Below are 56043 nucleotides of genomic sequence, written 5' to 3'. Positions count from 1 at the left end.
GTGGTCTTCGTGACCAGCCACCAGGCCCACTTCATCAACACCGTCCCCACCATGCCGGCCTACGAGCCGGTGGCCCGCAGCAAGCGCGCCGGCGAGGACGCACTCCGGGACCTGATCCCCAACCTGGCGGAGAAGGGCATCAGCCTGGTGGTGGTGTCCGGCGACATGATCGAGGGCACGGTCACCGCCACGCTCCTGGACCGCTCCACCCCGGGCGCCATCGAAGCGCGCCGCGCGGAGGCCGGGAAGCTTTACTCGGTGGAGGAGTTCGCGCAGGTTGTTGCCGGAATGGCAACGGCCGACGTCGAGTCCGGCCACACGGAGTACGCCGGCGGTGCCGACTACTTCGGCAAGAGCGCCGGGCAGGCTTCCAGCTAAGCAGCAGCGGGCAGATGGCCCCCGCCGCCGGGTAATCCGGCGGCGGGGGCCGCTTTGTTATGGGGCGTTGCGGGGGCTCAGACCCGGGCGATGTGGCGGACGGCGTCCAGGTACGGCATGTTCAGGGCGGCGTCGGCCACGGCGCGGACAGCGGGTTTGGCGTTGAAGGCCACCCCGATCCCGGCGGCGCCCAGCATGTCCAGGTCGTTGGCGCCGTCGCCCACGGCGATGGTGTGCTCCAGTGCGATGCCCTCGGCGGCAGCCCACTCCCGCAAGTACTTTTCCTTCGCTGCCCTGTCTACGACCGCGCCCAGCACCTTGCCGGTCAGCGCGCCGTCGACGATTTCCAGCTCGTTGGCCTGCCAGTAGTCCAGGCCCAGGTCCCCGGCAATAGGCTCCAGGATCTGGTTGAAGCCGCCGGACACCACAGCCACCGTGTGGCCGGCGGCTTTGAAAGCGGCCACGAGCTGATCGGCACCTTCGCTGAGCTTCACTTCTTTGCGGACGGAATGGACGACGTCGGCGGGCAGCCCCGCGAGCACCGCCACCCGGGCGTGGAGGCTTTGGGCAAAATCGAGTTCGCCGCGCATGGCAGCTTCCGTTACGGCCGCCACTTCCTCGCGCTTGCCGGCGTACGCGGCCAGGAGTTCGATGACCTCCTGCTGGATCAGGGTGGAGTCCACATCCATGATCAGCAGCTTGCGGGCCGCAGAGCGGAGCCCGGAGGGCACCAGGGCCGTGTCAAAACCATCGGTTGCGGCATCCGCCACAGCCCGGCGGAGGGCGGCCAGGCCGGCCGCGTCGGGAAGGGCCAGGTCAAGAACCTGGACCCCATACCGGCTGTCACCGGCGGAGGATTCAGACTGCAGCTCTGCGCCGTGTGAGGCAAGGACGGAACGCAGCTGCTCCAGCCCGGCGGGGGTCATATTCAGGCCATAGCTGACCGCAGTCACGTTCGAAGTCATGCCTGCAATCTTAGTCAGCGCGGGTGGGGTGTCCTGAATTCGTTGCGGGCGGCCGCGGCGAAACCCTTAGGGAGCCTTCACACCGGTTATCAGTCATCTTCTTTTTTGTCCTAGTGTCTACTCCTATGAGTGATGTTCTGGAACTGGACTCCGTCAGCGTTGTCCGTGGTAAGAAGACCCTGCTGGACAAGGTTGACTGGCAGGTCAACGAGGGCGAACGCTGGGTCATCCTGGGACCCAACGGGGCCGGCAAGACCACCCTTCTCCAGATCGCGGCGGCCCGCCTCCACCCCAGCAGCGGCACCGCCGGCATCCTCGACGAAGTCCTGGGCCGTGTTGACGTCTTCGAACTCCGGCCCCGCATCGGCCTTTCCTCGGCAGCCCTTGCCACCCAGATTCCGGAGCACGAGAACGTCCTCAACGTGGTGGTCACGGCCGCCTATGGCGTCACGGGCCGTTGGCGGGAGGGCTACGAGCGCGACGACGAACGGCGCGCCTTCCGGCTCCTGAACGACTGGGGCATGGGTCCGCTGCTGAACAGGACGTTCGCCACCCTCTCCGAGGGGGAGCGCAAACGGGTCCAGATCGCCCGCGCGCTCATGACGGACCCCGAACTGCTGCTCCTGGATGAGCCCGGTGCCGGGCTGGACCTGGGCGGCCGCGAGGAACTGGTCCACAAGCTGGGCGAGCTGGCCCGGGACGAATCGGCCCCGGCCATGGTCCTGGTCACGCACCACCTTGAAGAAGTCCCGCCGGGCTTCACCCATGCCATGCTGCTGCGCGACGGCGGCGTGGTGGCCGCCGGCCCCATCACCGAGGTCCTGACCGAAGAGCACCTGAGCACCACCTTCGGGCTTCCTCTGGATGTCTCCGAGAACGCGGGACGCTACACCGCCACAGCACGCCGCTAGACGGGGCCTGCGCTACTACCTTGGAACTCTTCAGCAGCATCATTGTGTTCATCGCCGGCCTGTGGGCCGGCACCATCAACGCGGTGGTGGGCTCCGGCACGCTTGTGACCTTTCCGGTGCTCATCGCCCTGGGCGTGGGACCCGTCACCGCCTCCATGAGCAATGCCATGGGCCTGGTCTTCGGAACGGGCGCCGGGGCCTTCGGCTACCGCCGAGAGCTGGCCGGCCGGGGACGGCAGGTGCTCCGCCTCCTTCCGGCCTCGGTCCTGGGCGGCGTCACCGGCGCCTGGCTCCTGCTGCACCTGCCGGAGAAGGTCTTCCACTACGTCGCCCCGGTCCTCCTGGTCCTTGCACTGCTGATGGTGGTGTTCCAGCCGCGGCTCCAGGACTGGGTGCGCAACCGCGAGGCCAACCCCGAACACGCCGTCCGGGACAAACGCCACGGCGTCCTCCTGGTGGTCCTGGTCTACCTGGCCGGTGTCTACGGGGGTTACTTCGTCGCGGCACAGGGAATCCTGCTGGTCGGCATCCTGGGCGTGTTCCTTACCGGCACCATCCAGAACGCCAACGCCATGAAGAACATCCTGGTCCTCGGCGTGAACATGGTGGCCGCCATCTCCTACCTCCTGTTCGCCTTCGACCGGATCAACTGGCTGGTGGTGCTGCTGATCGCCATCAGCTCCACCATCGGCGGCCTCCTGGGCTCGAAGGTAGGCCGCAAGCTCTCGCCTCGCGTGCTGCGCGCCGTGATCTTCAGCCTGGGCATCGTGGCCCTCGGCGTGATGATCGCCAACCTGCTGAAATAATCACCCGGTGACTTTCCACTACCTCGAATCCGCCGATGACCCGCGCGTCAGCGATTACACCACCCTGACCGACGTGCACCTGCGCAAGCTCCGTGAGCCCGCCGAGGGCATGTACATCGCCGAGTCCTCGCGGGTCCTGCGCCGGGCCCTTGCAGCCGGGCACCGGCCCCGGTCATTCTTCCTCGCCGAGAAGTGGATGGCGGACCTCGACGACGTCTTCCAGACGTACCCGGACGTTCCGGCGTTCATCGGTTCGGCTGCCCTGCTGGAGGAAATCACCGGGTTCCACCTGCACCGCGGCGCCATGGCAGCCATGCAGCGCCCGGCGCCGGTGCCGCTGCCCGAACTCCTCGCCGGGGCGCGCCGCGTGGCCGTGCTGGAAGACATCGTGGACCACACCAACGTGGGCGCGATTTTCCGCTCCGCGGCGGCGCTGGACATCGACGCCGTGCTGGTCTCGCCACGCTGTGGCGACCCGCTGTACCGGCGCAGCGTCCGGGTGAGCATGGGCACCGTGTTCCAGGTTCCCTGGGCACGCCTGCAGGACTGGCCCGGGGACCTGCGGGTGCTCAAGGACCACGGCTTCACCGTCGCGGCCCTGGAACTGACACCGGAGGCAGAGGATGTCGACGCCGTCGCCTCCCGCAACGTGGACAAACTCGCCCTGGTGCTTGGAACCGAAGGTGCCGGCATGAGCCCGGAGACGCTCGCCGCCGTCGACCTTGCCGTCAAAATCCCCATGCGCAACGGGGTGGATTCACTGAACGTGGCCGCTGCTTCAGCCGTGGCCTTCTGGGAGTTGCGCGTCCGGGACTGACCTGCGGCGCCACCACCTGCTGCCAAGGGTACTGGTTCGTCAGCCCCTGACGGATCGGTTATGATTGATAGCTGGTTGTCCTGCTTTTTCAGCTTCGGCTGATGCGACAGACCGCAGCCATCCCATTCATACCTGGCAGCTGGCAAAATCCAGCTGCGCGAACAAAGGTCCCATTATGAAGTCTGATACCCACCCGAAGTACGAAGCTGTTGTCTTCAACGACCTGGCCTCCGGCACCAAGTTCCTGACCCGCTCCACCGTGTCTTCCTCGAAGACCATCGAGTGGGAAGACGGCAACACCTACCCGGTCATCGACGTCGAAATCTCTTCCGAGTCCCACCCGTTCTACACGGGCAAGCAGCGCATCATGGACTCTGCAGGCCGCGTCGAGCGCTTCAACGCTCGCTTCAAGGGCTTCGGCGGCAAGAAGTAATTCCTTCGCCAAGCTTGTTTGCGGAAGGCCCGCACCGGAAACGGTGCGGGCCTTCTGCGTTAACCGCGCGCCGGTTTTCTGGGGCAGGATGGGAAGCATGACCGAGTCCGGATTTCCTGCCAACAATGCCGACAGCAACCAGCGCCTGCACGGGGAGTACAAGGTTCCCGGCGGCAAGCTGGTGGTGGTGGACCTGGCCGTCGTGGACGGCGCACTGGCGGACGTCTCCGTCAGCGGCGACTTCTTCCTGGAGCCGGACGAGGCCCTCGAGGACATCAACCGCGCCCTGACCGGGCTTCCGGACACCACACCTGCCGCAGACCTCGCAGCCGCCGTCACAGCCGCCCTGCCAGCCGGAGCCGTGCTGTTCGGCTTCTCCGCGGACGCCGTGGCCGTGACCGTCCGGCGTGCCCTGGCCAAGGCCACCTCCTGGGGAGACCACGAGTGGAACGTCATCGCACCCACCGTGCTTCCCACGGAAATCAACGTTGCCCTTGACGAGGTGCTCACCGAGGCAGTGGGTGCGGGGGCGCGGACGCCCACCCTGCGGTTCTGGGACTGGCAGGAACCGTCGGTCGTCATTGGCAGCTTCCAGTCGGTGCAGAACGAGGTGGATCCCGAGGGCGTGGCCAGGCACGGCATCAATGTGGTCCGCCGGATCAGCGGCGGGGGAGCGATGTTCATGGAGGCCGGCAACTGCATCACCTACTCGCTCTACCTGCCCCAGACCCTGGTGGACGGACTGAGCTTCGCCGACTCTTACCCGTTCCTTGACGCCTGGGTCATGGCCGCGCTCGAAAAGATCGGCATCAACGCCTTCTACATCCCGCTGAACGACATCGCCACGGACCAGGGAAAGATCGGCGGCGCCGCGCAGAAGCGCCTCGCCAACGGCGGCATGCTGCACCACGTCACCATGAGCTACGACATCGACGCCGACAAGATGGTCGAGGTCCTCCGGATCGGCAAGGAGAAACTGTCCGACAAGGGCACCCGCAGCGCCAAGAAGCGGGTGGATCCGCTCCGCCGCCAGACCGGCCTGGCCCGCACGGCCATCATCGAGGCGATGATCGAAGTTTTCAGCGAGCGTTACGGGGCCACACCATCAACGCTCGCGGGACACGAGCTCGCAGCTGCCGAGGACAAGGTGGCGGCCAAGTTCGGCACCCCCGAATGGCTCCACCGCGTCCCCTAGCTCCATCCACTGCTGAGTAACTGCCGTTTTGGCGCCTCAAAACGGCAGTTACTCAGCAACCGATGAGTGGGCCCACGCCGGCAGGGTACCCTAGCCGAGCGCAGCGAGGTTAGGGGGCCGGTGGGGGACCGACGGCGGCCTGCGCCGTGAGCGCGCGCAGCAGGTGGCTGCGCTGCTCCACGATGATCCGGCGCAGTGCGTGCGGGGCGTCCGGGTTGGCGTCCAGCCAGGCATCGGTCCGCCGGACGACGGGGTGGCCTTTGGGCTCCCCGCCATCCGCGAGGTCCTGGGCTGCGGGGTAGAGGCCCCGGACAATCCGGCTGGCGATCTCGATGCTCCGCGCGTCCCACACAGCGCGCAGGCAGTCGAAGTAGGGCTCCACGTAGGGTTCCAGCAGCGCCGGCGGCGCGGTAGTGAAGCCGCTGATGGTGGCGGTCAGAAGCTGGTTGGACAGACCGGTCCCGTGGACGGCCGCAGCCCAGGCGGCAGCCTTGACCTCGCGGTCGGGACGGGACGCCATGGCTGTTGCATGCCCTGCCCGGCCGGAGGCGGTGGTGTCCCGGGCAAGCTCGGCGTCGAACTCGGCTGCGGACGCGTGGCCATTGGCTGCCAAGGCATGCCAGAGGTGCCAGCGGAGCTCGGCGTCCACCGCCAGCCCCTCGACGGCGGACGTGCCGTCCAGCAGGCCACGGAGCCGGGGGAGCAGGGCACCGTCCTGCCTGCTGAGCGTGCCGAGGGTGCGGGCCCAGGCGAGCTGCTGGTCCGAACCCGGGGCGGCCCGGTCCAGTTCGGCGGCGGCAGCTGCCAGGAAGGATGCGCGCACCCTGCCCCGGGTGGCGGCGGGTGTGTAGCGTTCGACGGCGGTGGTGGCGTTGTCGAGGACGTTCAGGAGTACGCCGATGCCCGTCTCAGCCGCGGCAAAGGCCGTCACGGCGTCCACGTACCTGGACGCGGGGCTTTCGCCGTCCCGCGCCGAGTTCCACAGCGCCGTCCAGCACAGGGCCCGGGCCATGGGATCGGTGATGCGGTCCAGCGATGCACGGACGGCAGCTTCGGACACCGGATCCAGCCGCACCTTCGCGTAGGTCAGGTCGTCATCGTTGACCAGCAGGAGCGCGGGCCGCGGCTGGCCGGCAAGCTGGGGGAGTTCAGTCCGGGCACCGGCCACGTCGGTTTCGATGGTTCCGGTCCGCACCAGGGCGCCGTCGGCGTCGAAGTCGTAGGAACCGACGCGGAGGCGGTGCGGACGCAGCTCTTCCCGTCCGGTGACCGGGTCCACCGCCTCCTGGACGATCGCCACCTGTCCCAGCACGCCGGCGTCGCCCGTTACTGCTCCCGCCACGGCCGGGTCCTTGGACGAACCGTCCACGGCAGAAATATCCAGGGACAGCATCGAGATGCCGGACGTCTGCAGCCACTGCCGGGCCCAGCCGGACAAATCCCGGCCGGAGGCGGCATCCAGGGCCGCCAGGAGGTCGGCCAGCGACGTGTTCCCATAGGCGTGCTTGCGGAAGTACTCCCGGGAACCGGCGATGAACGCGTCGAACCCCACGTAGGCCACCAGCTGCTTGAGGACCGAGGCGCCCTTGGCGTAGGTGATGCCGTCGAAGTTCTGCTTGGCCGCTTCAAGGTCGGGGATGTCAGCCACGATGGGATGGGTGGTGGGGAGCTGGTCCTGCACGTAGGCCCAGGCCTTGCGTTTGTTGGCGAAGTTGACCCAGGCGGTATCCCAGTCCGTTGCCCGGTCCACGCCGAGGGTTCCCATGTAATCGGCGAAGGACTCCTTGAGCCAGAGGTCGTCCCACCACTGCATGGTCACCAGGTCGCCGAACCACATGTGCGCCATCTCGTGCATCAGGGTGTTGGCGCGCGCCTGGTACTGCGCGTCCGTGGCGCGGGAGGTGAACACGTAGCTCTCGGTGAACGTCACCAGCCCCGGGTTCTCCATGGCGCCCAGGTTGTACTCGGGCACGAACGCCTGGTCGTACTTGCCCCACGGGTAGGGGTAGTCGAAGAGGCGGTTGAAGAAGTCCAGGCCCTTCTTGGTGAGGGCAAAGAGCTCTTCCGTGTCGAAGGAGCCTGCCATGGATGCCCGGCAGTAGAGGGCGAGCGGGACGTCCAGGCGCGTGCCGTCGTCGAGCGTTGCCTGCCAGCGGTCCTCAGCCCTGAAGTAGGGCCCTGCCAGGATGCTGGTGATGTAGGTGGACATCGGCAGGGTGGTGGCGAAGTCCCAGCAGGCGGTGGCAGGATCGCTGGTCAGCAGGGTGCGGTTCACCTCTGCGCCGTTCGAGGCCACCTTCCATTCCGCCGGAGCCATCACGTGGAAGGTGTAGGTTGCCTTCAGGTCGGGCTGTTCGAAGTTGGCGAAGACCCGGCGCGCGTCAGCCGGCTCGTACTGGGTGTACAGGTAGGTCTGGCCGTCGGCGGGGTCAACGAACCGGTGCATGCCCTCGCCGGAGCGGCTGTAGAGGGCGGTACCGGTGACGGCCACCTGGTTTTCGGCCCCGAGGTTGTCCAGCCTGATCCGCGCGCCGTCCACCACGTCCCCCACGGGCAGGCTCTTGCCGTTGAGGATCACGCTGTGGACGCTGCCGCCGATGAAGTCCAGGAAGGTGCTGGAGCCGGGTTCTGCGGTGAAGGTGATGACACTGCGGCTGGTGTAGCCGGGAACCGCCGGATCTGCTGCCTGCCGCACATCGAGCGAGACGTCGTAGCTGGTGGTGCTGATCAGGGCTGAACGTTCGGAGGCTTCGCTGCGCTGCAGATTCTCATGTGACACCCGGCTATCTAATCACGCGGCCGGTGCGTCCGCTCAGCCCGCGATCAGGAAGGCGGCCGCCAGACCCAGCACGGCAATCAGGAGCCAGGATGCCAGCGCCGCCAGGAGCGCCTGCCCACCTGTATGGAGCAGTGTTCTGATCCTGACGGCCGAGCCCAGCCCGAACAGGGCAGCCCCCAGGAGGATGTCCTGCAGGGTGGCGCCGGTATCCAGCCAGGCCGGGGCCAGCCAGCCGGTGGAGCGCAGGGCCACCATGGCCACGAAGCCCAGCACGAACAGGGGCACCACGGGCGGCATTTTGGACGTGGTGCCGTCGGCGGCGCCCAGGGCGCGCGCTCCGTTCCTGTGGTGCGCGCCGGCTGCGGCAACAACTGGCGCCAGCAGCAGCACCCGGGTGAGCTTGACGACGACGGCGATCGCCAGGGCAGCGGTCCCGGCGGTTTGCGCCGTGGCCACCACCTGGCCCACGTCGTGCACGGACGCGCCGGTCCAGGCACCGAACACCGTGGCCGTGAGGCCCAGGGGGTGCGCGAGGAGGGGCAGGACGCCGATGGCGAGCGTTCCGCAGAGCGTTACCAAGGCCACCGGCAGGACAGTTTCGGCGTGCCGGATGCGGCGGACGGCGGCCATGGCGCCGATGGCCGACGCGCCGCAGATGGAAAACCCGGTGGCCACCAGGAGCGAGGTCACCGGCGGCAGGCGGAACAGCCGCGAGATTGCATAGGTGCCGCCGAAGCTGGCCGCGACGACGCCCACGATCAGGACCAGGGCCGGCCACCCGAGGTTGAGGACATCCATGACGCTGACCTTCAGGCCCAGCAGCACGATCCCGCCGCGCATCAGATGCTTGCCCGCGAAGTCGAGCCCTGCACGGGCCCGGCCGCCGGTCCAGCTGCCGGCGCCGGGCAGGTTGGCGGCCAGGACACCCAGCACCACAGCCATGGTCATCGCAGGCAATGCCGGCAGGAGCCCGTGCACCAGGAAGGCCCCTGCCACGGCGGCCGCCGCCGTCAAGAGGCCCGGAACCAACCGCGCCACATGGGCCCGGAAACTGCCGCGGCCCGGCACGGGGAGGCTTCTGCTGCTTGGCACTCACCTACTGTGCCCGAAGAGGCCAGTAAAGTACGAACCGGGCTGCCGGCGACAACACGCCAGAATGGATGGCAGTAATGAACTCGAAACAAAAAGATGGTTGGCTATTGGACATGTCAGACCTATTCCAGGATTACTCCGAGGCCGCGGGCCGCACCGGAGCCTACGACGAGATGTTTGCCCCCGGGCAACAGGCCAGGGACTCGTACGGGCAGGTGGCGGAGGCGCTCCGGAAGCTCTCCCTGGCGGATGTGAGCGCACGCGCCGACTCCATGGCCCGCACCTTCCTGGACCGCGGGGTGACGTTCGACTACGCGGGCGAGGAACGGCCCTTCCCCCTCGACATCGTGCCCCGTGTCATCCCCGCAGCTGAGTGGGATGTCCTGGAACGCGGCGTGGCGCAGCGCGTCCGCGCCCTGGAAGCGTTCCTGAACGACGTCTACGACAAGATGACCGTGGTCTCCGACGGCGTGATTCCCCGCCAGCTCGTGACCACCAGCGCCCACTTCCACCGGCAGGTCCACGGCTTTGAACCCGCGGGCGGGGTGCGGGTCCACATCTCCGGCATCGACGTCGTCCGCGACGCCGCCGGCACCTTCCGGGTCCTGGAGGACAACGTCCGCGTCCCCTCCGGCGTCAGCTACGTGCTGGAAAACCGGCGCGCCATGGCGAAGGGCCTGCCTGAGGCATTCGGCCAGCAGCTCATCCGGCCCGTGGAAGAGTACCCGCGGCGGCTGCTCTCGGCCCTGCGCAAAACCGCGCCCGCCGGCGTGGACGATCCCACCGTCGTCGTCCTGACCCCCGGCGTGTTCAACAGCGCCTACTTCGAGCACACCCTGCTGGCCGGCCTCATGGGCGTGGAACTGGTGGAGGGCCGCGACCTCATCTGCCGTGGAAACCGCGTGTACATGCGCACCACGGCCGGCGAGCAGCGCGTGGACGTCATCTACAAGCGGATCGACGACGACTTCCTGGACCCGCTGCAGTTCCGGTCCGACTCGATGCTTGGCTGCCCCGGGCTGGTCAACGCCGCCCGTGCCGGCGGTGTCACCATCGCCAACGCGGTGGGCAATGGCGTGGCAGACGACAAACTGGTTTACAGTTACGTGCCTGACCTGATCCGCTACTACCTCAGCGAGGAGCCCATTATCGCCAACGTGGACACCTTCCGCCTTGAGGAGAAGGAGGCCCGGGAGTACACCCTGGACAACCTGGCGGAACTGGTGGTCAAGCCGGTGGACGGCTCCGGCGGCAAGGGCCTGGTCATTGGCCCGGATGCCTCCAGGGACGAACTGGACGCCCTCCGCCAGCGGATCATCTCCGATCCGCGCGGCTGGATCGCCCAGCCGGTGCTGCAGCTTTCCACGGTTCCCACCCTGGGTGGTGACAAGTTCGGTCCGCGCCACGTGGACCTGCGGCCCTTCGCCGTGAACGACGGCGACGACGTCTGGGTGCTTCCGGGCGGCCTGACCCGCGTTGCGCTGAAGGAAGGGTCCCTGATTGTGAACTCCAGCCAGGGCGGCGGATCCAAGGACACCTGGGTCCTTGCCGACTCACCCCAGATGCCGGTGGAGACCGTTCCGCGCCAGTCCGTCACGGTCCGGGAACGCGTCTCGGTGTGGCCGGTGGAAAGCAACTGGCGCGACCGCCAGTCGGAGCAGCAGCAGTGAGCCCGGCACGTGAAGACGTCGCCGCCGTCGCACCTTTCTTTGACAACGTTCCGGGCGCGCAGGAGGTAGCCGCGAATGCTTAGCCGTATTGCCGAGTCCCTTTTTTGGATCGGCCGCTATGTGGAGCGGGCGGACGGTACCGCCCGCATTTTGGATGTCCACCTGGAACGCCTCAACCACCTCCCCATGGAGGAGCGGAAGAGCGTGGCGCAGGAACTCCTGGCGGTTATGGGCGCCAAGCCGCAGAGCGAGGATTTCGGGCTTCCGGAACTGCTTCACGCCCTGGCCTATGACAAGACCAGCGCCACGTCCATCGCCGGTTCCCTGGGTGCCGCCCGTGAGAACGCCCGCCGTGCCCGCGAGACTGTGTCCTCCGGGCTGTGGGAAAGCCTGAACACCACCTACTACGGGCTGAGCCAGCACCGCAAGGACGTGGTGGGCACCTACCGGTTCTGCAACTGGACCCTGGAGCGCACCGCCATGGTCAGCGGCCTTGCCGACACCACCGTGAGCCATGACGAGAGCTGGCTCTTCCTGGTCCTGGGCCGCTCGCTGGAACGTGCCGACATGACGGCCCGGATGCTCTCCACCAGGGACGTCCTCTCCGCAGGCATGTCCTGGGTGAACATGCTCCGGTGCGCCGGCGCGTATGAATCCTTCCTCCGCACCCGCCGCGCTGCGTTCGGAGACCAGCACGCTGCAGAGTTCCTGCTCCTGGACCGGCTGTTCCCGCGGTCCATCGTCTATGCCCTGCGGGACGCGGATGAGTGCCTGGCAAAACTCGACCCGTCCGCCCAGCGCGTGGGTTTCATCAACGATGCCCGCCGCATCGTGGGCCAGGCCCGGACCTTCCTCGAGTTCCACCGCACGGACGACCTCATGTCCGAACTGCCGGAGCACATGGAGCGGGTGCAGAAGGCGGTGTCCCAGGCCTCGGACGCCATTTCCCGTAAGTACTTCAATCAGGCGGACGAACTTGCCTGGGTGGGAGAAGTGTCATGACCCGGTTGAGCATCGTCCACAGGACGGCCTACAAGTACAACAAGCGGGTAACGCTGTCCTACAACGAGGCACGGATGACCCCGCTGACGGATTCACAGCAGGTGGTCCTGGAGTCCGTGGTGAAGGTCTCCCCGTCGCAGGCGGCAGTGAGCACCTACCGCGACTACTGGGGGACCAGGGTCACGGCCTTTGACATGCAGATGCCGCACGAAAACCTTGAGGTGGTCTCCAACATCACCGTCGAGGTGCACCGGGCGGAGAAGATCCCCGCGGAGGCAGACATCGTGGGCTGGGATGAACTGGCATCGCCGGAGACGCTTGATGCGTTCAGCGACTGGCTGCCGCAGTCCCGGCTGAGCGGTCCGGGCGACGAGGTCCTGGGCATCATCCCCGGCGTCGTGGCAGGGAAGAATCCGCACGAGGCTGCCATGGCGGTCTTCGCCTGGATGCGCGGGGAGATGACCTACATGTCCGGGTCCACTGCCGTCACCACCAACGCGGAGGAAGCCTGGGGCCAGCGCAAGGGGGTGTGCCAGGACCTGGCGCACCTGGCCATCGGTGCACTGCGCAGCTGCGGCATTCCGGCGCGCTATGTCTCCGGCTACCTGCACCCGCGCTCCAGCGCCGGAATCGGGGAGACCGTGGCCGGGCAGTCGCACGCGTGGCTTGAATGGTGGGACGGGGACTGGCGCAGCTGGGACCCCACCAACCACAAACCCGCCGGTGACTTCCATGTCACGGTGGCCAGGGGCCGCGACTACCGGGATGTGCCCCCGCTGAAGGGCATCCTGTCCGGCGGCGGCGGCTCCGCCCTGAAAGTCAGCGTGGAGATCACCCAGCTCGCCTGACGCGCCAGGTTCCCCGGCCTCCGTGGCCGGGGAACCCGCCGTCGGCCTATTCCTGGGACGCTTTGGCGGAGCCGCTGATCTGCGTCCACCACGTCATCGGATCGGTGACCTTGAAGCGGCGGCCCGTGACGCTGTCCGGGGTGATGCGCACGAACGCGTCCTTCCGTCCCGCCTGCCAGGGGAAGAGGTACAGCCGGGAAGTCTCCAGCACTTCCTCAGTGCTCTTGACCAGGGCAGCGGTGCCCTTGATGACCACGCTCCACGCCAGGCCCGTGTCAGGGTCCACGCCGTCGGCCTCCACCGCCACGGGGGCGTCGCCGGAGGCCGCCGACAGCTTGGTGCCCTGGCTGGTGCGGAAGACCAGCGTGCCGCCGTCCACGGTGAAGTTGACCGGGAAGATGTCCGGCCGGCCCTCTACGAGGACCGCCAGCCTGCCCACGGACACCGTCCGCAGCAACGCCCAGCATTCGTGGTGTTCGAGATTCTGCACTTGGGTGGATGACTCGTTGCTCATGCCGTGAGCATACCCGCATCACCAGGGGCTGGGCTTGTAATCCTTCAGGAAGACGCCGTACTGGTCCTCGCCCTTTTCACCCATGACGATCGGATCGTAGACCCGCGCCGCACCGTCCACCAGGTCGAGGGGCGCGTGGAAGCCTTCCTCCATGAGCCGGACCTTGGTGAAGTGCGGGCGCTCGTCCGTGATCCAGCCGGTATCCACCGCCGTCATCAGGATGCCGTCGGTATCCAGCATCTCCTGGGCGCTGGTGCGGGTCATCATGTTCAGCGCCGCCTTGGCCATATTGGTGTGCGGGTGGCCGGGGCCCTTGTAGGCGCGGGAGAACTGCCCCTCCATGGCGGAGACGTTCACGATGTACTTGCGCCGCGCCGTGGACCGCTTCATGGCGCCCCGGAGCCGGCTGACCAGCAGGAAGGGGGCGGTGACGTTGCAGAGCTGCACCTCGAGCATCTCCAGGGGATCCACTTCGTCCAGGACCTGCGTCCAGCTGTTGATCGTGGCAAGGTCCGGGACCAGGCCACCCGCGTCAATCGCGGTTCCGGAGGCGATGCGCTCCAGCGACGCAGACCCTGTGGACAGCGCCAGAGAGGTGATCGCGTCGCCGGCCAGGACCGGGTGTTCGGTGACGCTGCCGGCAAGGGCCAAGGGGTGCTTGTCATGGGCATGGCCAAACGTCAGGAGCTCAGGGCCGCCGTTGGCCTGCTCCAGGGCCGCCGGAAGCGGCTCGTCCTCTGCGTCCACCAGCGGCTTGTAGGCGTTGCCGGACCGGCGCACGGTCTGGGCCGCGTTGTTGATGATGATGTCCAGCGGACCGGCCTGGTCGAGTGAGTCGGTCAGGGCCATGACCTGGGCGGGATCACGCAGGTCGATCCCCACGATGCGGAGCCGGTGCAGCCAGTCCCCGCTGTCTTCCATCGCCGCGAAGCGCCGGGCAGCGTCCTTGGGGAAGCGGGTGGTGATGGTGGTGTGGGCTCCGTCGCGCAGCAGCCGGAGTGCGATGTACATCCCGATCTTGGCCCGCCCTCCGGTCAGCAGGGCCCGGCGGCCGGTGAGGTCGGTCCGGGCGTCACGTTTGCTGTGGCTGAAGGCCGCGCATTCCGGGCACAGCTGGTGATAGAAGGCATCCACCTGGGTGTAGTGCTGCTTGCAGATGTAGCAGGGGCGGGACCGGAGGAGGTGTCCGGCGATCTTTCCGGTGGCGGACGGTGCCAGCTTGTTGCCGCGGGTCTCGTCATCGATCCGGTCAGGGGCGGCGGTGGCGGTCTGGGCAATCACTGCGCGGTCAGCCTCGGCGATGGAATCACGCTTCGTGACCCTGCGGTGGCGCTTGACGGCCTTGAACATCTTCCCCGTGGCGCGGCGCACCGCGACATAGTCCGGGTGCTCCTCGTCGTAGGCATGGATGGTGTTCAGGACCTTGAGGCAGGCCTGGATGTCCTCAGGGGTCAGATCGGGGGAGCTCATTGGGAAAATTTTACAGCGTACGCCGCAGGCCGGGGCACCATGGGTGGCGCCCCGGCCTGCGGGTGGTGTGGGGTATGGCTACCTGCGGATCACCGCAGCCGGGCGGCCGGTGCGGCCTCAGCCGCGGCGGCGGCATGCGTGCCGGCCACCTTGTCCGCAGCCTCGCGGACGCCGGCGTACTGCTCCGCAGCAGCCTTGATGGCGTTCGGCAGGACGCTCAGGTGGCTGGCGGCGAGCTTGCGTTCCTCCTCGCCCGGTTCCGGGACTTCCTGGCCCTTGGCCAGGACGGTGATGCCGGACTCGGTGACCTTGAACCCGCGCGCCCTGTCCAGGTCAGGGTCCAGGCCGATGGCCGCACCGGCAGGGACCTTGACGTTCTTGTCCAGGATGGCGCGGTTGATGACTGCCCCTTCACCCACCTGCACCTTGTCCATCAGGACAGAATCGATGACCCGGCCGCTGGTGGCGACGTAGACGTCGTTGGACAGGACCGAGCCCTCCACCACGCCGCCGGAGATCACCACGCCGTTGGCCACGATGGAGTCCAGCGCCGTGCCGACGGTGTTGTTCTTGCCGCGGACGAACTTGGCCGGCGGGGAAATGCTCTGCCGGGTGTAGATGGGCCACTCGGAGTTGTAGAGGTTGAAGACCGGCAGCGGGGAGATGAGGTCCATGTGGGCGTCATAGAAGGAGTCGATGGTGCCCACGTCGCGCCAGTAGGTGCGGTCCCGCTCGGTGGAGCCCGGGATGTCGTTGAGCGTGAAGTCGTAGACGCCGGCCTCGCCCCTGTTGACGAAGTAGGGGATGATGTCCCCGCCCATGTCGTGCTTGGTGTCCAGGCGTTCGGCGTCCACGTGCAGCGCGGCCACCAGGGCGTCGGCGTCGAACACGTAGTTGCCCATGGAAGCCAGGAACTGGGAGGGGTCGGCGGCGAGCCCGGGCGTGCTGGAGGGCTTCTCCACGAACGCGGCGATCTTCTGGGAGTCGTTCTGGTCCACTTCGATCACGCCGAACTGGTCGGCCATGTGCAGCGGCTGCCGGACGGCCGCCACGGTGGCCTTGGCGCCGCTGCGGACGTGCTGGTCCACCATCTGGGCGAAGTCCATGCGGTACACGTGGTCCGCACCCACCACGACGACGATGTCGGGGTTGGCGTCATGGATCAGGTTCAGGGACTGGTAGATGGCGTTGGCGCTGCCCAGGAACCAGCTCTTGCCGACGCGCTGCTGTGCGGGGACGGAGGCGACGTAGTTGCCGAGCTGGGTGGACATCCGCCATGCTTCGGAAATATGCCGGTCGAGGCTATGGGATTTGTATTGGGTGAGGACCACAATCTGCAGGTAACGCGAATTCACCAGGTTGGAAATCGCAAAATCGATCAGGCGGTAACTGCCGGCGAAGGGCACGGCGGGCTTGGCCCGGTCTGCCGTCAGTGGCATCAGTCTGTTTCCCTCGCCACCTGCGAGGACAATGGCCAGGACTTTTTTGGTCAACGGCATAATGGTCGCTCCTGTACGCCTTCGTAACTCCCCAAGACAGTCCGGTAGGCCCGGACTCCTTCACACTAGAACAGTTATCCGTGAACGACTACCTTGGGTCTTGTGCGAATAGACATTGTGACTAAAGAGTTCCCGCCGGAGATCTACGGTGGCGCCGGGGTGCATGTGGCCGAATTGAGCAGGGTGCTTAGTAAGCACGTTGACCTGCAGGTTCGCGCTTTCGGTGCTCCCCGCGATGCTGACTACCACGGAGCAACCGTGACCTCCTACCAGGTTCCCGAGGATCTGGGCGGGGCCAATGCCGCGGTGCAGACCCTGGGTGTGGACCTGCGCATTGTGCCGGATGTCCAGGGCGCCGACCTGGTCCATTCGCATACCTGGTACGCCAATATGGCCGGCCACCTGGCCTCCCTGCTGCACGGAATTCCGCACGTTCTCAGTGCCCACAGCCTCGAGCCGCTGCGGCCCTGGAAGGCCGAGCAGCTGGGCGGCGGCTACGCGCTCTCCTCCTGGGTGGAGAAGACGGCCTATGAAGCCGCGGCGGCGATCATCGCCGTGTCCGAGGGCATGCGCCAGGACATCCTGCGCAGCTACCCCAACGTTGACCCGGACAAGGTCCGCGTGGTCCACAACGGCATCGACGTGGAGCTGTGGCAGCGTGATGAAAACGACGACGCCGTCCGCGCCCTGGGCATCGACCCCGCCAAACCGAGCGTCGTCTTTGTGGGAAGAAACACACGCCAAAAGGGCGTTCCCTACCTCCTGCGGGCGGCAGCGAAACTTCCTGCTGACGTCCAGCTGGTCCTGTGCCTGGGCGCCGCGGACACCCCGGAACTGGCGGCCGAAACCGCCGCGCTCATTGAGGAACTGCAGAAGCAGCGCACGGGCGTGGTGCTGATTGAACGGATGCTGCCGCGCCACGAACTGATCCAGGTCCTCAGCCACGCCACGGCCTTCGCCTGCCCCTCCATCTACGAGCCGCTCGGCATCGTCAACCTCGAAGCCATGGCCTGCGGCGCCGCGGTGGTGGCCAGTGCCACCGGCGGCATCCCCGAGGTGGTCCAGCACGGTGAAACCGGCCTTCTGGTGGATCTGGAACAGGTCACCGATGGTACGGGTACGCCCCTGGACCCGGAGAAGTTCGTCGCGGAGTTCGCAGCCGCCCTCACCGAAGTGGTGTCCGATCCCGCACGCGCCCGGGCGATGGGGAAGGCAGGCCGCGAGCGCGCCGAAAAGCACTTCTCGTGGGAATCGATCACCGAAACCACCCTCGAGGTGTACCGATCGGTGCTGCCTGCCGGAGCCTGAGCGTCCCGGCAGTAGAAACAACGACGGCGGCGCTCCCCCTGGTGGGGGAGCGCCGCCGTCGTTGTTTACCCGGTTGGTGGTTTCAGCCGGGTTAGGCCTTGCGGCCCGCCGTCCTGGCGATCAGGACTTTCTCGTCCACCGGCGCCTGCCCGCTGGCCCGCTGGCTGCGGAAGTGCGCACGCGCCTCGTCCTGGCGGCTCTTTTCGGCGCCCGTGGCGATGGCCGCCCGGACGTGCTCGTCGCCGTACCCGAAGGCCTCCACGAGGTCCAGGGCGTGCGGGCGGATCTTCTCCAGCAACCTGTTGATGTAGCCGCCCACCGTGCGGGCCCGCTGCATGGAGAGGCGGCCGTTCATGAGGTACCAGGACAGGTTCTTCTCAATCAGGGACAGGCCGAAGAGGTCACGCAGCCAGGTAAGGACTGTCCTGGTGCCCGCATCTTCCACCTCGCGGAGGGCGTCCGTGAACGCCTCCCACTGCAGCAGTTCAGCGTGCGCCTGGGCGGCGTCGATGAGTTCATTCTGGTGTCGGTTGAACAGGGCCGCGCCCTTGTCCTGCGACAGGCGCTTGCTGCCCTTCAAAGCAGCACCGGCCTCAGCCACCATGGCCTGGACCCGGTCCGTGAGCAGGGCGCGCTGGCCTTCCTCGTCGCGGAGGGCGATTGCAGCCTTCTGGACCGACCCCGTGTCCGCCATGAACTGGGCCACCTGGCGCAGGCCGGTGCGGTGCACAGCGGCGCCCGCGGCCTGGTTCACCACATAACGGGCGAGCACTCCGAAGTCCACGTTCCTGAACTCCTTGGCGTAGTCGGCCAGCAGGCGCTTGGCCACCAACTGGAGCAGCACGGTGTTGTCTCCCTCGAAGGTGACGTACACGTCGAGGTCGGCGCGCAACGAGGCGAACCGGTTTTCGATCAGGAATCCGGCACCGCCGCAGGCTTCACGGCACTCCTGCAGGGTGTCCAGGGCGTGCCAGGTACTGAGGGGCTTCAGCGCCGCGGCGAGCGTTTCCAGGTCCTGGCGGTCCGCGTCGGTGTCGTGGGCGCCGGAGAAGACGTCGTCGAACTTCTGCAGCAGCTGCTCATGCGCAAAGCTGGCCGCGTAGGTGCTGGCCAGGCGGGTGAACAGGCGCCGCTGGTGCCGCTGGTAGTCGAGCAGGACTTCTTCCTCGGTGTGCGAGGACGCGTTGAACTGGCGGCGTTCGGTGGCATACTGGATGGCGGCTTTCAAAGCCACCTTGGAGGCGGCCACGGCGGCGCCGTCCAGTGACACGCGGCCCTGGACCAGGGTGCCGAGCATGGTGAAAAAGCGCCGGCCGGGGCTGGCGATGGGCGACGTGTAGGTTCCGTCTGCGTCGACGTTGCCGTACCGGTTCAGGAGGTTGGTGCGGGGGACGCGGACGTTGTCGAAGTGCAGCCGGCCGTTGTCGATGCCGTTCAGGCCGCCCTTGACGCCGTCGTCCTCCCCGCCGATTCCGGGCAGGAATTCCTTGGTCTTCGGATCCCGGAGGTCCACGTAGAACGCGTGGACGCCGTGGTTCACGCCGCGGGTGACCAGCTGGGCGAACACGACGGCGCCGAGGCCGTCATTGGCCGCGTTGCCGATGTAGTCCTTCCAGGCGGCACGGAACGGGGTGTGGATGATGAACTCTTCGGAGGCGGGCTCGTAGGTTGCAGTGGTGGCAATGCTTGCCACATCCGAGCCGTGGCCGGTCTCGGTCATGGCGAAGCAGCCGGGGATTTCCAGGCTCATGATTCCGGGCAGCCACTTGGTGTGGTGTTCCGCGGTCCCCAGGTGCATCACGGCGGATCCGAAAAGACCCCACTGGACCCCCGCCTTGATCTGCAGGGACGGGTCTGCCACCACCAGCTCCTCGAAGCCGGCGATGTTGCCGCCATGGTCGTCAGAGCCGCCCAGCTCCGAGGGGAAGGCGCGGTGCACGGCTTCATTGTCCACGAGGTACTTGAGTTGGCCGAACACGCGGGCACGGTGGTCGGTGTGCGTCAGGCCTTCGATCTTGTGCAGTTCAGGCCTGGCGGCCAGATCCCGTGCCTGGAGCCGGACATCGACCCACTTGCCCAGGAGTTGCCTGCCCAATGCCTCGACGTCGACGGCGGGCGCGGGGTTTTCGTCCAGGGGCTTGGCTGCAGGGGTTGCGGCGGGCCGGAGCCCCTTGCGCGCGGGGCGGTCCACTACGTCAGTCATGTCACAGTCCTTCTTTGGCGGATAACTTGGTGGTCGGTGAAGCGGGGGTGAGTTCGGGGACGATGCCCACGCACAGCCACGCCGTGATCTGGCGGGCCATCGTCTCCTGGTCTGGTTTGGCAGGGGAGTCCGGGGTGCTCAGCCATTGTTCGCCGGCGTTCCGTACCAGGCCGATTGCCGCCTTTGGCCAATAGCCGATGACGGTTTCCCTGACATCGCCGAGGTGTGACCGCATGGGGGTGGCGATCATGTCCGCGATGGCGTCGAAAAAGGGGCCCAGCGGTCCGCCGGGCGCAGCAGGGTGAGCTGGGCCGGCGGTATCACCTGGCGCGTAGCTGGTGACGAAGGTGTAGACGTTGGGGCTGGTATCGGCCATCTGGAGGTAGGCCGAAACCATGGCGAGCAAGCCCTCCCGGGGCGTGAGGGCGCTTTGGGCGGCCTCCTGGATGCGGTGCTGCATCTGGCTGAGCACCACCTCACCCACCGCCTGCTGCAGCCCTGCCTTGTCCCCGAAGTAACGGTAGAAGACCGACTTCGACGTTCCGGCCGCTGTGGCGATGTCCTCCATCGAAGCGTCGCTGCCCAGGACGTGCACCGCGCGGCGGGCCTGCTTAATAAGTTCCCTGCGCCGTTCTTCCCGGTGGCTCTGCCAGCGGGAAGAACGCCCGTCGGAGCTCGCCGGCGTGGGCAGTTCGATGGTCAGGGGGGAGTGCGTGTCCTGAAGGTTCACGATACCCAGCGTATCAGGTACGCTGGGTATCGGTAACCACTTGTGACCAGAGGAGCCCTCCATGTCCACAGAAGGACAGTCCATCCCCGCAGGCGGATCAGCCACGCCTGCCGTCCCGGCGACCCGCAGGGCGGTGATCGTCGGCGGCAACAGGATCCCGTTCGCCCGGGCCGGGGGAGCGTACGCCAAATCCTCCAACCAGGACATGCTGACGGCGGCCCTCGATGGCCTGATCGCCCGCTTCGGCCTCCAGGACGAACGCATTGGCCAGGTGGCGGCGGGCGCGGTGCTCAAGCACTCGCGCGACTTCAACCTCACCCGGGAAGCCGTTTTGGGATCGGCGCTCTCTGCCGAAACTCCCGTGTACGACCTCCAGCAGGCGTGCGCCACAGGCCTTGAAACCGTGGTTGGCCTGGCCAACAAGATCAAGCTTGGACAGATTGATTCCGCCATTGCCGGCGGCGTGGACTCCGCGTCCGATGCTCCCGTGGTGGTCAGCGAGGGGCTCCGCGAGGTCGTCCTGGACCTTCACCGGGCCAAAACCCTTCCCCAGCGGCTCCAGATCCTCAGCCGGCTCCGGCCCAAGGACCTGGCCCCTTTGGCCCCGGGCACAGGGGAGCCGCGGACCGGCCTGTCCATGGGCGAGCACCAGGCCCTGACCACTGCACAGTGGAAGATCTCCCGGGAAGCGCAGGACGAGCTGGCGTTGAACAGCCACCACAACCTTGCTGCCGCCTACGACTCCGGGTTCTTCGACGACCTGATGACCCCCTACCGGGGACTGACGCGCGACGGGAACCTGCGGGCCGACACTTCACTGGAAAAACTCGCCTCGCTGAAGCCGGTCTTCGGCCGCAACCTTGGCGCAGACGCCACCATGACAGCAGGTAACTCCACTCCTCTGACCGACGGTGCTTCCACGGTGCTGCTGGCCTCCGACGAATGGGCTGATGCCCGCGACCTGCCCAAGCTGGCAGCCGTGGTGGACGCCGAAGCTGCCGCCGTTGATTTTGTCCACGGCAAGGACGGGCTGCTGATGGCCCCCGTGTTCGCCGTGCCCAGGCTCCTGGCCCGGCAAAACCTGACGCTGGCCGACTTCGATTACTTCGAGATCCATGAAGCCTTCGCCGCCACCGTCCTCAGTACCCTCGCAGCATGGGAGGACGACGAGTTCGGACGTACCCGCCTCGGCCTCGAGGGTGCGTTCGGCAGCATCGACCGTTCCCGCCTCAACGTCAACGGGTCTTCGCTCGCAGCAGGCCACCCCTTTGCTGCCACCGGCGGCCGCATCGTAGGCACCCTGGCCAAGATGCTCCACGCCAAGGCTGCCTCCACCGGGCGGCCGGCGCGGGGCCTGGTGTCCGTATGCGCGGCCGGCGGCCAGGGCGTCGTCGCGATCCTGGAATCCCTGTAGGAGGCGGCTATGGCGGACACATACACACAACTGGTCAACAGCGGCCTGGGCCGCAACGTGGCAAAGAAGCTGGGCCTCCCGCAACCTGCGGTCCTTCGCCGTTACCAGCCCGGGCAGCCACTGGTGACCGGACCCGTCGTCGTCCTCGGTGATACTTCGGGGGCGGACAAGCTCGCTGCAGAACTGCTGTCCTGGGACCTCGACGTCCGGCGGCACGCCGTGCCGGCCGAAAAGCTGGGTGCCATCATCCTGGTCCTTGATGAGCTCGCTCATCCGGCAGACCTGGAGAAGCCCGTCCTGGCGACGGCAGGGTCCCTCCGGGACCTGCGGGCCGGCGGCCGGGTCATCACCCTGTCCCGCCCGGCGTCGGAAGCCTCCTCGCCCGAAACCGCGGCAGCGCGGCAGGGGGTGGATGGCTTTCTGAGGTCCCTGGCCAAGGAACTGCGGGCAGGTGCAACAGGCAACGGCGTCGTCCTTTCAGGCGGCACCACCGCCACCAGCCCCAGTGCCCTGGGCGCCTTAAGGTTCTTCCTCTCCGGCCGGTCAGCGTTCGTTGACGGACAGTTCCTCACCGTGTCAACGGAGGACGGCAGCCTTCCCACAGACCCGGAGCAGCCGCTGGCAGGCAAAGTGGCAGTTGTCACCGGCGCGGCCCGCGGCATCGGTGCCCAGATCGCCAGGACGCTGCACCGCGACGGTGCCACCTTGATCCTGGTGGACATTCCTGCGGCGGGGGACCAGCTGGCCGCGGTGGCGAACGCGGTGCGCGGCACCGCGCTGCAGCTCGACATCACCGGCGCGGGTGCGGGCCAGCGGATCATCGACCATGCCGTGCAGCGGCACGGGCGGCTGGACATCGTGGTGCATAACGCCGGCGTCACGCGGGACAAACTCCTGGCCAACATGGACCAGGCACGGTGGAACGCGGTGATCAACATCAACATTGCCGCCCAGCTCCGCATCAATGAAGCCCTGCTGGCATCCGCACACTTCCGGTCGGCACCGCGTATTGTTTCGGTTGCTTCCACCAGCGGCATCGCCGGAAACAGGGGACAAACCAATTACGCGGCGTCCAAGGCAGGAGTGATGGGAATGGTGCGTGCCACCGCCCCCCTGCTCGCGTCCCACGGCGGCACCATCAATGCCGTGGCTCCCGGATTCATCGAAACCGAGATGACGGCGCGCATCCCCTTTGCCGTCCGCGAGGTGGCACGGCGGCTGAACTCGCTGCAGCAGGGGGGCCTGCCGTCCGATGTCGCGGAGACCATCGCGTTCCTGGCCAGCGAAGCCGCCGGTGGGATCAACGGGGAGGTGCTGCGGGTGTGCGGGCAGAACCTGGTGGGGGCATGACGGTCCAGCAACCGGTGGTCCTGGCCGAGATGCCGTCATTGTCCAAGCTTTACGTCAATGCCGCCGCGCAGGCGGCACGGCGCAGGCTCCTGGGCACGCACGACTCGTCAGTCCTTCCGGCGGAGAGCCATGAAGTCAGGGGCGTCACGGTGGGGGTCGAGAACCTTACCGCGTATCAGCACCTGATCGGCGAAACGGCCAGTGACGTCCTGCCTGCCGGCTTCATCCACGCGATCGCGTTCCCGTTGGCCATGAGCGTCATGAACAGGGACGACTTCCCGCTGCCCCTGCTGGGGATGATCCACCTGCGCAACAGTGTTGAGCAAAGATCACCGCTGGTGTTCACCGATGTCCTTGACATGACCGCCCGGGTGGAAAACCTCCGCGGCCACCGTGCTGGGACACAGGTGGACGTCGTGGCGGAAGTGCGGCGTGCCGGCTCCAGCGATGTGCATTGGTGCGGGGTTTCCACGTACCTGGCCAAGGGAGTGTTCCTGCCGGGGATCGACAAGCCCACCGCCACCGCGCCCAAGGCGGATTTCACGGCACCTGACCCAACGGCCCTGTGGCACCTGGGCGTGGACACCGGCCGTGCGTATGCAGCGGTCTCGGGGGACTTCAACCCCATCCACCTGAGTGTGCTCTCGGCCAAAGCCCTGGGCATGCGGCGGTCGATAGCGCACGGCATGTACCTGGCGTCCCGGGCGCTCGCGGACGCTGGCCCCGCCCGGGGCGACTCGTTCAGGTGGGACGTGGAGTTCGAGGCCCCGGTCTTCCTGCCCTCCCGGGTCGCCCTGGAGATCGCGACGGAACAGGGCGGGGCCGGAGCATGGAAGCGATCCAGCTTTGTCGCCTGGAGTCCGCGGTCGGGGCGGCGCCACTTCAGCGGGACAGTTTCGGCCCTGTAATCACGGCCGGGGAGCTTGGGCTTCGTCTCCGGGACGCGGGCGGCCGGCCTGGTCCTGGGGACGGACCGCCCGGAGGATCCGGTGGAGGCTGAGGAGGACCGATTCTGACGCAGGGACCGTTCCCTGGTCTGCCGGCCTGCGGGCGGTGGCAGCCATACAGGCTTCCACCGCCGCCTTGGCGGCGTCATAGCGGTCCCTCCGGCCCTGCTCGTTGCCGTCGGTATCCGTGGACACCAGTTGTCCGGTTGCGGTGATGGCGTCGGCCAGGGGCTCGTTGTCCTGCAACGGGATGGCATACGGCACGTCGTCTTCCCAGATCACGTCAGACAGCACATCCGTCATGTCCTGGATATGGAACGTGACCCGCTCCAGGTCCTGCAGGTCGCGAAAGTCCTGGTCCATGTCACGCGGGTGCAGCTTCCGGCGGGGGTTGGCCCTGCGGCTGGCATCGGCTTCCTTGACCAGGTGGCGCACGGATCTTGCGGCCTCTGCCAGTTCGTCCGACCTGCGCGACCAGTCTTCGTGCTCTGGGGGCCACTTTTCCTTCAGGGCGGCGCCCATATCCAGCAACTGCTTGCCCAGGGCGACCCTGAGGTCGGCCAGGCTCGACGCCGCTGCGTTGAGGTGCAGGGGTGGGAAAATCAGGAAGTTCACCGCAATGCCCACCGCCACTCCGGCTGCCATCTGCACGAGGTATCCGTAGGAGAAATCTTCGGCGTTACTGCCGCCGACCAGCAGAACCAGCAGGGCCGCCGTCGGAATCCAGTCACTGCCTGAACCGATGCCCGGCAAGCCGCCCAGCAGGACTCCCACCCCCATGAACACGGCGACCGTCAGGGGCGAGGGCGCACCGATGCTCACCAGGACGAAGGCAAGGCCGATTCCCATCGCCAGCCCCGCCAGGGCCTGCGCCCCCTGCTTCACGGACCCGGCGACATTGTGATACATCGCCACCAGGGCGCCCAGCGGCGCGTAGTACGCGTAGTGCGAGGCGGCGCCCGGCATAAGGGGTGCGATGGCGAACGCCAGCCCTGCGGCTATGGCCGCTTTCCCGGCCAGTTGCAGCCGCTGCGCCGCGAAGGCAGCAGAAAGCCCCGCCACTGATTGTCTAAGAAGTTGGGTCCCCCGAGCCCACCGTGCAGCCGGCCGTGCCTGAGTATTGCCCATCCGGACAACAGTAGGGCCGGGGGTGCGTCAGGACAAACCGGCTGCTGAACGCCGTACCGCAGCGGCCAGGCGGTGGGCACGGCCCGGAGTGCGCCCCTCTTCCGCGCGCCGGGGGATGTAACCGAAGCCCAGGCCATAGGACGGATCCGCAAAACCAAGGGCCGCGTTGGCCCCCTCGTGGCCGAAGGCACGGTGGCTGCCGAAGTTCCGCGAGGGGTGGGGCTTCATGAAGACGACCGCGAAGGCATTGTCCAGGCCGGAGGACCGGTCCAGGCCCCACACCTGCTCCCGGGTCATTGCCGCGACGGTCCCCGCTGTGAGGAACGGCTCACTGCCCTCCACGCCGGTGGTCGCTGCCGCATACAACCGCGCCAGCCCGTCGGCGGACCCTACCCCGCCCGCCGCGGACATGCCCGCGGCGCGCACCGAGCGGATGTTGGGCAGCTCCATGATGGTGCTGACCGGGGCGTTGCCGTTCATGCCATCGAGGCTGAGCGGGTCGACCCACGCCTCCGACGGGTCTGCTTCATAGAGGACATCCCGGTATCTGGCGTCCTGGTCCTCCGGCAGCCCCAGGAAGAAATCCACGTCCTGCGGCTTCCGGATTCTTTGGTCATAGATGTCCTGCAGGGCCTCACCCGTAGTCCGCCGGCACAGTTCCTCCATGAGGATGCCGATGGTGAGCGCGTGGTAGCCGAACTGGCGGCCGGGCTCCCAGGAGGGAGCGGCATCCGCGAGTCGGGCGGCAGCCCTGGACGTGGTGAACTCGTCCAAGCCAAAGCCGCCCTCGACACCCAGCAGCCCCGCTTGGTGCGACAGCGCCTCCCTGACCAGGAGCCTGTCCTTTCCGTGCGCGGCAAACTCGGGCCAGTAATGCGCCACGGTCTGGTCCAGGTCAAGGGCGCCGTCCTGGACCAGCAGGGCGATGACCAGTGCGGCGACGCCCTTGGAGCAGGAGTAGGCGCCGGTCAACGTATCCGGTGCCATGTCCGGGCCCCCGGTCAGGCGTACCACCGGCACCCCGTTCCGGTAGGCGGCCAGCTGCGCGCTGTAGCGGGAGTCCTCCGCGAGAAAGGACTCAAACAGTGCCAGGACGCCCTCGTACCCCGGCACCACGAAACCCAGAGAAGTCTGCATGCCTTCCAGTGTAGGAGGAAAGCGGTTTCCTTCAGGGTTTTGCTCAGGCGGCCGCGCCGTGTCCCGCAGCGACTTCCTCGCCGCCCAGCGACTCCCGCCCGTGGTCCGTCAACCATCCGGACAGGTCCGGGCCGGCCGGGACGATCCCCGTAGGGTTGATGTCCTCATGCACGACGTAGTAGTGCCGCTTGATCTGCACGAAGTCGATGGTGTCTCCGAAGCCGGGTGTCTGGAACAGGTCCCGTGCATATCCCCACAGGTTGGGCATCTCGCTCAGCTTCTGGCGGTTGCACTTGAAATGACCGTGGTACACGGGATCAAACCGTGCCAGCGTGGTGAACAGCCGCACGTCCGCTTCGGTGATGGTGTCGCCCACCAGGTACCGCTGCTGCGAGAGGCGCTCCTCAAGCCAGTCCAAAGCGGTCCACAGCCGCTGGTACGCCGAATCGTAAGCCTCCTGCGATCCGGCGAAGCCGCAGCGATAGACGCCGTTATTGACCTCGGTGAACACCCGCTTGTTCACTTGGTCGATTTCTTCGCGGAGATGCACCGGGTAGAGCTCCGGGGCACCCGGCCGGTGGAACTCTGTCCACTCGGTCGAGAAATCGAGGGTGATCTGCGGGAAATTGTTGGTCACCACTTCACCACTGTGCACGTCGACGATGGCGGGCACAGTGATTCCCCTCGGGTACCCCGGGAAGCGCTTAAAGTAGGCTTCCTGCAGGCGCTCTATGCCCAGGACCGGATCCACTCCGCCCGTATCCAGGTCGAAGGTCCAGGAACGCGCGTCGTGGGTTGGCCCGGGCTGGCCCAGCGAAATGGCTTCTTCGAGCCCCAGCAGCCTGCGGACAATGACCGTCCGGTTCGCCCACGGGCAGGCCCTGGCGGCAATCAGGCGGTAGCGCCCTGCTTCCACTGGCCACCCCGGCTCGCCGTTGCTGCCGGGAGAAGCATCCCTGGTGATGCGGTCCTCTATGTAGTTGGTGTCCCGGGTGAATTCGGCTCCGCCTGTCACATAGGCGCCGCGGGTGCTGTGCCCGTTGGTGTGGTCGGTCGCTGCGGTGGTGCTTTCCGTTTCCTGGCTCATGCCACAAGCCTATGCGCCACCCCTGCGCCCTAGGCGCCTTGCAGCAGGATTACCGAGATGGGCTGCCAGGCCACCAGCCATGCGCCGGCGACCAGGAGCGTGAACAGGCCAATCCAGATTCCGGACGGAACAGACGTGGCACGGTACAGGAGATACGCGTCCGAACTGCTGAGACGGTCCCGGCGGCGGAGGTGCACATGGGTGAGTTTGAGCAGGTCCCGCACCGCGGCGACGAGCAGCGCAAGGCCGAAAATGACGGCCACATGCCCCACGGCGGGAGGCGGCGCAAGGAAGGTGAGCGAGCCTGCTGCGCCGATGGCAGCGCCGGTAATGACGAATCCGGCAAGGTTGCGGAGGAACAGGAGCGAAGCAGCCAGCACCAGCGCACTGACGGCCATGGCGGCGGGTCCCCACCCGTTCAGCCCGCACCAAACAAAGGCGGCGCCCGCCAAGGCAGGCACGGGGTACCCCCAGAAGCAGGACCAGGCGGCGGCCAGCCTGCTTCTGCTGTAGGTGGTGGTGGTTCCGGAGTGGTCAAGCCGGAGGCGGATACCGGACAACCGCTGCCCGGAGGTCAGGGCAGCAAAAGCATGGCCAAGCTCGTGCGTCACCGTGGCGAGGAGGCCGAAGTAGCGCCAACTGCGCCGGGGGATGGACAACCCGACGGCGGCCGCCACCGACAGCAGCATCTCCACCCAAGTGACGGTGGGAACGTTCGCCTGGGTGAATGCCGTGGCGAACGTCTCCCATAAGCTGGCGGGGCTGGCCACCGTTGCCTCCTGGCTGCCGGGTAGGCATGGTAGGTGTCGACGTCGTCTGTACTGTCCCCAACGCTACCCAGCTGAGCTGGGTGAAGGCTTAATGGGCACGGGGACCGGCGGCCGGGCCAGCGCTTAAAGCCGAAAGGCACGCCTGATGCGGCGTGCCTTTCGGGCGGGACCGGGCGAACCTGCCCCTCGGAAAGCTTCTGGACTAGCCTTCGCACTCGGTGCAGTAGCTGTGGCCGTCTTTTTGCCGGGCAATCTGGGACCGGTGGCGGACCAGGAAGCAGGAGTAGCAGGTGAATTCATCCTCAGCCTGGGGGATGACCTGGACTACGAGCTCCTCAGCGACGAATTCGCCGCCAGGGACCCCGGCGCCGTCCAGCCCGTCAGCCTCGTCCAACTCCTGCACAACACTGCGGGCGTCGGGAGCATTCGCTGACTGGAGCTGCTCGAGTGAGTTGTCCTGCGATTCCTTGACGTCGGAACGCAGTTCATCGTAATCGGTTGCCACTTTGGGTGCTTCTCTTTTCTTTGATTGGCTGTCGGGTATGAAACGTACAGCATCAAGCCGGTATTCCCCAACAGGGAGCGTAGATCCACTGCCGATTGGGTAAAGGTTCAAAGGAGCGGCCGCGGGTTTAGAACCGCTGAGCGGCTGCATGGGCAGTGGAGGGGCGGCCGGGCTGTTCCCTCCCGGTGACGGAAGGGGCGGTTTGTGGAGCAACTCACTGCAGAGTTTGGCGGTGCGGAACAAATTGGTGTGGGCGTCGGTCCCGTGCTGGAGAAGTTTGATGATGTGTCCAGGATCGTTGTCCTGCGCGGAGGCGGCCTGGGGGACCTGATCTTCGCTGTTCCGGCAATGGCTGCGTTGAAGGCGGCCTATCCTGCATCGAGGATCACCTTGCTGGGCACGCCGATCCACAAGGCGCTGCTCGGAGCGGTGGAAAGCCCGGTGGACGAGGTCGTTGTCCTGCCGTTCGCGGAAGGCGTACGGCCCGGGGAAGAGGACGCCGGAGAACTGGACCGTTTCTTTGCCGATATGCGCGCGCGCCACTTTGATGTGGCCGTCCAGCTCCACGGCGGGGGACGGTACTCGAACCCCTTCCTGCTGCGGCTGGGGGCACGCCATACGGTGGGGACCCGGACGGCCGACGCCGCAAGCCTTGAGCGCACCGTCCCGTACCTCTATTACCAGCACGAACCCCTCAGGGCCTTGGAGGTGGCCGGGTTCGCCGGCGCGTTCCCCGTGGACCTTGAGGCGCGGCTTGAACCCTCCCCGCCGGCAGCACCCTCCCAAGTCGACGGCGGCGACGGCGACCAGCCGCTCGTGGTGATCCACCCCGGCGCCACCGACCCCCGCCGTCGTTGGCCCGCAGCCAAGTTCGCGGAACTTGCCGCTGCCTGCGCGGCTGATGGTTCGCGGGTGGTCATTATCGGCGATTCCAGTGAACAGGAGCTGGCAGCGGAAGTTGCCTCCCGGGCGGCCTCCGCGGCAGTTCATTCCGCGGCAGGCGAACTGGATATGGCAGGCCTGGTGGCGCTGCTGGCGGAAGCCGGCGTTGTGGTGGCCAATGACAGCGGACCGAGGCATCTGGCGCAGGCCCTCGGCGTGCCGACGGTCGGCATCTTCTGGGCGGGCAACGTGATTAATGCCGGGGCGCTGGGGCGGAGCCTTCACCGCGTCCACGCCTCATGGGTCACGGCCTGCCCCACCTGCGGCATCGACGTCACCCAAGTGGGCTGGACAGCACCGCGCTGCGTCCACGACGACTCGGCGGTGGCCGGTATAGGCGTCACGGAAGTCTATGAGGACGTCCGCAGCCTCACCGCCACCACGTTCGCGAAGCAGGACGCATGAGCGGCGCGGTTATGGCGGAGGAGGCCGGTGCTCCGATACCCGCAGACGGCAAACCGGAGCTTTTGGTCCTGCGTGCCTTGAAGCTGGGCGACCTGTTGGTGGCCGTACCGGCGCTGAAGGGCATCCAACGCGCTTTTCCCGGGCACCGGCTCCGCTACGCCGCGCAGGGGTGGCTGTCGGAGGCCCTGGGACTGGTGGGTGGCTATGAGCTGCTGCCTACGCACGGTCTCGACGAGCCGCTGGCGATGGATCCCGGCGTGGTGGACGTGGCCATCAACCTGCACGGCAGCGGCCCGGAGAGCCAGGGGAGGATCGAGGCGTTGAGGGCCCGCCAGACCTTGGGCCATAGAAGCGCCTACCGGGACGGGCCGCCCTGGCGGCCGGAGCTGCATGAGCGCGAGCGCTGGGTCCGGCTCCTCGAATGGCATGGAGTGGAAGCCGATCCGCTGGATGTGCAGTTGAACACACCGCACGTTCCCAGTCCCGTCCCCGGCGCAACAGTCCTGCATGTGGGAGCCGCCTACGGCAGCAGGCTGTGGCCGGCGGAGCGCTTTGCCGCGGTGGCGACGGCACTGACCGAAACCGGACACCAGGTGGTCTTCACCGGAGGTACGTCCGAAAGGGAGCGCGCCGGGGAAGTGTGCCGCCTTGCAGGACTGCCCGGCACGGCCGTACTGGCAGGGGTGCTGGGCCTGGGGGAGTTCGCTGCCACGATTGCCGCCGCGCGCCTGGTGGTCTCGGCCGATACCGGGGCTGCGCACCTGGCATCTGCGTACGGCACCCCATCCGTGGTGCTCTTTGGTCCGGCCCCGCCTGAGATCTGGGGTCCGCCGCCGGGACCCCATGTTGTCCTGACCCGGGCCGAACTGCGGCGCGGGGACACCTTCGCGGCACAGCCGGACCCTGCCTTGCTTGCTGTCCAGGTCTCCGATGTCATGGCTGCTGTCAAAGGACTGGGGTTGCTCTGAACCCTGTGGGTTTACGCGTCGATGCTGTGGGTCTGCAGGGGTTGGATCCTGCGCCGCGGGCCTAAAATTGATGCATGAGCACTGAGCTGGAAATCGCTTTGGTGTTGGGGACGGCGTTCCTGTGGGTCACCGTGACGCTGACCATCCTGTCCGCCATCGACCGGCCCGAAAGGAAGGCGCGGCGGCAGGAACGGCGCGACATCCGGACGGAAAAGCGGCGGATTGAGTACCGTCCAGTGGCGGCGGGGCCGCATGCCCAGGGACGGAACCGGCACCCGCGGTCCCGGAGGCTCCACCCGCACTGACCGACGACGTGACTGTCGCGGGTGGGCCGGCGTGGAGCGCGGGCCCGGACCTCCGCGCGCGGCCGCCCGGCCGTCGTCGTACTCTGCCCTGTGGTGGGCGCGCTCGACGTCCCTTCCCCCTTTAGTCAAGTCTTGACGGGGTTGGCCGGATCCCTGACACTTCCCCAATGGGAGTAAGCGAAGAGTTGCGGGCTCTGGGCGATGTGGTGGACAGGCTCGCGGCGAAGTTTCCCGCCCTGTCCAGGGAGCACATTGAGGATGTAGTGCAGCAGGAACACAGCCTCCTGGACACGGGCAGGGTCCGGGCGTTCATACCGGTCCTGGTTGAGCACGCAGCCAGGGACCGCCTCTCGCGTTGATTCGCGGTAAGGCCTCAGGTGGCCGGCATGACGTCGATAAGCACCTTTCCGATGGTCTCCTGTTCCACCGCATCATGGGCTGCGGAAGTCTGCTCCAGCGGGAACCGCGTCAGTGGCAGCCCGTGTTCTTCACCCACCCGGAGCGCACCGGCGGCGAGCGCTTCGGCGACGGCGGCCACGGCGTGCCGTTTCTGGTCGTCGGTGACTGTGTACGTGAGGATGAACTGGTACCGGACGTTCTTGGTCATGCTTTCGCGGATGGGGACCGTGAGTGATTCTCCGGGGTTCGCGGCGTAGATGGAGATGGTTCCGCCCGGTTTGAGGATCTGCAGGTCCGTTTCTATGTTGGCGGGCGCGTTGACGTCCACAATGATGTCGACGCCGTCCGCGGCCAGCTGGTGGACGGCGTCGACAACGTCGTCCGTCCGGTAGTTGATGACCGTTCCGGCTCCGGCACGGCGGGCAAGCTCAGCCTTGCGGTCCCCGCTGACGGTCGTGATGACGGCGGCACCGGCCCATCGGGCAAGCTGGATGGCCGCATGGCCTACGGCTCCGGCGCCTCCCGTGACCAGGACGGTGCGCCCCGCCAGGGCACCGGGGGAGAGCCGGGCCGGGCCGGCCCGTCCTCGTTCGAGGTCAGGGCCCGGTGCGCCGTCAGGGCCGGGATCCCCAACGAGGCGCCGGTATCGAAGGACTCGGCGTCGGGAAGGGCCACTGCTTTGTGGCTCGGCACCACCACGTATTCCTGGGCGGTACCTTCGTTGCCGCCCCAGGCGACGTCCCACAGCCAGACGCGATCGCCCACGGTGAAGCCGGCCACTCCGGCACCCAGCTGGTCGATGACTCCGGCTCCGTCCTGGTTTGGAACCTTCGGGGCATCCAGCTTCCTGCTTCCGCTTCCGGACCGCGACTTCCAGTCGGTGGGGTTCACTCCGGACACCACCACCCGGACGCGGACTTCTCCCGCTCCTGGCTCCGCTAATGGCCTGTCCCGGAGCTTCAGCACGGATGCGGGCCCTGTCTCCTCGTACATAACTGCCTTCATGTTGTCTCCCATGCCCGGTTGCGGATGCCCTACCGCTCCAACCTACCGAAAGCGCAGCACGGGAGCAGCGCCCCAGTCCATGGGCGTTCAGTCTTCCTGCAGGTTGGCGGTGCCCAGGGCGGTCTTCCCGGCGTAGTCATAGATCACTACGCTGCGGATGGGTTCCCGCAGGGCGGCCCACCTGGCGGCGTCCATTTCCACCCGCTGGCCCGCGCCCGTGAGCGGCCCCAGTTCGATCAGCTTGGTGGAGGACAGTCCAGCGCTGCCGCCCGTCCCTGGGACCAGCGTGCCCGGGCTCAACATCAGGCGAAGATCGTCGCCGGTGCCGGTTGCAAGGTTCTCCAGCTGCAGGACAGCACCGGCTTTGGTGACGTGGATCGTCACCGTTCCCGTCGTGAGTGCTCCCTGGGACTGGAACTGTCCCCTCAGAGTCACAGGCCCCGCAGAGGAGGGAACACCGGGAGCAGGTTCCACCGTGGGGCTTTGCTGCTGCGGCCCGGGCGCGGACCCGGAATCAGTGCAGCCGGCCAGGCCGGCCGCCAGCACCACCGAGAGCGCCGCGGACTGTATCACCCTCATTTTTCCCCCATTGATTTATTCCCGCCTTCCTAGAACCGGCTCGTGCCACGCAGCGGGCGCGGCCGGCCATCCGGGTCCACAATGAACCGGTAGATGGGCTCGGCCCACAGTTGGTGGAACGGCGGGACGGGCTGGGGTGTGTGGTGACGCACCTGCCCGGCCGGGCGGGGTGTGGAACGGCCGGTGCGGTGCCACTGGTCCAGGCCATCGGCCGCGCTGTTCCACAGCTCCAGTTCGCCCCCGTCCGCCAGGAGACGGGGGTCGTCCTGGTCAAGGCCCAGATGCTCGGCCCAGAGCTGGAGCCGCAGCTTCCCCGCGAGCGGGTGGGTCCCCATCCCGCCCTTGTTGTCACCGGGCGTCCGGCCGGCCGATGTGTCGATTACCGCACAGGTGAGCTCGCTGTCGGTTGTCCAGGACCGGCGGTTGAAGTTGTCCGACCCGCAGGTGAACCAGGTGTCGTCGATGATGCAGATCTTGGCGTGGACGTAGATCGGTGTCCCGTCGCTGTTCTCCAGGTCGAACACCCCCACCCGGTCCGGAGCGGCCCGGCGGAGCATGCCGATGGCACGCAGTTGCCCCAGGCGCCTGGGCGGTCCGCCAAGGAAACCGTCAGAGTCCGGGTACCGGGGCACCACGATGATGACCTTGAGGCTGTGGTTGCGCTTGAGGGCGTCTGCAATGCCGGCGGCGACTTCCGTTGACCACAGGTACTGGTCCTCGATGTAGATGAGTGAGCGGGCCTGAGCGAAGGCCTTTGCGTACGCCCTGGCTATGCTTCGTTCTCCATTGGGGGCGAACGGGAAGGGCGGGTGCTTTACACCGTAGGTGCGCAGCAGTTGGACGGCGTGAGGGCCGGCCGGTGGCGGGGGCGGAGCGGCCTCCGGCAACGGCTTGGGGTGCCTCGGCATGCGGGCCAGGCGCTGCAACAGCATCCGGTAAGGAGTTTTGCGGTCCAGCGGGTGGGGGTCGTTCCACCGTTCTGCGAACACTGCGAGCACATCGGCAACGATGGGGCCGCGCAGTTCAAGGGCGGCATCGTGCCAAGGAGGCCGCTGCCCGTAGCGGGAATCCATCTTCACTGCCTGCGGGTCTCCGGCATGGCCGGCATCATCGCGGCGGCTGTGTGAAAGGTCGATTCCCCCGACGAAGGCTACGTCGTGGGAGGGGTCGTCACGACGGCGGATGACCACCAGTTTCTGATGGTGGGAACCGAAGATCCGGACGCGCTGATCCAACAGCGCCTCCCCGCCGGCGTCGTTGATCTGGCGGCTGAGGAGCTCGTTTGAGCGTCCACTGATGGGGGCTGACACCCGTTCGCCGTGTGACCTCCAGACAAGGCCGCGTACTTCGACGCCGGACCGGGCCAGTTCCGCGAGCAACCCGCCAATCGTCGTACCACCCGGTTCCAACTGCTCATCACCGTCGCCGCGCCAGTCAGTGAACCATACCCGGTCTCCGGCCTTCAGGCCGGACAGTTCCGCGTGCAGCCTGGAGAAATAGGCAGCTCCATGCACCAGGGGCCTGACCAGGTTGCCTTCCGACCAGGGTGGAGATTCTGCACCGCCGGCATGGATCAAGGAGGCCGGGTTTCCGCGCTCGGCCCGGTTCAGGAACCACTTGCCAACCGTGCTGTCCACTCGGTGCTCCTTTCGGGGCCCGGGGGACCAGGCCGCTGCGGATTCCAAACTAGCCTATGGCCGCGCGCAAACTGTCTGTTCCCCGGGCGGGCCGAACAAGCCACGATGCGGCAGCAGTCCGGCCAGGTGGGAATAGGCTTGTCCCAGGCCGCTTCCACACCCCTGAAGAATGAGGCAGAACATGTCATTGAAGGAAAAGCTGAAGGGCGACGTCGTCGCCCACATGAAAGCCGGCAACAAGGTCGCCCTCACCACGGTGCGCAACGTCCTCGGTGAGATCGAAACGCGGGAGAAGTCAGGAAAGACTCCGGTTGAGCTCGATGACCTCCAGGTCACGGCGTTGCTGCAGAAAGAGGCCGCCAAGCGCCGTGACACGGCCGCCACCTATTCCGCCGCCGGGCACGACGACCGGGCACAGGCCGAGATCGCCGAGGCTGAGGTCATCGAGGCCTACCTGCCCAAGGCCTTGACCCGCGAGGAAGCTGAAGCCATCATCGACGGGGTCATCGCGGAATTGGGGGCCGGGGGCACCGCCCTGACAATGCGTTCCATGGGTACGGTCATGAAGTCCGTAACCCCCAAAATCGGCGGACGCTTCGACGGCAAAGCCGTCAGCGAGATCGTCAAGGAACGCCTGGCCTGACGACAGGGCGACGACGCAGTGCGGACCTGACGGATTTCCCGCGACCTGCATAATGAGGCCATGGGGTTCCGGGCTCACCGAGCCGATCAGTCGCGGAAAAGCGTGGCAGTGATGGCCACGGCGGGTGTGCTTGTGTCGTGTCTGTCGTCCGCCTGCGGCGGGTCGTGGCAAGGGGAGCCGCCCTGTTTGCCCCCAAGCTATGCCGTGACCCCGGCCGTCGCGAAACCGGGTGACGCCGTCACAGTCCACGCGGCCGACGTTGACTGCAATCCCCGGTACGGCCAGGACGCCCGGATTTACGTCTCGGTCACCGACTCCGCCGGCCACACCGTCGTCAGCACGACTGCCGCGATGAACGATGCCGGCGGGTTTTCTTACCAGTTCGACGTGCCGCTGGCGGCAGCGCCGGGGGAGGCCAGTGTTGAGGCCTACCCTTTCGGCGTGGATTGGTGTGACGATACCGGGACGAACAACCGTGTTCGCCATGCGGAAGGTTTCAGCCGGGCCTCGTGCGCTGCAAGGACGAGGCCGCTGACAATTACCCCCTAGCCGCCCAGTCCGCGCAGGGATCGCATCCCCGTGACGGGGTTCAGGAGGTGCCGTAATCGATCCTGGCCGTGCCGTCCTTGGGAACGGTGATCCGTCCGCCCTGGAAATCCTGGACGGTGCTGCCGTCTGCCGTCACGTAGTTATCCGTGGTCGGGTAACCAAGCCTGCCCCACTCGAAACCGGTCCCTGCCCAGGCGTCGCGGGTCTTGCCGACGGAGAGGCGAACTCCGGTGGCCGGGCTGGAGATCAGGGCGCTCTTCTGGAAGTTGATGAAGGAGCCACCGTCCTTCAGCCCGGTCACCCGGTTGGTTCCGGGAAACCCCAGGGTGGCTGGACCGTTCACAGCATCGAATGCGGCGCTGAACTCTGACGGCATGGAGAAGGCTCCGAGGGCTGCGGTCCAGTAGATGGATCCGCCCTGGTAGGTCTGTTTGACGCCACCGCTGACCGGTATTTCGTCACTCGTTGGGTAGCCGAGGAACCCGTTCTCGTAGCCGGCCTGGGCCCAGGCTCCGCGGGTGGCACCAATGGACTCGTGGGCGCCGGTGGCAGGGGACCAGAGGATGGAGCCGCTCTGGAAGTTCTGGTACAGCCCGCCGTTCTTGATGGCCACCTGGGGACTGACGGCAGCGCCGAGTGAGCGGCCCATTGCCTCATGCTTTGTGAAGATGGCCCCGGATACCGCGTAGGTTCCGACGTTGGGCACGAAGTAGATGACGCCGCCCTGGTAGTTCTGGGCAACAGCGCCTCCTGGCGTGCCGTACTCATCCGTGGTGGGGTAGCCGAGGACACCGTGCTCGAAGTTCTGTCCGGCCCAGACGTTGCGGATGGCTCCCACGGAGATGATGGCGCCGTTTGCCGGGGTCCACAGGATGGAGCCTCCCTGGTAGTTCTGGAAGGCACCTCCTTCCTTTAGGCCGGTGATCACATCGGTGGCCGGGTAGCCCAGGCTGCCCCACTCAAAACCCGTGGAGGCCCATTTGTCACGGATCGGGCCGGCGCTGACTGCGGCTCCGGACGCTGGGGAAAACATGATCGCCCCGCCCTGGAACCCCTGCCAGGAGCCGCCATTGCGGAGCCCGCGGAACTCATCGGTTGTTGGGTATCCCAAGAGGCCACCTTCAGCTCCCTGGGAGCGCCACTTGCCGTAGATGCCCGCTGTGACGGCGTGCGTTCCCGCAGCGGGTGAGGAGAAGATCGCGCCATTCTGGTACGCCTGGTAGGAGCCGCCGTCCTTCAGGCCGGTGATGACGTCACTGACGGGGTATCCCAAGGCGCCGTTTTCGAATCCGGTTTCTGCCCACTTGTCCCGGATTGGCCCGAAAGACGAAAGGTACGCGCCGCTGGCGGGGGAAAACATGATGACGCCGCCCTGGTACACCTGGTAGAGGCCACCGCCACGCAGGCCTCCAACTTCGTCGGTGACCGGGTAGCCGAGGGGGCCGTTTTCATAATCGAGGGAGGCCCACTTGCCGCGGGTGGCTCCCCACGAGAAATGGGCTCCGGAGAGGGGAGACCAGATGATGGCTCCTCCCTGGTAGTTCTGGAAGGCGCCACCGTCCCTCAGTCCACCCACCTCGTTGGAGACCGGGCTGCCAAGCTGGCCGGCCGGCCCTCCGCCCAGGCTGTATTTCTGTGTGATGGCGCCAAAGGGATCCGCTGAATACGGGGTGAAGATGTCATCGACTGCGCCCATGATGATTCGATCGCCGGGGCGGCTGCTGCGCAGGAACCTGTTGACCGTCTCAAGGCTGGTGGACAGGCAGCCGGCGGACGTGGTGCGGCCGGCGTGCAGGAAGATTGCGTAGGAGGCCCCCTGTACGGTATTCATGTCCGGCTGGCGGTTGTAGTTGATGACCGCCGCCTGTTCGTAATACCCCTGGTTCATGTAGGTGTAGAGGTTCTCGTCAGAGGGACCGCCGCTGCCTTCGAAGTACTGGTTGTAGGTAGGTCCGTACTCACCGCCCCAGCGGGAGTTTGTGTTGACCGTATGGTAGGCAAGGGCCGTGCCCGGGTTGGAGCGGCCCAATGCCTCGGTGACGCTGTACGAGCCGGTCGGTGACTTGAATGTGTCCTCCCAGGTCAGTCCCGGCGGAGCGAAGCCTTTTAGCCCCGCGTAGCCCCAGTCCTGCCATTCCTGGACATAGCCATTGCCGGAACGAACGCACCCGGTGATGGTGACGACGTTGGATTCACGGCCGGTGGCGGTAGCGAACGTTACCCGGTTAGCACCGAAGCTGTTGTACTTCACCTGTCCCGCAGACAGCCGCTGGCAGGGGTTGTTCTCCTGGGGTCCAGCCTGGGCACTGCCGGTGCCAAGGAAGGCACTGCCCGCGACTGCGATCACCGCCAAGGCGAGTGATAGTGGCCTGGTCCTCTTCACGGGTCCTTCTTCCTGGAAGGCGCAGCATGGCGCCTTGGTGACAAATAGTCCATGCCAGGACATAAAACCCGAGTTGACGTGGGACGATGCCGGATCTGGCGCGGCTGCCCCTAGGCTACCCGGCTAATTGCGCAACCCACGGCACCACGTGTGGACAAGCGCACGAGCGAGTCGGCCCGCGCTGTCCACCGTTGTGCTGATGAGGCAGGACATCAGGCTCGCTTTAGGCCATCTGCCTGGCGCTTGCGGCGCTCGCCGAATTGGCCCCGGGTGTGGACTACGGATGGCGACGAGCCTGTCGCTACCGGCGCCTAGGGCCAACCGCTGTAGGGATCGGCGTTGTAGTTCGTGGGCGGCGGGTCCTTGTACACCCGGCCTCGTTGGGACTGCGCATTGCCCCGGTGCCTGGGCGGCCGGGTACGCCAATGCTTGCGCTGCCAGTGGGCGTTCAGCAGCCGCAGCACCACCACGGCAAGAATGACGGCAAGGAAGCCGTAGAGGTACTCCATCAGTTCCCCTGTCCGTTCGTTTTTTCCCGTTCGCGCAGCCAGCGGCGGCGCTTCACGGCGGTCCTGAACGCGAATGCGGACATCACCAAGCCACCGGTCCCCACGCCAAGCCCCAGGAGGGCGGTGCTCAGTTCGCCGCCCTGCGCGACGACGAGAATCCCGACCGCCAGCATTCCCCCGCTGAGGAGGGCGGTGAAGACAGCAATGCCCGTGATCAGGGCTGGGCTCTGGACGGGTGTGGTGGCTGCCATTGACCATCCCTCGGGGACACCGCCGGGACCGTACTGTTCCTCGTACTGGCGCACGTTGAAGCTGCTCGGGTCGTAGGGCGTTCCGTCGGGCTTGCGGAATTGCTTGTCCTGGTTGAACACGGGTCGAATCCTACCGGGACGCGCCGGGCTGGTCGCCGCGGTTCTGGCCCAGCTCAAGGAGGTTGATGTCGACGCTGCCGCTCGAGCTTGGCTTCGGGGAACCTCGTAGCTTGCGCAACTGGGTGGCCAAGTACTCGTCCCTGGAAAGTCGGAACGTGTAAACGACTCCGAACGCGCCCATGAGGAGCGGCAACAGAATGCCCCATTCCCCGTGCCCCTGCAGCAAGGTCACGATGAGCATGACCAACGATCCGAGAAACAGCAGCCCCAGGACGGAGCAGACAATGGCCATGCCCCACCAGGTGCTGACCTGGGCCTGTCCGCCACCGGGCGTGAACCCGATCTCATCGGCCGGGTAGCTGTGCAGCTCGCCCGTGCTGGTCTTGCGGAGCACGCGCTTCTCACCGGCGGCGACCGCCCTCTTATGCTCGGCGTAGACGGCGTCCTCGCGCGCAAACCGTTCCCGGTCGTAAACCATTGTCAGGCTCGTTTCTCGTGGCTGGGCAGGTAGTCGGGTTCGCCCGGGAACGGGCGGGTGCTGAGCGGGAAGTTTTCCCGGCTGATCTCCAGGGTTCCTGGGTGCTCCTCGAACCAGCGCCGGGCCTGGTCGTCGGTGACACCGTGCGTTGGCTTGGGCAGGCCCCTGTCCTTGCGGCGCTTTCGGGCCTTGAGCTCACCCCGGAGGGTGTGGAGACTCAGCAGCCAGCCACCTGTGAACAGGGCCGTGCAGACGATGGACATGAGGAACCAGATCAGACCCATGCCCATGTGGCCCAGGTCAGGGACTCCTCATGCGTGTAGGCGTAGATGACCGTTTCCCTGCCCCACCCACCTGTGGCGTAGAAGTACTTGGGGACCTGACCATCCCTGGTGTTCCGGGTGCCGGCCATCATTCCCCCTGCTTCCGTCCCGAGGGCCCGCGTTAAGTGCGGGCTGCGAACTCTGACGCGTGCGGCCCACAGGGGCCGTCACCCCTGGCTTCCGGTGAGAAAGCATTTTGCTGCCGCCCACGTAGCTCCCACCCTAACGAAAACCAAGGCAAAACCATGGTGCTGGAGCCCTCCAGGTCGATGCTCCGCTCGTGTAGAGAATCAGGAACGGGGCCACGGTTGGATTCCGGTTGCGACGTGGTTGGAGACACAAAAAAGCCCCGGAACATCATTGATGTTCCGGGGCTTCCCATCGTGCGCGGAGGGGGACTTGAACCCCCACCCCCTTTCGAGGACTAGCACCTCAAGCTAGCGCGTCTGCCATTCCGCCACCCGCGCAGGTGGTATTTCGGGAAGCGTCTCCGCCTTTCAGCGTTTCGCGCCTCTCCGAAGCAGCGAGAAAAACTCTAACACGAACTTTCCGGGAACAACGAATCGGGCCAAGTAGGTAGGCTGAGGGCAGCGATTCAGCTCGTGCCAACCAGTCATTCCCTACCAAGGAGCCATCCATGCCTGACGTCCTGCCCGAGGATGAAGTTGTCCGGATCTGCCAGGAACTCATCCGGATCGACACTTCCAACTATGGCGACGGATCGGGGCCGGGGGAGCGGGCTGCGGCAGAGTATGCCGCCGGGCTCATCGAGGAAGTGGGGCTGGACGCCGAGATCTTCGAGTCGGCTCCCGGCCGTGCGAACGTTGTCACCAGGATGGCGGGGGAGGACCCCTCGGCCAGTGCCCTGGTGGTCCACGGCCACTTGGACGTCGTTCCAGCGCTCCGGGACCAGTGGTCCGTTGACCCGTTCGGGGCAGAACTGAAAGATGGCCTCATTTGGGGACGCGGCGCCGTCGACATGAAGGACATGGACGCAATGATCCTTTCGGTGCTGAGGAGTTTTGCCAGGGAGGGCCGGAAGCCCAAGCGGGACATCATCTTCGCTTTCTTCGCGGATGAGGAGGCCGGTGGCGTGTATGGCGCCCGCTACGCCGTCGACAACCGGCCCGAACTTTTCGAAGGCGCCACCGAAGCCATCTCCGAGGTGGGCGGCTTCTCGGCCACTATCGGCGGCCAGCGGACCTACCTGCTGCAGACCGCGGAAAAGGGCATCTCCTGGCTCCGCCTCGTTGCGCACGGACGTGCCGGCCACGGTTCGCAGATCAACACCGACAATGCCGTGACCCGCCTGGCCGCTGCCGTGACCAGGATTGGCGAATACAAGTGGCCCATCGAGCTCACTCCCACCACCCGGCAATTCCTTGACGGGGTGACTGAACTCACCGGAGTTGAGTTCGACGCCGACAACCCCGACCTGCTGCTCAACCAGTTGGGTACGGTGGCGCGGTTCGTCGGCGCGACCCTGCAGAACACCACGAATCCCACCCTCCTCAAAGGCGGCTACAAGCACAACGTCATTCCCGAGTCCGCCGAAGCACTGGTTGACTGCCGGACCCTCCCGGGCCAGGAACAGCAGGTCCTCGAAATCGTGCGCGACCTCGCCGGCAACGGCGTGGACGTCAGCTACGTCCACAACGACGTCTCGCTGGAGGTCCCGTTCGCCGGCAACCTGGTGGACTCGATGATCGACGCTCTCCACAAGGAGGACCCCGGCGCCAAGGTGCTGCCCTACACGCTCTCCGGCGGTACGGACAACAAGTCGCTCAGCCGCCTGGGCATCACCGGCTATGGATTTGCGCCCCTCATGCTGCCGGATGAGCTGGACTTCACCGGCATGTTCCACGGGGTGGACGAGCGCGTCCCGGCGGATTCCCTGAAGTTCGGTGCCCGGGTCCTGGACACCCTGCTCACCAACTACTAAGAGGAGTCCGCCGTGAGCCCAGAGGAACTGCTGCCGGATGAGCTCCTGGAGCGCATCCGCAGCCGCGCCGCCGGATATGACCGTAACAACGCCTTCTTCCACGAGGACCTGGAGGAGTTGGCAGCGGCAGGCTACTTGAAGCTTTTCGTACCAGCGTCCGACGGCGGCGCAGGGCTTGGGCTCGAAGCGGCGGCGCAGTGCCAGCGCAGGCTGGCAACGGCTGCCCCGGCCACCGCTTTGGCCGTCAACATGCACCTGGTCTGGACCGGCGTCGCGCACGTCCTGGCGGCGCGGGGCGACAACTCGCTCGATTTCGTCCTCAAGGAAGCTGCCCAGGGCGAGGTCTTCGCCTTTGGCAACTCGGAAGCCGGGAACGACTCGGTCCTCTTCGATTCACGGACCACCGCCACACCGGAACAGGATGGCGGCTATTCCTTCACCGGTACCAAGATTTTCACCAGCCTGTCGCCGGCCTGGACCCGTCTGGGCATCTTCGGGAAAGATGCTGCAGCCCGGGACGGCGCCGGGGAACTGGTCCACGGATTCATCACGCGGGAAACTTCCGGCTACCGGATCCTGGACGACTGGGACACCTTGGGCATGCGGGCCAGCCAGTCCGCCACCACGGTCCTGGAAGCCGTCAAAGCTCCAGCCGACCGCATCTTCCGCAAGCTGCCCGTCGGCCCCAACGCCGACCCCCTGATCTTCGCGATCTTCGCCTGCTTCGAGAGCCTCCTGGCCGCCGTCTACACAGGTCTCGGCGAACGCGCCCTGGCCGTGGGCGTGGAGAACGTGAAGCGGCGCACATCCTTCAAGAACGGCGGGCGAAGCTACGCCCAGGACCCCGACATCCGCTGGAAGGTGGCAGACGCCGCCATGGCCATGGACGTCCTATACCCGCAGCTCAGGACCGTCACCGCCGACGTCGACGCCCTGGCTGACCACGGAAGCCAGTGGTTTCCCAAACTGGTGGGACTGAAAGTGAACGCCACCGAAACCGCCCGTCGCGTGGTGGACCTGGCCATCCGGGTCAGCGGGGGATCAAGCTATTTCCGGGGCTCAGAACTGGAACGGCTTTACCGGGACGTGCTGGCCGGGATGTTCCACCCCTCCGACGACGAATCAGCCCACACCACCGTAGCCAACGCGTGGCTGGGACCGTTGGAAGACTAAACGGTCCGCTGGACCACACATTTCTAGACGGTCCGCTGGACCTGCATCACCCGGCGCCGCAGCCAAAAGCGCCTGCCGCCACCCACGTACAGCTTGCTGCGCTCCAGCTCCCACTTGCCGTATTCGGAGTGTTCAACGAGCCGGCGCCGAGCCTCCGGCAAGGAATCATCAGGGCTGACGGTCAGTACGAGGTACTCGTACTGCCGCAAATAATCCCGCTCCCGCTGGACCGAGCTGGTGAGAAATTGTTCCTTCATTTGCTCTCCATTTTCGTCCTTTTCCGGCTAACGTGAAGTCATGAGCATCGATCCGCGTGTCGCGCTTTCGTCCCTGACCACCGCTTTGGAAGAACACCTTATAGCAGCATCGAACCGCCGCGGGGACGGTGATCCCTCCGTTGAGGCAGCGTTTTTCGCAGTTGCCGATGCTTTCGAAGTTTACGAGGACGCTCTCTACGAGGCCTACAACGAAGTAACGCCCCTGCAGGTCTTTGACGACGAGGATGAAGAGGACGAAGAAACCGACGTGGACGAGGACGAAGACCTGGAAATCGTCGACGAATAGCAGGGCCGCCCGAACCGCCCCAGGTACAGGGAAGTTCCAGCGCGGAAGCTAGGACACTGCGGAAACATCCTCCAGCGCGCGTGCAATCTGCGGCGGCAGGGGCGCCAGCTGGGAATCGAGGATCTCCTTCAACTGCACCGGTGTCCGGGCGCCAACGATCGCCGTGGCAACTCCGTGCTGTGACAGCAGCCAGGCGAGCGAAACATCCTGCGGAGTCCGGCCCAGCCCGTTGGCAGCCATGCACACCGCATCCACGATCCGCGACGGCTTCTCCTCCAGATACGGCTCCACGTAGGCGGCTTCGCTGACCGAGGCGCCCCGGGAACCGGCGGGGATGCTGCCACGGTACTTCCCTGTGAGCACCCCCCGGCCCAGCGGAGCCCACGCCATCAGCCCCAGGCCGGCATCCTCAACGGCGGGGATCAGTTCCGCTTCCGCCCGCCGGTTAAGGAACGAGTATTCGGCCTGGATGGCCACCAGTGGCACACTGCTCGTGGCGGCGGCCTTGGCGGCCTGCCAGCCCCTGTAGTTTGAGATGCCCGCGTATCTGGCCCGGCCGGTGCGGACCGCAAATTCCAGTGCCGCCAGGGTTTCATCGAGGGGAACGTTGCCATCCCACGCTTCGGCGAACCACAGGTCCACATAGTCGGTGCCCAGCCTGGCCAGGCTTGCATCCAGCCCGGTGAGCATCGCATTGCGTGAGGCGTCCACCGCACGCCGGCCATCCGGCGTCGTCATCCCCGCTTTCGTGGAGATGGAAATCTCCGTGCGGGACACCACATCGCCCAGGAGTGAGCCAAGGATCGCCTCCGAGCCGCCGCCCGCGTAGGACGCCGACGTGTCCACGTGCCGGCCGCCGGCATCAAGGAAAGTGCGCAGCAGTTCCGAGGCGTCCTGTTCGTCGGTGTCGCCACCCCAGGACCGGGTGCCAAGGGAGAGGGCTGAAACTCGCAATCCACTGTTGCCGACGTAACGCTGCTGCATAGCAGCAAGCTTACGGCCAGGAGCGGCGCTGCCATGCCGTAGGGTCTTAGCGTGAACTGGTTTGAAGCGGCCCTGCTGGGCCTAGTGCAGGGACTGACCGAATTTCTACCGATTTCATCAAGCGCACACCTGCGGATCGTGGGCGAATTCCTCCCCAACGCAGAGGACCCGGGGGCAGCCTTCACGGCCATCACCCAGCTCGGCACGGAGACCGCCGTACTGATCTTCTTTTGGCGTGACATCGTCCGCATCGTCAAGGCCTGGGCCGGCTCCCTTACGGGCAAGGTGTCTCGACAGGACCCTGACGCCCGGATGGGCTGGCTGGTAATTCTGGGCAGCCTGCCCATCATCGTCCTGGGGCTCCTCTTCCAGGACCAGATCGAGTCCGTACTCCGCAGCATGTGGATCGTGGCCACCATGCTCATTGTCTTCGGCCTCATCCTTGCCGTGGCAGACGCAATCGGCGCCCAAAAGCGGGACCTTGCCCACCTGACCTACAAGCACGGCATGCTGTACGGCCTGGCGCAGGCCCTGGCCCTTATTCCCGGCGTCTCCCGCTCCGGCGGCACCATCACCGCGGGCCTGCTGATGGGCTACACCCGTGAGGCAGCGGCCCGGTACTCGTTCCTGCTCGCCATCCCCGCGGTCTTCGGCAGCGGGCTGTACCAGCTGTACAAGGTGGTTACCAAGGAAGGGATCTCCGGGCCCTTCGGCCTGCCGGAGACCGCGCTTGCCACCGTGATCGCCCTGCTAGTGGGTTACGTCATCATCGGCTGGTTCCTGAAGTTCGTGTCCACCCGCAGCTACCGGCTCTTTGTCTGGTACCGGATCTTCCTTGGACTCGCGCTGTACCTGCTCCTCGGTTTCGGCGTCATCAGCGCCTAGGACTAGGCTTGGCATGTGAAATCCTGGACTTCCCGCCCTGTGCCTGCCCTGCCCGGAAACATCCCCGCCATCCGGTTGTTCGATACCGCGGCGGGCCGAGAGGTGGCCCTGGAACGGGAGGCCAGGCCTTCCATGTATGTCTGCGGCATCACGCCCTATGACGCAACCCACATGGGGCACGCGGCCAGCTATGTCGCCTTTGACCTCCTGAACCGCGCCTGGCGCGATGCCGGCAGCGAGGTCTCCTACGTACAGAACGTCACTGACGTGGATGACCCCCTGCTGGAACGTGCCACCGCCACCGGCGTCGACTGGCGCGACCTCGCCGCGGAACAGGTGGAACTCTTCCAGACCGATATGGAGGCGCTGAACGTCCTGGCGCCGGACAACTACGTCGGCGCCGTCGAATCCATTGGCCTGATCGTCCCCGAAGTGGAACGCCTGGTCAGCATGGGGCTGGCATACAGGGTGGCCGGCACCAACGGCGAACCTGACGGGGATGTCTATTACGACGTCGAAGCCGCCGGCAAGCAGTCAACGGCACCTGATGCCTGGGCCCTGGGATCCATTTCCCACCTTGGCGAAAGCGCCATGCTGGAGCTCTTCGCCGAGCGCGGCGGGGATCCGGGCCGCGCCGGAAAGCGGCAGGCTCTTGACCCGTTGCTGTGGCGGGTGGAACGCGAGGGTGAGCCGAGCTGGCCCGGTGGAAGCCTGGGACCGGGACGGCCCGGCTGGCACATCGAGTGCACCGTGATCGCGCAGAAGTACCTGCCCGCACCCTTCACCGTGCAGGGCGGCGGATCGGACCTGATCTTCCCGCACCACGAAATGGGCGCCGGCCACGCTTACTCCCTGGCTGGGGTCCCCCTGGCCAAGCACTACGCCCACGCGGGCATGGTGGGCCTCGACGGCGAAAAGATGAGCAAGTCCAAGGGCAACCTGGTGCTGGTCTCCGGGCTCCGCGCAGCCGGCGAGGACCCGGCAGCAATACGGCTGGCGATCCTGGCCCACCACTACCGCTCCGATTGGTCCTGGACCGACGAAGGCTTCCAGGCCGCCAAGGCCGACCTTGCAGCGTGGCGGAAAGCCCTTGACCACGCTCCCGAGGGCTCGGGCCAGCAGCTGCTGGCCGAGATGCGGGAGGCGCTGGCAGCCGACCTGAATGCGCCGGCAGCGGTTGCCGCGGTCTCGCGTTGGGCACGGAACGCGAACGACGCCGGTGCTGCCGCCAGCCCCGCTGACGCGGCCCTGGTAAAGGACGCGGTGGACGCCCTCCTGGGCATCCGGCTCTAACGCGTCCGCACATTACGGCAGACGGGAAGGGCCCGGCCGCGATTGCTCCCGGCCGGGCCCTTCCCGTTAGGCAAGTCAGTGCGTCAACGTCAGGGGCGGTCCTGGCCCCGCCGCTTCAGGTACCGCTCAAATTCACGGGCAATGGACTCGCCACTCGCTTCAGGGAGGTCGGCAGTGTCCTTCGCTTCCTCCAACTGCCGCACGTAGGCAGCAATCTCCGGGTCCTCGGTAGCGAGTTCGTCCACGCCGCGCTCCCAGGCATCCGCTTCCTCGGCCAGCTCGTGGGTGTCCAGCGGCACCTGCAGCAACTCCTCGATGCGGTGCAGGAGGGCAAGCTGCGCCTTGGGGGAGGGCGCCTGGGCCACATAGTGCGGTACGGCCGCCCACAACGACACAGTAGGGAGTCCCGCCAGGAGTGCCACCTCGGACAGGACACCCACAATCCCCACCGGGCCCTCATACTGCGACGCTTCGAGGTTCATGCGCTCCCGGAGCGGAGCGTCATCCGAGGACGTGCTCACCGGAATCGGGCGGCTGTGCGGAACATCCGCCAGCAGCGCGCCCACCAGCACCACATAGTCGACATTCAGCGCCTCGGCATGGACCAGCAGCTCCGCCGTATAGGCCCGCCATTTATAGGACGGCTCCGTCCCCTGCACAAAGATGACGTCCACATTGGAGTTCGGTGCACTGGCCTTGTAGATCCGGGTGGAAGGCCATTTGATCTTCCGCTCACCGGCAGCATTCCTGCGCACCGTGGGCCGCGTGAACTGAAAGTCGTAGTACTCGTCTGCATCAATGGAAGCGACCTTCTTGCCGCCCCACAGTTTGTTCAGGTAGCGCAGCGAATCGCTGGCTGCTTCTCCGGCATCGTTCCACCCCTCAAAGGCGGCAAGCATCACAGTTACGCGCTGTCCGTCAGCCACTGGCTGCAGGAACCGTTCCCGCTCGGGTCCGGCACCCTGTTCGGCGGTGTCTCCCTCGAAGCTATTCATTTCTTCACCCTACGTCCAAGGTGCTTGCCCGCGCATGGAATGAAGCGCCGCAAATCCCCTGAAACCCGTCCACAGCAGGCCCGGTCCATGGCATATTCGCCAAGGGCGTAGCCCACAGCCTCCGCCCAGCCACGCACCGTAGACTGGCGTTATGCCATTTCCTGCCGCCAGTTCCCCGCTCAAAGCCGTCCTGTGGGACATGGACGGGACCATCGTGGACACCGAGCCATACTGGATTGCCGCGGAGCACGCGCTGGTGGAGGCGCACGGGGGAACATGGAGCCATGACCAGGCAATGCAGCTGGTTGGCCAGTCACTGACATTCTCCGCGGGCCTGCTCCAGCGGGCCGGCGTCGAACTGGAAATCCGCGAAATCATCGACACCCTGACTGCGCAGGTCATCAGCAGCGTCCAGCAGGAAGTGCCGTGGCGTCCTGGCGCCCGCGAACTCCTTGAGGAACTGCACGTTGCCGGCGTGCGCTGCGCCCTGGTCACCATGTCCGAGGGCCCACTGGCCCGCGAAGTGGTGGCGAACCTTCCCCGGCCGTACTTCGACGTCGTAGTCACCGGTGACACCGTGAGCCAGGGCAAGCCGCACCCGGAGGCGTACCTGACCGCCGTCGAGCTCCTGCAGGAGAACGATCCCGACCTCGGAATCCACCACTGCGTAGCCCTCGAAGACTCCGTACCCGGCGTGGCTGCGGCCGTAGCCTCCGGCGTCGCCACGGTTGCCGTGCCTCATATTGTCCCGCTGCCTGAGCACCACAGCTACGAGCTCTGGGACACCCTTTCGGGCCGCAGCCTCACCGAACTGGAGGCCTTGCTTCCGCGGGCCGGCGCCGCGGGCGCTCCCGCGGCTTCCACCGGTGACGCCCGTGGCTGAACCGGATGCCCGGCAAAGCGCCAAATCCGACAGCCCGGCGCGGCGTGAAGGCATTCCGCTGGGCCGCATCGCCGGCGTGCCTATTGTCCTCGCGTACTCGTGGTTCGTGATCGCGGCCTTCACGGTAATCGTCTATGGGCCGGTTCTGGCGCGGAACAACCCCATGCTGGGCGTGAGCGCCTACCTCGTGGCCTTTGCCTACGCCGTCCTGCTCCTCATCTCTGTCCTCGTCCACGAGCTCGCCCACGCCCTGACGGCGAAAATCTACGGCTGGCCGACCCAAAAGATCGTCCTGAACCTTTGGGGCGGCCACACCCAGTTCGAAAGCTTCACCTCTTCACCGGGACGGTCTGTGCTGGTTGCGCTGGCCGGGCCGGCCGCCAACTTCGTCCTGGCCGGCGGAGCCTGGCTGCTGCTCGGCACGAACAGCCTGGGAAGCGTCGCCGAAATCCTCACGAACATCTTCATGTGGGCCAACTTCCTCATCGGTGTCTTCAACGTTCTGCCCGGCCTGCCGCTGGATGGCGGCCGGCTGGTCGAATCCATCGTCTGGAAGGCCACCGGCAGCCAGGCAAAGGGAACCGTCGCGGCCGGCTGGGGCGGCCGGATCATCGTCCTCGCCATTGCCTACTGGTTCCTCCTGCGTCCGTTCCTCGCCGGTGACCAGCCGGACTTCAGCCTCCTCATGATCACCATCCTGGTGGGCGGGTTCCTGTGGATGGGCGCGTCGGCGTCCATCCAGCAGGGCACGCTGCGCGGCCGGCTGCCGCTGGTCAGCGCCGCAGCCCTGGCGACGCCGGCTGCCGGCGTTCCTTCCACCGGCACGGTCCGGGACGCCCTCCGCCTGGGCGCAGCGGGAACAAAGTCCGTGGTGGTCTGCGGACCGGACGGACGGCCGCAGGGCGTGGTGGACCCGGGAGCCCTCGCATCCGTACCCGGCGCTGCGGCGGATACCACGCCCGTCACCGCCATTTCGTTCCCCCTGGCTGCCGGAGCCTACATTCCGGAATGGTCCAAAGGGCAGGAGCTGATCCAGTTCCTTTCCCAGCTTGAGGGACGCCATTACGCTGTTGTGGACCACAACGGAACGGTCACCGGGCTGCTGACGCAGGAGGCTGTCCTCGCAGCCATCACCGGAAAGCGCCCCCGCAACGATAGGCACCCGCAGGGCCAGACCCGGTAGAGTTACCTGCCGGTCGTGCATTGCCGCGGAAGCCCAGCGTCCCCAGGGACCATCAGGGCCGCGGCACAACAGGTTTACAGGAGCGAGGAAGAATCATGAGCAGCGAAACTGCCGTCAACGACGCCAAGGGAGCAGCGCAAGCCGGTGCTGCCGCCAGCGGCTCGCAGCCGGTGGGCGCTGCCCGTCGCCGGGGCCCTTTCCGGGAGGGCGAACGCGTCCAGCTGACGGACGAACGCGGCCGCATGAACACCATCACGCTGGAACGCGGGGGTGCCTTCCACACCCACCGCGGTTTCCTGAACCACGACGAAATCATCGGCAAGGTTGACGGCTCGGTCGTGGTGAACAACGTGGGCCAGCAGTACCAGACCCTCCGGCCCCTGCTGTCTGATTTCGTGCTCTCCATGCCGCGCGGTGCCGCCGTCGTCTATCCCAAGGACGCCGGCCAGATTGTCACCATGGCGGACATCTTCCCCGGCGCACGCGTAGTTGAAGCAGGCGTGGGCTCCGGCGCCCTGTCCATTTCGCTGCTCCGCGCGGTGGGGGACAACGGCTACCTGCACTCCTTTGAGCGGCGTGAAGAGTTCGCTGACATCGCCCGCGGCAACGTTGAAACCATCTTCGGCGGCCCGCACCCCGCCTGGCAGATTTCCCTCGGCGACTTCCAGGAGGAAGTGGTCAAGGCCGAGGAACCGGGCTCCGTGGACCGCGTCGTCCTGGACATGCTGGCACCCTGGGAGTGCCTCGACGCCGTCGCCACGGTGCTTGCCCCCGGCGGCGTGTGGATCAACTACGTCGCCACGGTCACCCAGCTCTCACGTACCGCGGAAGCCATCCGGGCCGACGGCCGTTTCACCGAGCCCGACGCCTGGGAGTCGATGGTCCGCGGCTGGCACCTTGAAGGACTCGCCGTGCGCCCGGACCACCGCATGGTGGCCCACACGGGATTCCTGCTGGTCACCCGGCGGCTCGCAGACGGCGTCACCGGCATCTCGGTCAAGCGCCGCCCGTCAAAGACCGAGTTCAACGAAGAGGACGTCAACGCCTGGACTCCCGGTGCGGTAGGGGAGCGGGCTGTGTCGGACAAGAAACTCCGGCGCGCCGCCCGGGACGCCATCGCCGGGACCAACGTGGTGGACAACCCCGAGGTTACGAACTAGTCCACATTTCGGGAGTCTCCATCCCTACCCGCCCTCTTGGGACTAATGTCTTAAGAGAAGCGCAGGAAGGGGCTGATACATCATGGAGACACCAAACCAGGACTCCGGACGTACACCGGCAGAGCAGTCTGCCGCCAACGACCTCTCGGTTGCTGACCGCCAGGTCAACATACTTCGGGACAAGCTCAGGCACATCGACCGCCAGTTGGCAGCGGCAACGCAGAACAACTCCAAGCTGGTCAGCATGCTCGAAACTGCGAAGGCAGAGATCCTCCGGCTGAAAAATGCCCTGGACCAGGAAGGGCAGCCGCCCTACAGCTTCGGCACCATCCTCCAGATCAACCCGAAACGGCAGCCGGCTCCGGGCAACAGCGGCCAGGCCGCCACGGAGGAGTCGGTGGACATCTTCAACGCGGGCCGGAAGATGCGCGTGGGCATCAGCCCGCTGGTGAACATCAACCAGCTTTCCGTGGGCCAGGAAGTGCTGCTGAACGAAGCCCTCCTGATCGTCGCGGGCCTGGGCTACGAACGCGCCGGTGAACTGGCCACCCTGAAGGAAATGCTGGGGCGTGACCGCGCCCTGGTGGTGGGCCGCGCGGACGAAGAACGCGTGGTGCGGCTTTCCGGTGCACTCCTGTCCGAGAAGCTCCGGGTTGGCGATGCCCTGTCCGTGGATTCACGGACCGGATACGCGCTGGAGAAGGTGCCCCGCTCAGAGGTGGAAAACCTGGTCCTTGAGGAAGTTCCGGACATTACCTACGAGGACATCGGTGGCCTCGGCCCCCAGATCGAGCAGATCCGCGACGCCGTGGAACTTCCGTTCCTGCACCCGGACCTTTACCGGGAGCATGGCCTCAAAGCCCCCAAGGGCATCCTCCTGTACGGCCCTCCGGGCTGCGGCAAGACGCTCATTGCCAAGGCCGTTGCCAACTCCCTCGCTGCCCGCGCCGCCGAGCGCTCCGGGAACGTGGACCTCAAGAGCTACTTCCTGAACATCAAAGGGCCCGAACTCCTGGACAAGTACGTTGGTGAAACCGAGCGTCACATCCGCCTGATCTTCTCCCGCGCCCGGGAAAAGGCCTCCGACGGCAGCCCCGTGGTGGTCTTCTTCGATGAAATGGACTCGCTGTTCCGCACCCGCGGCACCGGCATCTCGTCCGACGTCGAAACCACCATCGTGCCCCAGCTCCTCAGTGAGATTGACGGTGTGGAACGCCTGGACAACGTGATCGTCATCGGCGCGTCCAACCGCGAGGACATGATCGACCCCGCAATCCTCCGTCCGGGACGGCTGGACGTGAAGGTCAAGATCCAGCGGCCTGACGCGGAGGCAGCGGCCGATATTTTCAACAAATACATCACGCCGGACCTGCCGTTCCACGAATCGGACCTCGCCGAACACAACGGTGACGTCCAGGCCACCGTTGACGCCATGGTCCAGCGCACCGTGGAAGCCATGTACTCCACGGACAAGTCCAATGAGTTCCTGGAGGTCACCTACGCCAACGGTGACACCGAGATGCTGTACTTCAAGGACTTCAACTCCGGCGCCGTGGTGCAGAACGTGGTGGACCGGGCCAAGAAGTACGCCATCAAGGACCTGCTGACCTCGCACCAGAAGGGGCTCCGGATCGAGCACCTGCTGCGGGCGGTGGTGGACGAGTTCCGTGAGCATGAAGACATGCCCAACACCACCAACCCTGACGACTGGGCACGCATCTCCGGTAAGAAGGGTGAACGGATCACCTATATCCGGACCATTGTGCAGGGCAAAGCCGGCCAGGAGCCCGGCAAGTCCATCGAAACCATGCCCACCACAGGACAGTATCTGTGACGGTTTCACACGGATCCGCCGGCGGGGAAGCCCTCCCCGCCGGCGGGGCCATGCGGGTCATGGGAGCCGAAACCGAATACGGTATCCACGCTCCGTCCGCCCCTTCCGCCAACGCCACGATGATGAGCGCCCGCGTGGTCCAGGCCTACGCCCAGGTCACCCGCCAGCGGGCGGCCGGCGGAGCGGAGACCCGGTGGGACTACACGGATGAAGAGCCGCTGCACGATGCCCGGGGGTGGACCGTGGACCGTGGTGCCGCCCATCCCAGCCAACTGACCGACCAGCCGCCGGTGCTCGACGCTGAGGCGGTGGCCCTGGCATACGGCCGCGAGGAGTTGGAGCTCGACGGGCAGGATGAATCGGGGACCCTCCTGATGAACATGGTCCTCGGCAATGGGGCCCGGCTGTATGTCGACCACGCCCATCCCGAGTACTCCAGCCCGGAGGTCACCAATCCCCGTGACGCCGTGGCCTGGGACGCTGCCGGCGATCTGGTGGGTCTCGCCGCCGTTCGCCGGCTGGCCGCGGATCCGGCGCTGCCGCCGGTCAACCTTTACAAAAACAACACGGACAACAAGTCCGTGTCGTACGGTTCGCACGAGAACTACCTGATGCCCAGGTCAGTACCGTTCGGAGACATCGTGCGGGGGCTGACACCGTTCTTCGTCAGCCGGCAGGTGGTGTGCGGGGCCGGCCGGTTGGGAATAGGCCAGGACAGCTCCACCCCGGGCTTCCAGATCAGTCAGCGGGCCGACTTCTTTGAGGCCGAGGTGGGCCTGGAAACCACCATCCGCAGGCCCATCATCAACACCAGGGACGAGCCCCACGCCACAGCCGACAAATACCGGCGCCTGCACGTGATCATCGGGGACGCCAACCTCAGCCAGGTGTCCAATTACCTCAAATTCGGCACTACCGCCCTGGTCCTCAGCCTCATCGAGGCCGGCCTCGCTCCCAAGATCGAGGTCTACGAGCCCGTCGCAGCACTCAAGACGGTAAGCCACGACACCTCATTGACCGCCAGGCTTCGCCTGCTGGACGGCAGGCGCGTGACGGCCCTGGACCTTCAGTGGATGTACCACGAGGCCGCAGCGAAGCTCGCCCAGGACACCGGAGTGGGTGACGCCGTGGACGGCGACGGCCATACCCATGAGGTCCTGGAACGGTGGGCGTCGGTTCTGACCCAGCTCGACAGTGACAGGGCTGCCGCCGCCACCTCCGTGGAGTGGCTGGCCAAACTTTCCCTGCTGGACGGCTACCGCCAGCGCGACGGACTGGAGTGGAGCGACGCCCGGCTGGGCCTGGTTGACCTCCAGTGGGCCGACATCAGGCCCGAGAAGGGCCTCTACTACCGGCTCCTGTCCCGGAACCGGATGCAGCGCGTCGTTGATGATTCCGCCATTGCCGCTGCCGTCGCGGAGCCTCCGGCCGATACCCGGGCGTTCTTCCGGGGAAAGTGCATCAGCAGCTTTGGCAAGGACGTTGTAGGCGCCAGCTGGGACTCGGTGATCTTCGACGTGCCCGGCTACGGGAGGCTCCAGCGCGTGCCCACCAGGGAGCCACTGAGGGGAACCAAAGCACTGACCGGAGCGTTGTTCGAACGCTACCGGGAAGCGGGACCGTTCCTCGGCGAACTGCTGGGACACAACAGCACTCCGCCTGCGGCGTAAACCGCGCCGGAACGCCCGTCCCGTGGCAGGATGGGCATATCGGAGGATCCGCCGGATCCACCGACGGAAGAAGGAGGGAAACCAATGGCAGGCCAGGAGCAGCAGCAGCCGCAGTCACGGGACAGCCAGGTCGACGAAGACATCCCCGAGGCACCCCCGGCACCGCCCGAGGCACAGGCATCGGCATCGACCGAAGGCGTGGACGACCTTCTCGACGAGATCGACGGCGTCCTGGAATCCAACGCCGAGGAGTTCGTCCGGGCATTCGTCCAAAAGGGCGGCCAATAACCCGGACGGCTGGGTGGCGGAAGCCGCGGACGGCCGGGATCTGTACCGACGTTGAAGTACCACGTTCAAGGAGTGATGAGTGCAGGAATCAACCGCCAACCAGGTAGCCGCCAACGCCACCTCGTCCTTTACCGAGCACCTGCAGCGGGACCGGCCTGAGCTACTGCCTTTCAGCCGGTCCCTCCAGGGTGGTGCGTCGGTGGCTGCCCCGGTTCAGGTTCCCCATGCCACCACCATCGTTGCCATGAGCTACGGCGGCGGCGTCCTGATGGCGGGCGACCGGCGGGCAACCATGGGGAACGTCATTGCGAGCAGGCACATCGAGAAGGTCTTCCCGGCTGACCACTTCTCCGTCCTCGGCATTGCCGGAACAGCCGGCATAGCAATTGACCTGACCCGGCTTTTCCAGGTTGAACTTGAGCACTACGAAAAGATAGAAGGAACCCAGCTCAGCCTTGAAGGCAAGGCAAACCGGCTGGGTGCCATGATCAGGGGCAACCTTCCCTTGGCCCTGCAGGGCCTGGCAGTGGTGCCCCTGTTCGCCGGTTTCGACACCAGCGCAGGCGTCGGCCGGCTGTTTTCCTATGACGTCACCGGCGGCAGGTACGAGGAACACGAACACCACACCGTCGGCTCCGGCTCCGTCTTCGCGCGCGGTGCGCTGAAGAAGCTTTGGCGGCCCAATCTCACGGCCGAGCAGGCCCTTTCCGTTGCGGTCGAATCGCTGTATGACGC

Annotated in this window: 55 protein-coding genes, 1 tRNA gene and 1 pseudogene (1 of these 57 running past the window's edge); 31 read left to right on the top strand and 26 right to left on the bottom strand. The window is 66.4% G+C overall.

Annotated elements, in window-relative coordinates; all coding sequences use genetic code 11:
• Positions 1-378, top strand: the 3' end of a protein-coding gene (locus tag BACI349Y_RS10370; RefSeq protein WP_159632025.1) for an SDR family oxidoreductase. Its footprint begins 387 nt before the window's first position; only the last 378 of its 765 coding nucleotides appear in the window; its start codon lies beyond the left edge, outside the window; its stop codon occupies positions 376-378.
• A 77-nt stretch (positions 379-455) separates the two neighbouring features.
• Here BACI349Y_RS10370 and serB read toward each other — a convergent pair whose 3' ends face one another.
• Positions 456-1343, bottom strand: coding sequence for a phosphoserine phosphatase SerB (gene serB, locus BACI349Y_RS10365; protein ID WP_159632024.1), 888 nt, complete (start codon positions 1341-1343; stop codon positions 456-458).
• 125 nt (positions 1344-1468) lie between these two features.
• On the opposite strand from serB, the gene BACI349Y_RS10360 reads away from it, so the two are divergent.
• The 5 genes from BACI349Y_RS10360 (at position 1469) to BACI349Y_RS10340 (ending at position 5505) form a co-directional block, all read left to right on the top strand.
• The gene (locus tag BACI349Y_RS10360) at positions 1469-2254 is read left to right on the top strand and encodes an ABC transporter ATP-binding protein (RefSeq protein WP_159632023.1); all 786 of its coding nucleotides are present in this window, start codon (positions 1469-1471) and stop codon (positions 2252-2254) included.
• 20 nt (positions 2255-2274) lie between these two features.
• Positions 2275-3060, top strand: a complete 786-nt coding sequence (locus BACI349Y_RS10355; RefSeq protein WP_159632022.1) for a sulfite exporter TauE/SafE family protein — start codon at positions 2275-2277, stop codon at positions 3058-3060.
• 7 nt (positions 3061-3067) lie between these two features.
• Positions 3068-3877: a TrmH family RNA methyltransferase gene (locus BACI349Y_RS10350; RefSeq protein ID WP_159632021.1), complete on the top strand. Its 810-nt coding sequence runs from the start codon at positions 3068-3070 to the stop codon at positions 3875-3877.
• A gap of 175 nt (positions 3878-4052) precedes the next feature.
• On the top strand, positions 4053-4310 hold the full coding sequence (locus BACI349Y_RS10345) for a type B 50S ribosomal protein L31 (protein WP_018761303.1): 258 nt from the start codon (positions 4053-4055) through the stop codon (positions 4308-4310).
• Between the two features lie 88 nt (positions 4311-4398).
• Positions 4399-5505: a lipoate--protein ligase family protein gene (locus tag BACI349Y_RS10340; protein ID WP_442858407.1), complete on the top strand. Its 1107-nt coding sequence runs from the start codon at positions 4399-4401 to the stop codon at positions 5503-5505.
• Positions 5506-5614: 109 nt separating this feature from the next.
• Here the strand turns inward: BACI349Y_RS10340 and pepN are convergent, their stop codons facing one another.
• Complete coding sequence (gene pepN / locus BACI349Y_RS10335; RefSeq protein ID WP_159632019.1) at positions 5615-8284, bottom strand: aminopeptidase N; 2670 nt, start codon at positions 8282-8284, stop codon at positions 5615-5617.
• Positions 8285-8317: 33 nt separating this feature from the next.
• A complete protein-coding gene (locus BACI349Y_RS10330; protein WP_159632018.1) occupies positions 8318-9376 on the bottom strand; it encodes a YeiH family protein in 1059 nt (352 codons plus the stop codon).
• Positions 9377-9489: 113 nt separating this feature from the next.
• Between BACI349Y_RS10330 and BACI349Y_RS10325 the strand changes: the two genes are divergently transcribed.
• The 3 genes from BACI349Y_RS10325 to BACI349Y_RS10315 all read left to right on the top strand — a co-directional run bounded on the left by BACI349Y_RS10325 (position 9490) and on the right by BACI349Y_RS10315 (position 12896).
• Positions 9490-11046 (top strand): circularly permuted type 2 ATP-grasp protein, encoded by a 1557-nt coding sequence (locus BACI349Y_RS10325; protein WP_159632017.1) that lies wholly within the window; start codon positions 9490-9492, stop codon positions 11044-11046.
• A 75-nt stretch (positions 11047-11121) separates the two neighbouring features.
• Entirely contained in the window at positions 11122-12048 is a 927-nt protein-coding gene (locus BACI349Y_RS10320; RefSeq protein WP_141160461.1) for an alpha-E domain-containing protein, read from the top strand.
• The gene (locus tag BACI349Y_RS10315) at positions 12045-12896 is read left to right on the top strand and encodes a transglutaminase family protein (protein ID WP_159632016.1); all 852 of its coding nucleotides are present in this window, start codon (positions 12045-12047) and stop codon (positions 12894-12896) included. The genes BACI349Y_RS10320 and BACI349Y_RS10315 overlap by 4 nt, the downstream gene beginning before the upstream one ends.
• Positions 12897-12942: 46 nt before the next feature.
• Here the strand turns inward: BACI349Y_RS10315 and BACI349Y_RS10310 are convergent, their stop codons facing one another.
• From BACI349Y_RS10310 to glgC, 3 genes are all read right to left on the bottom strand, one after another.
• Positions 12943-13410: a pyridoxamine 5'-phosphate oxidase family protein gene (locus BACI349Y_RS10310; protein WP_201302423.1), complete on the bottom strand. Its 468-nt coding sequence runs from the start codon at positions 13408-13410 to the stop codon at positions 12943-12945.
• An 18-nt stretch (positions 13411-13428) separates the two neighbouring features.
• Positions 13429-14880 (bottom strand): SDR family NAD(P)-dependent oxidoreductase, encoded by a 1452-nt coding sequence (locus BACI349Y_RS10305; protein ID WP_159632015.1) that lies wholly within the window; start codon positions 14878-14880, stop codon positions 13429-13431.
• 89 nt (positions 14881-14969) lie between these two features.
• On the bottom strand, positions 14970-16379 hold the full coding sequence (gene glgC / locus BACI349Y_RS10300) for a glucose-1-phosphate adenylyltransferase (protein ID WP_159632014.1): 1410 nt from the start codon (positions 16377-16379) through the stop codon (positions 14970-14972).
• A gap of 102 nt (positions 16380-16481) precedes the next feature.
• On the opposite strand from glgC, the gene glgA reads away from it, so the two are divergent.
• Positions 16482-17687 carry a glycogen synthase gene (gene glgA, locus BACI349Y_RS10295; protein WP_159632013.1) on the top strand — a complete coding sequence of 402 codons (1206 nt, stop codon included), beginning with the start codon at positions 16482-16484 and terminating at the stop codon, positions 17685-17687.
• Between the two features lie 91 nt (positions 17688-17778).
• On the opposite strand, the gene BACI349Y_RS10290 is transcribed toward glgA, so the two are convergent.
• Both BACI349Y_RS10290 and BACI349Y_RS10285 read right to left on the bottom strand, forming a co-directional pair.
• Positions 17779-19890 carry an acyl-CoA dehydrogenase family protein gene (locus tag BACI349Y_RS10290; protein ID WP_159632012.1) on the bottom strand — a complete coding sequence of 704 codons (2112 nt, stop codon included), beginning with the start codon at positions 19888-19890 and terminating at the stop codon, positions 17779-17781.
• Between the two features lies 1 nt (position 19891).
• Complete coding sequence (locus tag BACI349Y_RS10285; protein ID WP_236560792.1) at positions 19892-20620, bottom strand: TetR/AcrR family transcriptional regulator; 729 nt, start codon at positions 20618-20620, stop codon at positions 19892-19894.
• A 61-nt stretch (positions 20621-20681) separates the two neighbouring features.
• On the opposite strand from BACI349Y_RS10285, the gene BACI349Y_RS10280 reads away from it, so the two are divergent.
• The 3 genes from BACI349Y_RS10280 to BACI349Y_RS10270 are packed head-to-tail and all read left to right on the top strand — an operon-like array spanning position 20682 to position 24292.
• Positions 20682-22034 (top strand): acetyl-CoA C-acetyltransferase, encoded by a 1353-nt coding sequence (locus BACI349Y_RS10280; RefSeq protein WP_159632011.1) that lies wholly within the window; start codon positions 20682-20684, stop codon positions 22032-22034.
• A 9-nt stretch (positions 22035-22043) separates the two neighbouring features.
• The gene (locus BACI349Y_RS10275) at positions 22044-23384 is read left to right on the top strand and encodes a 3-oxoacyl-ACP reductase (protein ID WP_159632010.1); all 1341 of its coding nucleotides are present in this window, start codon (positions 22044-22046) and stop codon (positions 23382-23384) included.
• Positions 23381-24292, top strand: coding sequence for a MaoC family dehydratase (locus BACI349Y_RS10270; protein ID WP_159632009.1), 912 nt, complete (start codon positions 23381-23383; stop codon positions 24290-24292). Before BACI349Y_RS10275 ends, BACI349Y_RS10270 begins: the two co-directional genes overlap by 4 nt.
• Here BACI349Y_RS10270 and BACI349Y_RS10265 read toward each other — a convergent pair whose 3' ends face one another.
• The 5 genes from BACI349Y_RS10265 to BACI349Y_RS10245 all read right to left on the bottom strand — a co-directional run bounded on the left by BACI349Y_RS10265 (position 24293) and on the right by BACI349Y_RS10245 (position 28958).
• Entirely contained in the window at positions 24293-25393 is a 1101-nt protein-coding gene (locus BACI349Y_RS10265) for an FUSC family protein (RefSeq protein WP_159632008.1), read from the bottom strand.
• Positions 25394-25486: 93 nt separating this feature from the next.
• A complete protein-coding gene (locus BACI349Y_RS10260; RefSeq protein WP_159632007.1) occupies positions 25487-26596 on the bottom strand; it encodes a serine hydrolase domain-containing protein in 1110 nt (369 codons plus the stop codon).
• Positions 26597-26639: 43 nt separating this feature from the next.
• A complete protein-coding gene (locus BACI349Y_RS10255) occupies positions 26640-27683 on the bottom strand; it encodes a glutathione S-transferase family protein (RefSeq protein WP_159632006.1) in 1044 nt (347 codons plus the stop codon).
• Positions 27684-27712: 29 nt separating this feature from the next.
• Positions 27713-28453 (bottom strand): M50 family metallopeptidase, encoded by a 741-nt coding sequence (locus BACI349Y_RS10250; protein WP_159632005.1) that lies wholly within the window; start codon positions 28451-28453, stop codon positions 27713-27715.
• A gap of 202 nt (positions 28454-28655) precedes the next feature.
• Positions 28656-28958: a DUF4193 domain-containing protein gene (locus BACI349Y_RS10245; RefSeq protein WP_018761323.1), complete on the bottom strand. Its 303-nt coding sequence runs from the start codon at positions 28956-28958 to the stop codon at positions 28656-28658.
• Between the two features lie 204 nt (positions 28959-29162).
• On the opposite strand from BACI349Y_RS10245, the gene BACI349Y_RS10240 reads away from it, so the two are divergent.
• The 4 genes from BACI349Y_RS10240 (at position 29163) to BACI349Y_RS10225 (ending at position 31937) form a co-directional block, all read left to right on the top strand.
• The gene (locus tag BACI349Y_RS10240; protein WP_159632004.1) at positions 29163-30305 is read left to right on the top strand and encodes a glycosyltransferase family 9 protein; all 1143 of its coding nucleotides are present in this window, start codon (positions 29163-29165) and stop codon (positions 30303-30305) included.
• Positions 30302-31273, top strand: coding sequence for a glycosyltransferase family 9 protein (locus BACI349Y_RS10235; RefSeq protein WP_236560791.1), 972 nt, complete (start codon positions 30302-30304; stop codon positions 31271-31273). Before BACI349Y_RS10240 ends, BACI349Y_RS10235 begins: the two co-directional genes overlap by 4 nt.
• Positions 31274-31347: 74 nt before the next feature.
• On the top strand, positions 31348-31578 hold the full coding sequence (locus BACI349Y_RS10230) for a hypothetical protein (protein ID WP_159632003.1): 231 nt from the start codon (positions 31348-31350) through the stop codon (positions 31576-31578).
• 167 nt (positions 31579-31745) lie between these two features.
• Positions 31746-31937 (top strand): three-helix bundle dimerization domain-containing protein, encoded by a 192-nt coding sequence (locus BACI349Y_RS10225; RefSeq protein WP_142133845.1) that lies wholly within the window; start codon positions 31746-31748, stop codon positions 31935-31937.
• Between the two features lie 14 nt (positions 31938-31951).
• Here BACI349Y_RS10225 and BACI349Y_RS10220 read toward each other — a convergent pair.
• The 3 genes and pseudogenes from BACI349Y_RS10220 to BACI349Y_RS10210 form a co-directional block, all read right to left on the bottom strand.
• Positions 31952-32982, bottom strand: a pseudogene (locus BACI349Y_RS10220) (NADPH:quinone reductase).
• An 87-nt stretch (positions 32983-33069) separates the two neighbouring features.
• Positions 33070-33561, bottom strand: coding sequence for a DM13 domain-containing protein (locus BACI349Y_RS10215; RefSeq protein WP_159632002.1), 492 nt, complete (start codon positions 33559-33561; stop codon positions 33070-33072).
• Between the two features lie 29 nt (positions 33562-33590).
• A complete protein-coding gene (locus BACI349Y_RS10210; RefSeq protein ID WP_159632001.1) occupies positions 33591-35198 on the bottom strand; it encodes a phospholipase D family protein in 1608 nt (535 codons plus the stop codon).
• A gap of 181 nt (positions 35199-35379) precedes the next feature.
• Between BACI349Y_RS10210 and BACI349Y_RS10205 the strand changes: the two genes are divergently transcribed.
• The gene (locus tag BACI349Y_RS10205) at positions 35380-35841 is read left to right on the top strand and encodes a GatB/YqeY domain-containing protein (RefSeq protein ID WP_159632000.1); all 462 of its coding nucleotides are present in this window, start codon (positions 35380-35382) and stop codon (positions 35839-35841) included.
• A gap of 204 nt (positions 35842-36045) precedes the next feature.
• Positions 36046-36390: a hypothetical protein gene (locus BACI349Y_RS10200; RefSeq protein WP_159635507.1), complete on the top strand. Its 345-nt coding sequence runs from the start codon at positions 36046-36048 to the stop codon at positions 36388-36390.
• 40 nt (positions 36391-36430) lie between these two features.
• Here BACI349Y_RS10200 and BACI349Y_RS10195 read toward each other — a convergent pair whose 3' ends face one another.
• From BACI349Y_RS10195 to BACI349Y_RS10165, 7 genes are all read right to left on the bottom strand, one after another.
• Positions 36431-38773, bottom strand: coding sequence for a hypothetical protein (locus tag BACI349Y_RS10195; RefSeq protein WP_159631999.1), 2343 nt, complete (start codon positions 38771-38773; stop codon positions 36431-36433).
• Positions 38774-39084: 311 nt separating this feature from the next.
• Positions 39085-39282: a hypothetical protein gene (locus tag BACI349Y_RS10190; protein WP_159631998.1), complete on the bottom strand. Its 198-nt coding sequence runs from the start codon at positions 39280-39282 to the stop codon at positions 39085-39087.
• On the bottom strand, positions 39282-39653 hold the full coding sequence (locus BACI349Y_RS10185; RefSeq protein ID WP_159631997.1) for a hypothetical protein: 372 nt from the start codon (positions 39651-39653) through the stop codon (positions 39282-39284). Before BACI349Y_RS10185 ends, BACI349Y_RS10190 begins: the two co-directional genes overlap by 1 nt.
• A gap of 10 nt (positions 39654-39663) precedes the next feature.
• Positions 39664-40131 (bottom strand): hypothetical protein, encoded by a 468-nt coding sequence (locus BACI349Y_RS10180; RefSeq protein ID WP_159631996.1) that lies wholly within the window; start codon positions 40129-40131, stop codon positions 39664-39666.
• A gap of 2 nt (positions 40132-40133) precedes the next feature.
• Positions 40134-40421: a hypothetical protein gene (locus BACI349Y_RS10175; protein WP_159631995.1), complete on the bottom strand. Its 288-nt coding sequence runs from the start codon at positions 40419-40421 to the stop codon at positions 40134-40136.
• Positions 40406-40546: a hypothetical protein gene (locus BACI349Y_RS10170; protein ID WP_159631994.1), complete on the bottom strand. Its 141-nt coding sequence runs from the start codon at positions 40544-40546 to the stop codon at positions 40406-40408. Before BACI349Y_RS10170 ends, BACI349Y_RS10175 begins: the two co-directional genes overlap by 16 nt.
• Positions 40547-40838: 292 nt before the next feature.
• Positions 40839-40921 (bottom strand) — tRNA-Leu (locus tag BACI349Y_RS10165).
• A 170-nt stretch (positions 40922-41091) separates the two neighbouring features.
• Between BACI349Y_RS10165 and BACI349Y_RS10160 the strand changes: the two genes are divergently transcribed.
• A complete protein-coding gene (locus BACI349Y_RS10160; RefSeq protein ID WP_159631993.1) occupies positions 41092-42396 on the top strand; it encodes a M20/M25/M40 family metallo-hydrolase in 1305 nt (434 codons plus the stop codon).
• 12 nt (positions 42397-42408) lie between these two features.
• Positions 42409-43569, top strand: a complete 1161-nt coding sequence (locus BACI349Y_RS10155; protein WP_159631992.1) for an acyl-CoA dehydrogenase family protein — start codon at positions 42409-42411, stop codon at positions 43567-43569.
• Positions 43570-43592: 23 nt separating this feature from the next.
• Here the strand turns inward: BACI349Y_RS10155 and BACI349Y_RS10150 are convergent, their stop codons facing one another.
• Positions 43593-43826 carry a DUF5703 family protein gene (locus BACI349Y_RS10150; RefSeq protein ID WP_018771130.1) on the bottom strand — a complete coding sequence of 78 codons (234 nt, stop codon included), beginning with the start codon at positions 43824-43826 and terminating at the stop codon, positions 43593-43595.
• 40 nt (positions 43827-43866) lie between these two features.
• Here BACI349Y_RS10150 and BACI349Y_RS10145 point away from each other — a divergent pair, with 40 nt between their 5' ends.
• Complete coding sequence (locus BACI349Y_RS10145) at positions 43867-44133, top strand: hypothetical protein (protein WP_159631991.1); 267 nt, start codon at positions 43867-43869, stop codon at positions 44131-44133.
• Positions 44134-44181: 48 nt separating this feature from the next.
• Here the strand turns inward: BACI349Y_RS10145 and BACI349Y_RS10140 are convergent, their stop codons facing one another.
• Positions 44182-45117 carry an aldo/keto reductase gene (locus BACI349Y_RS10140; protein ID WP_159631990.1) on the bottom strand — a complete coding sequence of 312 codons (936 nt, stop codon included), beginning with the start codon at positions 45115-45117 and terminating at the stop codon, positions 44182-44184.
• Between the two features lie 51 nt (positions 45118-45168).
• On the opposite strand from BACI349Y_RS10140, the gene BACI349Y_RS10135 reads away from it, so the two are divergent.
• Both BACI349Y_RS10135 and mshC read left to right on the top strand, forming a co-directional pair.
• Positions 45169-46002, top strand: coding sequence for an undecaprenyl-diphosphate phosphatase (locus BACI349Y_RS10135; RefSeq protein WP_159631989.1), 834 nt, complete (start codon positions 45169-45171; stop codon positions 46000-46002).
• 15 nt (positions 46003-46017) lie between these two features.
• Positions 46018-47295, top strand: a complete 1278-nt coding sequence (gene mshC, locus BACI349Y_RS10130; RefSeq protein WP_159631988.1) for a cysteine--1-D-myo-inosityl 2-amino-2-deoxy-alpha-D-glucopyranoside ligase — start codon at positions 46018-46020, stop codon at positions 47293-47295.
• A gap of 89 nt (positions 47296-47384) precedes the next feature.
• On the opposite strand, the gene BACI349Y_RS10125 is transcribed toward mshC, so the two are convergent.
• Positions 47385-48290: a PAC2 family protein gene (locus BACI349Y_RS10125; RefSeq protein WP_159631987.1), complete on the bottom strand. Its 906-nt coding sequence runs from the start codon at positions 48288-48290 to the stop codon at positions 47385-47387.
• Between the two features lie 199 nt (positions 48291-48489).
• Here BACI349Y_RS10125 and BACI349Y_RS10120 point away from each other — a divergent pair, with 199 nt between their 5' ends.
• From BACI349Y_RS10120 to prcB, 7 genes are all read left to right on the top strand, one after another.
• Positions 48490-49173: an HAD family hydrolase gene (locus tag BACI349Y_RS10120; protein ID WP_236561013.1), complete on the top strand. Its 684-nt coding sequence runs from the start codon at positions 48490-48492 to the stop codon at positions 49171-49173.
• A complete protein-coding gene (locus BACI349Y_RS10115; protein WP_159631985.1) occupies positions 49166-50356 on the top strand; it encodes a site-2 protease family protein in 1191 nt (396 codons plus the stop codon). The genes BACI349Y_RS10120 and BACI349Y_RS10115 overlap by 8 nt, the downstream gene beginning before the upstream one ends.
• A 95-nt stretch (positions 50357-50451) precedes the next feature.
• A complete protein-coding gene (locus tag BACI349Y_RS10110) occupies positions 50452-51516 on the top strand; it encodes a tRNA (adenine-N1)-methyltransferase (RefSeq protein WP_159631984.1) in 1065 nt (354 codons plus the stop codon).
• Between the two features lie 82 nt (positions 51517-51598).
• The gene (gene arc / locus BACI349Y_RS10105; protein ID WP_159631983.1) at positions 51599-53350 is read left to right on the top strand and encodes a proteasome ATPase; all 1752 of its coding nucleotides are present in this window, start codon (positions 51599-51601) and stop codon (positions 53348-53350) included.
• A gap of 50 nt (positions 53351-53400) precedes the next feature.
• Positions 53401-55020, top strand: coding sequence for a depupylase/deamidase Dop (gene dop / locus BACI349Y_RS10100; protein WP_159635504.1), 1620 nt, complete (start codon positions 53401-53403; stop codon positions 55018-55020).
• An 84-nt stretch (positions 55021-55104) separates the two neighbouring features.
• The gene (locus BACI349Y_RS10095; protein WP_015937113.1) at positions 55105-55308 is read left to right on the top strand and encodes a ubiquitin-like protein Pup; all 204 of its coding nucleotides are present in this window, start codon (positions 55105-55107) and stop codon (positions 55306-55308) included.
• 79 nt (positions 55309-55387) lie between these two features.
• Positions 55388-56043, top strand: a 656-nt coding sequence (gene prcB, locus BACI349Y_RS10090) for a proteasome subunit beta (RefSeq protein WP_159635501.1), incomplete at its 3' end; no start/stop codon positions are given.

This window comes from Arthrobacter sp. 8AJ, from assembly GCF_902506025.1.
In the GTDB taxonomy this organism is placed as follows: Bacteria; Actinomycetota; Actinomycetes; order Actinomycetales; family Micrococcaceae; genus Arthrobacter.
This window is presented reverse-complemented; position numbering and strand designations above follow the sequence as displayed.

Excerpts from the sequence above, each read along its gene's own strand:
- serB (WP_159632024.1), bottom strand. The coding sequence starts at position 1,343 with ATGACTTCGAACGTGACTGCGGTCAGCTATGGCCTGAATATGACCCCC.
- BACI349Y_RS10360 (WP_159632023.1), top strand. The coding sequence starts at position 1,469 with ATGAGTGATGTTCTGGAACTGGACTCCGTCAGCGTTGTCCGTGGTAAG.
- BACI349Y_RS10345 (WP_018761303.1), top strand. The coding sequence starts at position 4,053 with ATGAAGTCTGATACCCACCCGAAGTACGAAGCTGTTGTCTTCAACGAC.
- BACI349Y_RS10340 (WP_442858407.1), top strand. The coding sequence starts at position 4,399 with ATGGGAAGCATGACCGAGTCCGGATTTCCTGCCAACAATGCCGACAGC.
- BACI349Y_RS10325 (WP_159632017.1), top strand. The coding sequence starts at position 9,490 with ATGTCAGACCTATTCCAGGATTACTCCGAGGCCGCGGGCCGCACCGGA.
- BACI349Y_RS10320 (WP_141160461.1), top strand. The coding sequence starts at position 11,122 with ATGCTTAGCCGTATTGCCGAGTCCCTTTTTTGGATCGGCCGCTATGTG.
- BACI349Y_RS10315 (WP_159632016.1), top strand. The coding sequence starts at position 12,045 with ATGACCCGGTTGAGCATCGTCCACAGGACGGCCTACAAGTACAACAAG.
- BACI349Y_RS10310 (WP_201302423.1), bottom strand. The coding sequence starts at position 13,410 with ATGAGCAACGAGTCATCCACCCAAGTGCAGAATCTCGAACACCACGAA.
- BACI349Y_RS10305 (WP_159632015.1), bottom strand. The coding sequence starts at position 14,880 with ATGAGCTCCCCCGATCTGACCCCTGAGGACATCCAGGCCTGCCTCAAG.
- glgC (WP_159632014.1), bottom strand. The coding sequence starts at position 16,379 with ATGCCGTTGACCAAAAAAGTCCTGGCCATTGTCCTCGCAGGTGGCGAG.
- BACI349Y_RS10290 (WP_159632012.1), bottom strand. The coding sequence starts at position 19,890 with ATGACTGACGTAGTGGACCGCCCCGCGCGCAAGGGGCTCCGGCCCGCC.
- BACI349Y_RS10280 (WP_159632011.1), top strand. The coding sequence starts at position 20,682 with ATGTCCACAGAAGGACAGTCCATCCCCGCAGGCGGATCAGCCACGCCT.
- BACI349Y_RS10275 (WP_159632010.1), top strand. The coding sequence starts at position 22,044 with ATGGCGGACACATACACACAACTGGTCAACAGCGGCCTGGGCCGCAAC.
- BACI349Y_RS10270 (WP_159632009.1), top strand. The coding sequence starts at position 23,381 with ATGACGGTCCAGCAACCGGTGGTCCTGGCCGAGATGCCGTCATTGTCC.
- BACI349Y_RS10260 (WP_159632007.1), bottom strand. The coding sequence starts at position 26,596 with ATGCAGACTTCTCTGGGTTTCGTGGTGCCGGGGTACGAGGGCGTCCTG.
- BACI349Y_RS10255 (WP_159632006.1), bottom strand. The coding sequence starts at position 27,683 with ATGAGCCAGGAAACGGAAAGCACCACCGCAGCGACCGACCACACCAAC.
- BACI349Y_RS10235 (WP_236560791.1), top strand. The coding sequence starts at position 30,302 with ATGAGCGGCGCGGTTATGGCGGAGGAGGCCGGTGCTCCGATACCCGCA.
- BACI349Y_RS10230 (WP_159632003.1), top strand. The coding sequence starts at position 31,348 with ATGAGCACTGAGCTGGAAATCGCTTTGGTGTTGGGGACGGCGTTCCTG.
- BACI349Y_RS10225 (WP_142133845.1), top strand. The coding sequence starts at position 31,746 with ATGGGAGTAAGCGAAGAGTTGCGGGCTCTGGGCGATGTGGTGGACAGG.
- BACI349Y_RS10215 (WP_159632002.1), bottom strand. The coding sequence starts at position 33,561 with ATGAGGGTGATACAGTCCGCGGCGCTCTCGGTGGTGCTGGCGGCCGGC.
- BACI349Y_RS10205 (WP_159632000.1), top strand. The coding sequence starts at position 35,380 with ATGTCATTGAAGGAAAAGCTGAAGGGCGACGTCGTCGCCCACATGAAA.
- BACI349Y_RS10190 (WP_159631998.1), bottom strand. The coding sequence starts at position 39,282 with ATGGAGTACCTCTACGGCTTCCTTGCCGTCATTCTTGCCGTGGTGGTG.
- BACI349Y_RS10180 (WP_159631996.1), bottom strand. The coding sequence starts at position 40,131 with ATGGTTTACGACCGGGAACGGTTTGCGCGCGAGGACGCCGTCTACGCC.
- BACI349Y_RS10175 (WP_159631995.1), bottom strand. The coding sequence starts at position 40,421 with ATGGGCATGGGTCTGATCTGGTTCCTCATGTCCATCGTCTGCACGGCC.
- BACI349Y_RS10170 (WP_159631994.1), bottom strand. The coding sequence starts at position 40,546 with ATGATGGCCGGCACCCGGAACACCAGGGATGGTCAGGTCCCCAAGTAC.
- BACI349Y_RS10160 (WP_159631993.1), top strand. The coding sequence starts at position 41,092 with ATGCCTGACGTCCTGCCCGAGGATGAAGTTGTCCGGATCTGCCAGGAA.
- BACI349Y_RS10150 (WP_018771130.1), bottom strand. The coding sequence starts at position 43,826 with ATGAAGGAACAATTTCTCACCAGCTCGGTCCAGCGGGAGCGGGATTAT.
- BACI349Y_RS10145 (WP_159631991.1), top strand. The coding sequence starts at position 43,867 with ATGAGCATCGATCCGCGTGTCGCGCTTTCGTCCCTGACCACCGCTTTG.
- BACI349Y_RS10140 (WP_159631990.1), bottom strand. The coding sequence starts at position 45,117 with ATGCAGCAGCGTTACGTCGGCAACAGTGGATTGCGAGTTTCAGCCCTC.
- BACI349Y_RS10125 (WP_159631987.1), bottom strand. The coding sequence starts at position 48,290 with ATGAATAGCTTCGAGGGAGACACCGCCGAACAGGGTGCCGGACCCGAG.
- BACI349Y_RS10120 (WP_236561013.1), top strand. The coding sequence starts at position 48,490 with ATGGACGGGACCATCGTGGACACCGAGCCATACTGGATTGCCGCGGAG.
- BACI349Y_RS10110 (WP_159631984.1), top strand. The coding sequence starts at position 50,452 with ATGAGCAGCGAAACTGCCGTCAACGACGCCAAGGGAGCAGCGCAAGCC.
- arc (WP_159631983.1), top strand. The coding sequence starts at position 51,599 with ATGGAGACACCAAACCAGGACTCCGGACGTACACCGGCAGAGCAGTCT.
- dop (WP_159635504.1), top strand. The coding sequence starts at position 53,401 with ATGCGGGTCATGGGAGCCGAAACCGAATACGGTATCCACGCTCCGTCC.
- BACI349Y_RS10095 (WP_015937113.1), top strand. The coding sequence starts at position 55,105 with ATGGCAGGCCAGGAGCAGCAGCAGCCGCAGTCACGGGACAGCCAGGTC.